The sequence below is a fragment of the Brevibacterium litoralis genome (genome assembly GCF_040212315.1).
Taxonomy (GTDB): Bacteria; Actinomycetota; Actinomycetes; order Actinomycetales; family Brevibacteriaceae; genus Brevibacterium; species Brevibacterium litoralis.
In genome coordinates this window covers 171,623-213,143 of sequence record NZ_JBDIUY010000028.1, presented here as the reverse complement: position 1 = coordinate 213,143, position 41,521 = coordinate 171,623, and the positions used below count along the sequence as shown (strand labels likewise).

Below are 41,521 nucleotides of genomic sequence, written 5' to 3'. Positions count from 1 at the left end.
GCGAGATGGTCCACGTGGAGCCCGGCGACAAGGTGACCCACGAGTCCTTCGGTCTCGGCGCGGTCGTCGAGGTCAAGGGCGCAGGTGACAAGACGGTTGCTGTCGTCGACTTCGGCTCCGCCGGCACCAAGCGCCTGCTCATGCGCTACGCCCCGGTCGAGAAACTCTGACCACCCGGCGGCAGGCCGTCCCGGCCCGCTGAATGCGCAAGGCCCCCTGAGATGAACATCTCAGGGGGCCTTGCGCATTCAGCGGGCCGGGACGGCCTGCCGCCGGGTGGTCAGAGTTTCTCGACCGGGGCGTAGCGCATGAGCAGGCGCTTGGTGCCGGCGGAGCCGAAGTCGACGACAGCAACCGTCTTGTCACCTGCGCCCTTGACCTCGACGACCGCGCCGAGACCGAAGGACTCGTGGGTCACCTTGTCGCCGGGCTCCACGTGGACCATCTCGCGGTTGGGGCGGATGCGGTTGGGGAACCCACCGGCAGGCGAGGAACTGTTCGCCTTCGAGCGGGAGCCGCGACCACCGGCGCCACCGCGGGCCGGGCCCCGACCGGGACCCGCGTAGCTACCGGTGTACCCGCCGGAACGGCCACCACCGAAGGCGTTGCCGCCGTACGACGCACCGAACCCGTCCTCGTCCCCGTAGCCGGGCCCACCGGAGAGTGCCCCGGCACCCCCGGTGAAGGATCCCAGTCGCTTCCAGTCGATGAGGTTCTCCGGGATCTCCCCGAGGAACCGGCTGGGCGGGTTGTACCGCGGCTGGCCCCACATGCTGCGGGTCTCCGCCCGGGTGAGGTACAGCCGCTTCTTGGCCCGGGTGAGGCCGACATAGGCGAGGCGGCGTTCCTCGTTCATCTCCGTGCGGGTGTCGAAGGACCGCTGGTGCGGGAAGGTGCCGTCCTCCATGCCCGTGAGGAACACGACGGGGAACTCCAGTCCCTTGGCCGTGTGGAGTGTCATGAGGGTGACCTCGCCGGCCTCCGGGTCCGGGATGTTGTCCGTGTCCGAGGCGAGGGCCACCTGTTCGAGGAAGTCGTCGAGGGTCGCCTCGGGGTCGTTGCGGTGGAACTCCTCGGCGACGGCCACGAGCTCGGCGAGGTTGTCGACCCGGGACTCGTCCTGCGGGTCGGTGCTCGTGTGGAGCTCCGCCAGGTAGCCCGACTGTTCGAGGATCGCCTCGAGGACACGGGAGGGCGCGGTCGCCCCCTCGGTCAGGGCCCGGAGGTCGTCCATGAGTGCGAGGAAGGTCTGCAGCGGCTTGAGGGTGCGGGTGGAGACACCCGGGGCCTCCTCGGCCCGGCGCAGCGCTTCCCAGAAGCTGATCCGTTCCCGCTCGGCGAAGGAGCCGATGAGCGCCTCGGAACGGTCACCGATCCCGCGCTTGGGGACGTTCAGGATCCGGCGCAGGTTGACGTCGTCGTCCGGGTTCGCGACGACGCGCAGGTACGCCATCGCGTCCTTGATCTCCTTGCGCTCGTAGAACCGCGTGCCCCCGACGACCTTGTAGGGCAGCCCGGCGCGCACCAGGGCGTCCTCGATCGACCGGGACTGGGCGTTCGTCCGGTAGAAGACCGCGAAGTCGCCGTAGGTGAGGCCGTCGGTGTCCATGAGGTCGTCGATCGTCTCGACGACGAACCGGCCCTCGTCCTGTTCGGTGTCGGCGACGTAGCCGACCACCGGTTCCCCGGCTCCGCTGTCGGTCCACAGGTTCTTGGCCTTGCGGTCGTCGTTGTGGCCGATGACGGCATTGGCCGCCGACAGGATGTTCTGTGTGGACCGGTAGTTCTGCTCCAGCAGGATGGTCTCCGCCTGGGGGAAGTCCTCCTCGAACTCGACGATGTTGCGTACCGTCGCCCCGCGGAAGGCGTAGATAGACTGGTCGGCGTCACCGACGACGGTGAGTTCCGCGGTCGGCTGTGGGAGGTCCGCCCCGGCGAGTGCACGGATCAGCTCGTACTGCGCCGGGTTCGTGTCCTGGTACTCGTCGACGAGGATGTGCGCGAACCGGCTGCGGTAGTAGGCGGCGACGTCGTCGAAGGCCCCGAGCAGGTGGACCGTCTCCATGATGAGGTCGTCGAAGTCGAAGGCGTTGGCCAGCCGCAACCGCTCCTGGTAGCGCCGGTAGACCTCCAACACCGTGCGGTCCGCGGGGTTGTTCTCCTGGGCCCGGGCTGAGAAGTCGTCGACCGTGAGCAGGTCGTTCTTGAGGTTCGAGATCCGGTTCTGCACCGACCGCGGGGTGAACTTCTTCGAGTCGAGCCCGGCCTCCCGCATCACCTGGGTGATGAGCCGCTGGGAGTCCTGCGAGTCGTAGATGGTGAAGTTCGACTTCATGCCCAGCGTCTTCGCCTCCCGCCGGAGGATCCGGACGCAGGCCGAGTGGAAGGTCGAGATCCACATCGACCGGGCGCGGGGCCCCACGAGGTCGGTGATGCGCTCCTGCATCTCCCGCGCGGCCTTGTTCGTGAAGGTGATCGCCAGTACCTGACCCGGGTGAGCCTGCCCGGTCCGCAAGGCATGGGCGATCCTGCGGGTGAGGACCGTCGTCTTGCCGGACCCGGCGCCGGCGACGATGAGCAAGGGCCCACCGTTGTACTCGACCGCCCGGGCCTGCTGCGGGTTGAGGCCCTCCATGAGGTCCGCCGCTCCCGAGGCGCCCTGTCCCGCCGACTCCACGTCCGTCCCCGGCCGGTCCGTGACCGGTGGCACGGGTGCGGCAGGGGTGGACGTCGAGGCGGGCGCGTTGAGGAAATCGAACGGTGAAGTCATGGTGCCGTGAAGTCTAGGGGACGCCTCGGACACGCTCCTGCCCCGGACGGGGTGTCGGCCCCGGACACGACGACGCCCCGTCCGAGAAGGACGGGGCGTCGGGGATCGGGTCAGGGCACCTCGGGAGCGGGGGAGGTCAGAGGACGAACACGGCGACGATGACGGCGAGGACCGCCGCGCCGCCGGTGAGGTGCGAGAAGAGCGCGGAGGGGTGCGGGGAGGCGTCCGGGTCGGCGGCCTTCTCCTTGCGGCGACCGAGGAACGCGAAGACCCACACCGCGACGGCGAGGAGCACCTTGAGCGTGACGGCCACATGGTTGAGATCCGCGCCCATGACGGACAGGATCGCGACCATCGCGAGGCCGGTGACGAGCTGCAGGTAGGTGCCGTGCAGCATGCCGGCCACCACCTTGGGGGACTTCACGTGGGCGAAGTAGGAACCGACGATGATAGCCATTCCGAGCAGGTGCAGCAGTACGAGCACGTCCATGAGGATTTCCATGCCCCGAAGTCTAGTGGCAGGATGGATGACGTCCGCGCTCGGCCGGCGGGCCCCGACGGTCCCGTCCGCCCGGGACCGTGCACCGGCCCGCTCGCGCGTGGTCCGCCCTGGTGTAATGGCAGCACGCCGGCCTTTGGAGCCGTGCAGTAAAGGTTCGAATCCTTTGGGCGGAGCGACACCGACCCGGTGACAGGAGAATCCACACATGACCCAGCACCGTCCAGCCGCCGTGATCGTCCTCGCCGCAGGGCAGGGCACGCGGATGAAGTCCTCCACCCCCAAGGTGATGCATCCGATCGGCGGCAGGTCGCTGCTGCACCACGCGATCTCCGCGGCGGCACGGTCGGGCCCCGAGCACCTGGTCGTCGTGCTGCGGCACGCCCGTGAGCAGGTCGCCGAGCACGTGGCCGGTATCTCCGAGGTCCTCGACCGGTCGGTCCTCGTCGCCGACCAGGACGACGTCCCGGGCACCGGCCGGGCCGCCGAGTGCGCGCTCACCCAGTTGCCGGACGACCTGACCGGCACCGTCGTCGTCACCTACGGCGACGTCCCGCTGCTCACCTCGGCCACGCTCGGGCACCTGGTGGCCTTCCACGAGGACAACGGCCACGCCGTCACCGTCCTTTCCGCCGAGGTGTCCCGCCCCCGTGGCTACGGCCGCATCGTCCGCGACGCGGCCGGGGCCCTGGAACGGATCGTCGAGGAGAAGGACGCGAGCGAGGACGAGAAGGCGATCACCGAGATCAACTCCGGGATCTACGCCTTCGACGCCGCCGTGCTCCGCGACGCACTGCCGCGGGTCACCACCGACAACGCGCAGAACGAGAAGTATCTCACCGACGTCATCGGGATCGCCCGCGGCGACGGGGGAGCTGTGTCCGCGCTCACCACCGAGGACGTGTGGCAGGTCGAGGGCGCGAACGACCGTGTGCAGTTGGCCACGCTCGGCAAGGAGCTCAATCGGCGGATCGTCGAGGACTGGATGCGCGCCGGCGTCACCGTCGTCGACCCGGACACCACGTGGATCGACGCGGACGTCACCCTCGCCGAGGACGTGACGATCCTGCCCGGCGTCCAGCTCCACGGCGCCTGCGACGTGGCGACCGGCGCCGTCGTCGGCCCGGACACGACGCTCACCGACACCGAGGTGCACGCATACGCCCAGGTGGTGCGGACCCACGGGAACCTCGCCGTCGTGGGTGAGAACGCGACCGTCGGGCCCTTCGCCTACCTGCGGCCGGGCACGGTGCTCGGCATCGAGGGCAAGATCGGCGCCTTCGTCGAGACGAAGAACGCACGGATCGGGACCGGGTCGAAGGTGCCGCACCTCAGCTACGTGGGTGACGCGACGATCGGTGAGCACTCGAACATCGGAGCCTCCTCCGTCTTCGTCAACTACGACGGGGTGAACAAGCACCACACGACGATCGGCTCACACGTGCGCACCGGCTCGGACACGATGTTCGTTGCACCTGTCACAGTGGGCGACGGCGCCTACTCCGGTGCCGGTACAGTGATCCGGAAGGACGTGCCCGCAGGCGCGCTCGCCCAGACCTACGCCCCTCAGCGCATCACCGAGGGCTGGGTCCTGGACAAGCGTCCGGGTACACCCGCCGCCGAGGCCGCCCGAGCGGCCCTGGAGGCAGAAGACACCGCACGGACTGCGCAGAACGGGTCTGCACAGAAGGACACGGAGGACAAGTGAGCGCGTCGATCACGACCCCGGGCGAGAAGAGTCTCGCCCTCGTCACCGGTAGGGCGAACATGGAGCTGGCGGAGCAGGTCGCCGCCGAGCTCGGCACGGAGCTACTGCCCACGGACGTCTACAACTTCGCCAACGGCGAGATCTACGTGCGGTTCGGCGAGTCCGTGCGCGGCAAGGACGTCTTCGTCATGCAGTCGCACTGCTCGCCCATCAACGACTGGGTGATGGAGCAGCTCATCATGCTCGACGCGCTCAAGCGTGCGTCGGCCAAGCGGATCACCGTCATCGCGCCCTTCTTCCCCTACGCCCGCCAGGACAAGAAGCACCGCGGCCGCGAGCCCATCTCGGCCCGTCTCATGGCGGACCTGTTCAAGACCGCCGGTGCCGACCGCGTCATCACGGTCGACCTGCACACCGCCCAGATCCAGGGCTTCTTCGACGGACCCGTGGACCACCTGGTCGCCCTGCCGATCCTCGCCAACTATGTGCGCGACAAATACTCGCAGCACGACCTGGCGGTCGTCTCCCCGGACGCCGGTCGCATCAAGGTCGCGGAGAACTGGTCGGCCTCGCTCGGTGGCGCACCGCTGTCCTTCATCCACAAGACCCGTGACATCAACCGGCCGAACCAGACGAAGGCCAACCGCGTCGTCGGTGACGTCGCCGGCCGCATGTGCGTGCTCGTCGACGACATGATCGACACCGGTGGCACGATCGTCCAGGCCGCCGAGGCCTGCATGAACGCCGGCGCCAAGGGCGTGGTCATCGTCTCGACGCACGCCGTGTTCTCCGGCCCCGCCGTCGAGCGCCTGTCGAACTCGGTCGCCGAGGAGGTCATCGTGACGAACACGCTGCCCCTCGACGAGGAGAAGAAGTTCGACAAGCTCACCGAGCTGTCCATCGCTCCGCTGCTCGCCAGCGCCGTGCAGCAGGTGTTCGTCGACGGTTCGGTCACCTCGCTGTTCAACATCTGAGTCGGGTCGCCGCGGTGTGAGCCGCGGATCCCGGCATGCAGAAGGGATGCATCTCCACTGTGAGGTGCATCCCTTCTGCATGTGCAGGATTTCGCTCCCGAGGTGCCCTGCCCTATCCTTGAACGGTTGCCTCGGCGAGGGAGGCCCTTCACGGGCTTCCGTGATCGACGCGGTTCTGCAGCCGGAACACACCGTGCCCGGTGCCCGACCAGGTGGTCGGCGCCCATGGTTCGCTCCGACACGCACGACCTCGTTCGCCGTGGTGTCGAAGAAGAACATCACACGAAGGAGTTCCCATGGCTGACTACACTCTCCAGGTCGAGCTGCGCGAGGAGTTCGGCAAGGGCGCCGCCCGCCGTCTCCGCCGCGCCGGCAAGGTCCCCGCGGTCCTCTACGGCCACGGCACCGACCCGGTCCACCTGGTCCTCGACGGCCACGCCACGATGATGGCCATGAAGCTGTCGAACCCGCTGCTCAAGCTCGAGGGTCCGAACAAGACCGAGCAGGCCGTCGTCAAGGACTACCAGTACCACCCGATCCACCGCTCCTACCAGCACCTGGACCTCGTCCTCGTGAAGAAGGGCGAGAAGATCGAGGTCGAGGTCCCGCTGCACGTCGAGGGCGAGCCGTTCTCCGGCAACCTGTCCTCCGTCGAGCAGAACACCGTCACGGTGCTCGCCGAGGCCACCCACCTCCCGGATTCCTTCACGGTCTCCATCGAGGGCAAGGAAGCCGGCGAGCACGTGCTCGCCGGTGACGTCGAGCTGCCCGCCGGCATCGAGCTGGCGCAGGACGCCGACTCCCTGCTCGTCAACATCTTCGCCGAGGTCGAGCAGGACCTGGGCGAGGAGTCGGACGAGGCCGCCGAGGGCGAGACCGCCGAGGGCGAAGAGAAGTCCGAGGACTGATCACGGCCCTCCTCTTCCGACCGGGTCCGCGCGCTGAGCGTAGGTCGGACGGGAGAGGACACCGACCGGGGCGGGTACCGTATGACGGTGCCCGCCCCGAGTCGTGTGCGGGGTCCGGGAGTACGAGAGAAGGACAGCGGGAGACGTGAGCGACGACAGGTGGATCGTCATCGGCCTGGGCAATCCGGGCGACAGGTATGCGGCGACGCGGCACAACATCGGCCACATGGTGATCGACGAGCTGGTGGCGCGGACCGGTGGGAAGCTGGGCCGCAGCAAGGCGCGGGCCGTCGTGAGCGAGGGGCGGTTGGGCTCGAACGGCGGGCTGCCGGGTCCGCGAGTGGTGCTCGCCAAGTCGCTCACGTACATGAACGAGTCGGGTGGGCCGGTCTCGCAGTTGGCGAACTTCTACTCGGTCGATCCCGAGCACGTCGTGGCGATCCACGACGACGTCGACCTGCCGTTCGACTCGATCAAGCTCAAGCGTGGCGGCGGCGAGGGTGGCCACAACGGTCTGCGGTCGATGACGAAGTCGTTGGGGACCAAGGACTACCTGCGGGTGCGTGCCGGTGTGGGTCGGCCCCCGGGGCGCCAGGACACCGCGGACTACGTGCTCAAGCCCTTCTCGGCCGCCGAGCGCAAGGACCTGCCGATCTTCGTCTCCGACATCGCCGACGCCGTCGAGATGCTGCTCACCGAGGGCCTCACGGAGACCCAGCAGAAGTACCACTCCCGCTGAGGGGTGCCCGCCGGCGGGGTGTGGTCCGGGATGACGAGGTAGATGTCGTTTCGCAGGACTCTTGTCTCGTCGTCGTCCAGGACTACGAGACTTCTGCTTCGTCGAACGACATCTCTCTCGTAGGCGGGTCAGCGTCCGACACGAGTGGCCTAATCTGGCGGTATGACGACACCGATCGCCGCTGACGCCCATGACGAGATCCGGGTCCACGGGGCCCGCGAGAACAACCTCACCGGGTTCGACCTCACGATCCTCAAACGGCGCCTGACGGTCTTCACCGGAGTGTCTGGTTCGGGCAAGAGCTCGCTCGTGTTCGGCACCCTCGCCGCGGAATCGCAGCGGCTCATCAACGAGACGTACAGCGCCTTCGTCCAGGGCTTCATGCCGCAGGTCGCCCGGCCCGACGTCGACCACCTGGAAGGGTTGACACCGGCGATCGTCGTCGACCAGGAACGTCTGACACCCAACAACCGGTCGACGGTCGGGACGGTCTCGGACGCGTACACGCTGTTGCGCCTCCTCTATGCGAAGAAGGCGGAACCCCACGTCGGTGGTCCGGCGGCCTTCTCGTTCAACACCGCCTCGGTGTCGGCGGCGGGTGCCGCGACCGTGCACCGGAACACGAAGGCGAAGAAGGAGAAGACCACCTACTTCCGGCAGGGCGGTATGTGCGCCGGCTGTGAGGGGACGGGCGAGGTCTCGGACATCGACATCTCCGGGATCATCGACGAGGACCTGAGCCTCAACGACGGCGCGGTGCTCATCCCGGGGTACAAGCCCGGCGGCTGGTCGGTCCGGTCCCTCACGGAGACCGGGTTCTTCGATCCGGACAAGAAGATCCGGGACTACACGGCCCAGGAGCGTCACGACCTCCTGGAACGCGAGCCCGGCAAGGTGAACATCTCCGGGACGAACTTCACGTACGAGGGCCTGCTCTCGAGGGTGCAGAAGTCCTTCCTGTCGAAGGACCGGGACGCCCTGCAACCGCACGTGCGTGCCTTCGTCGACCGGATCGCCGTGTTCCGGACCTGTCCGGATTGCGAGGGGTACCGGCTGAACGAGGTCTCGCGCTCGGCGCTCATCGGCGGTCTGCACATCGGGCAGGTGACGGAACGGCAGATCAGCGACCTGCCGGAATGGCTGGAGTCGGTCGACACGACCGGGGTCGAACCCCTCGTGGCGACACTCGTCGAGACGGTCGACGCCTTCCGGGAGGTGGGCCTCGGCTACCTGTCACTCGACCGGCCCAGTGGCACGCTCTCCGGCGGCGAGGCGCAGCGGGTCAAGCTCGTGCGTCACCTGGGATCGAGCCTCACCGACATCACCTACGTCTTCGACGAACCGACGGTCGGACTCCACCCGCACGACATCCACCGGATGAACGATCTGCTCCTGCGTCTGCGGGACAAGGGCAACACGGTGCTCGTCGTCGAGCACAAGCCGGAGACGATCCGGATCGCCGACCACGTCGTCGACCTGGGCCCACGCGCCGGCACGGAGGGTGGTTCCCTCCAGTACGAGGGGACCGTCGACGGGCTGCTGGAGTCGGGGACGCTCACCGGCGAACACCTCGGGTACCGGGCGGAGCTCAAGGACACCGTGCGGCCTGCGACCGGGGTCCTGTCCGTGCGCGGGGCCGGGCGGAACAACCTGCGTGACGTCGACGTGGACGTGCCGCTCGGGGTCCTCTGCGCCGTCACCGGGGTGGCCGGATCCGGCAAGAGCACGCTCGTCGACGAGGGGATCGTCCACGACGGGACCGCCCCACGAGAGGACGTCGTCGTCCTCGACCAGTCGGCCATCCGCGGTTCGAGGCGCTCCAACCCGGGGACCTACACCGGGGTCCTCGACCCGATCAGGTCGTCCTTCGCGAAGGCCAACGGGGTGAAGCCCGGTCTGTTCAGCGCCAACTCGGACGGTGCCTGTGAGAATTGCAAGGGTGCCGGTCAGGTGTTCGTCGACCTGGGTCTCATGGCGGGTACTGCCGGTCCCTGCGAGGTCTGCGAGGGCCGTCGGTTCAAGGACGAGGTGCTCGACATGCGTCTGGGCGGCAGGAACATCGCCGAGGTCCTCGACATGTCCGTCGCACAGGCCCGGGCCTTCGTCGCGAAGAAGTCGGAGGGTGGCGAGGCGCCGGTCCCGAAGGCACATACGGTTCTCAGTCGCCTCGACGAGGTGGGGCTCGGGTACGTGAAGCTCGGGCAGTCGCTCAACACCCTGTCCGGGGGTGAGCGGCAGCGACTGAAGCTCGCGGTCGCGCTCGGCGAGAAGGGGAAGGTACTCGTCCTCGACGAGCCGACGACCGGTCTCCACCTCGCGGACGTCGCAGCCCTGCTCGATCTCCTCGACCGTCTGGTCGACGGCGGTCGGTCGGTCATCGTCGTCGAGCACCACCTGGCGGTCGTCGCCCATGCCGATCACGTCATCGACCTCGGCCCAGGAGCAGGCCGCGAGGGTGGCCGGATCGTCTTCGAGGGCACGCCCCGGCAGATGGTCGAGGCGGCGGATTCGACGGTGACCGGTGAGTTCCTGGCCGCGTACGTCGGCTGAGCGCGGAGCCCTCCCGTGCGAGATTGCGAGGTCGACGTCGTTCGACGAGGCAGATGTCCCGTAGTCGTACAGGACTACGAGACAAGAGCCCTGCGTGACGACGTTTCCCTCGCAGTCGGGAACCAGTGCGGGTCGCGCAGGCGTCTCAGACCGTCGACGCGTTCGCCGGGGCAGTCGTCGCGCCCGTGCGGCGCCTGTTCCACGTCGCGATGAGATAGGCGGCCGGTCCGATGAGGGGGAAGATCACGAAGGCTGCAATCGTGACGAGGTCCGTGAGGACGGAGTTCGAATGGGACCGGATGCGGAACCACCGGACGAGAGCCCAGACGAGGAGCACCAGGGCGATCACGGAACCGCACGTCCAGACGATGTCGTAGGCAGCGGGGAGGAGCGGGTTCTCTCCGGTCACGGCGGGCCTTCCTCGTCAGCGGTTCACCGGTGTCTGGGGCTGGTGCCGGTGAGTGTGTCGGTCTTCATCAGTCTCCCACTGCACGTGCCCTGTCGGTACCTTCCTGACCACGACGGTGCGCAATCGTGATGTGGACGAACCGCCGATCGTGCGTGGCCGAAGAGCCGGAAGTCGTATTGAATGGCGTTCGGACAGAGTATGGCGACGAACCCCCAGGTCACAGGTCCAGGACTGTGATCTCCCCAGGTGTGGACAACCGCGTGACCATGTGTGTCCCGTCCTGTGGACCGCGAGCGGGCGATCCACAGGCCGAGGACGGGGCGTGACGGTGAGAGATGTGCAGGACAAGGTCGGGACATGACTCTCGTGCTCTCGTCCCGCAAACTCGTCGACCGTGGGGTGACCCGGAAAGGTCGGGAACACCTGCTCCGGTGTTGTCTGGAGCCGGTTCTCCGCGGTGTGTACCGCATCAACCGTGAATGTCGGAGGCATTCTCAGACCAGCGACCTGCTGGACAAGAAGGATCTCACGGTCCTCAAACGACTTGCGTCGGGGTCGCCTGTCGTCCGCGACAAACTGATGCGCACGGTGCTCATTCACGCCTTCGAGGTGTCGCCGCAGCGAGATGCCGTGGCTGCTCGGGGCACCTGGTTCTACTCGCATCGCACGGCGGCACACCTCCTGGGGCTCGAATCCGCCCTGCCCTCCGCGCCCACGATCGATGTGACCCGGCCGGGGAGAAATCAATCGAGTGGGGTCGTCCGGTGGTTCGGGATGGACGAGATCTCGCCCGGGCACATGGTGGAGGTCGGAGGACGTGCGATGACGAGCATTGCGCGGACGTGTCTGGACATCGGGGCGGACGAAGGTCTGAAACTGGGACTCCCGATGGCGGACGCGGCGATCCGCGCCGAGAAGTTGGAGCGGGTCGATCTGGAATCGTGTCTGGTGGACCATCCGCGCGCACACCGCCGCGATGTCCGGGCCGTCGCTGCGCTGGCGAGCGGCCTGTCGGAGAGCGTCGGTGAATCACTGACCCGGGTGGCGCTCCACAGACTCGGCATCGTCGACCAATGGGGACAACAGGTGTGGATCGAGACGGACATCGGTCGCCGTCGCATCGACTTCGCGAATCACTCGACGCGTGTGGCACTGGAGTTCGACGGGTACGGGAAGTACTTCGAAAAGACCCCCGAGGGTCGGGCGAGTCTCAAAGAGCAGTACAGGCGTGACCAGGCGCTCCTCCGTGCCGGCTGGTTCCCGGTCCACGTCGACTGGGAGACGGTTCTCGACCTCGACCTCTTCCGACGGACTCTCCAGAACGCCCGGAAGTGATACCGCCCCGGGTCGACTGCGAGGTTGATGTCGTTCGACGGGGCAGATGTCTCGTCGTCGTGCAGGACCGCGAGACAAGAGCTCTGCGAAATGACGATTACCTCGCAAACATGGGTCGACGCCGCGCCGAGCCGCCTGAGCGAGGGTGCGGACCAGCGGCAGACGCCTCCGGGACCGGCCGGACCCGGATCAGGATCCGGCGCTCGCCTCCTTGCGGGGGCGGAAGAGCCAGACGGCCAGGCCGCCGCCGACCGCGCCGAAGAAGTGTGCCTGCCAACTGATGCCCTGATGGATCGGCAGGATCCCGACGACCATCGAGCTGCCGTAGGCGACCCCGACCACGAGAGCGATGACCGCGTAGAGGATCGCGTGCCCGAGCGAGCGGGCGATGAAGGCACGGACCAGCAGGTACCCGAAGTACCCGAACACCAACCCCGAGGCCCCGACCGTGAGCGTCCCCGGCACGTTCACCACCCAGGTCCCGACCGCCGAGACGACCGCGACGATCACCGTGACGAGCCAGAAGCGGCGCACCCCGTCCAGGGCGACGAGCAGCCCGAGCACCAGGAACGGCACCGTGTTCGAGATGAGGTGCGGCCACCCGGAGTGCAGGACCGGAGAGGCGACGATCCCGAACACACTCGTCGGGTCCCAGGACCGGATGCCGTAGGTGTTGAAGGTGCCCGGCAGCACCCAGTCGAAGGCTCGGATCAACCACATGAACACGAGCAGGCCGACCGGCTGCGCGAGCCGGACGACCGAGGTGCGTGCGGTGCTCCGGACCATCTCGCCACGAGAGGATCCGGCGGACCCTCCCCGAGAGCCGGACGGGCCGTACGCGTTCAGCGGGTTCTGCGAGCTCATGCGCCCCAGTGTCCCAGACCACCCCGCACGCCACCCGGGGGTTCTCCGGACATCCCCGGGGAATCCGAAAACCCCCGAGGTCCTAGACTGGTGGGCGTGTCTTTGACGGGTCTGCACTCCACGACGTCCACCGAACCCGCGATCGCCACCGCGATCGCCGAACTGTCCGACGGGACGTCCCCCGGGGGTTCCATCGGCGTGGTGAAGGGACTGCGCCCCCTCCTCCTCGCCGGCGCCACCGGCATCACCGGCACCTCCACCACGAACGGCACCGCCGCCGAGGCGCCCTCCACCCCCGACACCCTCACCGACGGCACCACCCCCGGCATCGTCCTCGCCGTCACCGCCACCGGACGTGAGGCCGAGGAACTCTCCACGGCGCTGAAGGACCACCTGCCCGACGACTCGGTCGCGTTCTTCCCCAGTTGGGAGACCCTGCCGCACGAGAAGCTCTCGCCCCGCTCCGACACCGTCGGCCAGCGTCTGTCCGTGCTCCGGCGCCTGGCCCACGCCTCGGACCGCGCGCGGTTGCGGGTCGTCACAGCCCCCGTCCGCGCCCTGCTCCAGCCGCTGGTCAAGGGTCTGGGTGAGCTCGAACCCGTCCACCTGCGCGTGGGCGACCGGGCGGACCTGCCCGACCTGGCCGAACGTCTCTCCTCGCTCGCGTACAGCCGTGTCGACATGGTCTCGCGGCGGGGTGAGTACGCGGTCCGCGGCGGGATCCTCGACATCTTCCCGCCGACGGACGACCACGCCCTGCGCATCGAGTTCTTCGACGACGAGATCGACGAGATCCGCCCCTTCTCCGTGGCCGACCAGCGGTCGATGCCGACCGCCGAGGGTGCCGAGTACACCCTGTGGGCCCCGGCCTGCCGCGAGGTCCTCCTCTCGGCCTCCGTCCGCGACCGCGCCCGGACGCTCGCCGATCAGTTGCCCGGCGCCCGGGACATGCTGGAGAAGCTCGCCGAGGGCATCGCGGTCGAGGGCATGGAGTCCCTCGCCCCGGTCCTCGCCGACGGCATGGAGCCCCTCCTCGCCGTCGTCCCGGAGCACAGCCGCGTCGTCCTCGTCTCCCCGGAGAAGGTCGAGGCCCGCGCCGAGGACCTCGTGTCCACGACCGAGGAGTTCCTCGAGGCCGCCTGGGCCTCGGCCGCCGGCGGGGGAGACGCCCCCATCGACCTGTCCGCCGCGAGCTTCCGCACCCTCGACCAGACCCGCGAGGCCGCGGGCGTCCTCGGTCTGCCCTGGTGGGAGATGGGCGGACTCGGGGTCGACGCGGAACTCGCGGGCGCCTCGGCAGCGGGGGACGGCGCCGCCGAGGCGCCCGGCACCCCCGCCGGGAACCGCCGCGTCCTCGAGGTGCCGGGCCGGGAACCGCGCGGCTACGCCGGTGACGTCGAGGCGGTGCTCGCCGACCTGCGCGGCCTCGTCCACGCGGAGTGGACGGTCCACGTGCTCACCGAGGGCATGGGCCCGGCCAAGCGCCTGGTGGAGGTGTTCGGCGAGGCCGAGGTGCCCGCCTCACTCCACGACGACCTCACCTCGGAGGGGACCCCTGGCACGGTGTCGGTGACGACGGCCGCGGCCTACGGCGGGTTCGTGTTGGAGAACCTCAAGCTCGCGGTCCTCACGGAGGCCGACGTCCTCGGGCGGGCGGCCGCCGCCTCGACGCGGGACATGCGCCGCCTTCCCGCGCGCCGCAAGCGCAACCAGGTCGACCCGCTGGACCTGCGGCCCGGGGACTTCATCGTCCACGAGCAGCACGGTGTGGGCCGGTTCGTCGAGATGGTCCAGCGGACCATGGGTCGGCGCGGCGAGCAGCACACGCGGGAGTACCTGGTCGTCGAGTACGCCTCGTCGAAGCGGGGGCAGCCCGGTGACCGCCTGTACGTGCCCTCGGACGCGCTCGACCAGGTCACCCGGTACGTGGGTGGTGAGAACCCGAGCCTCAACAAGATGGGCGGGGCCGACTGGCAGAAGACGAAGTCGAAGGCGAAGAAGGCGGTCAAGGAGATCGCCGGGGAGCTCATCCGGCTCTACTCCGCCCGGCAGGCCACGAAGGGCCACGCCTTCAGCCCGGACACCCCGTGGCAGCGGGAGCTGGAGGACGCCTTCGCGTACAACGAGACGCCGGACCAGCTCACCACGATCGACGAGGTCAAGGCCGACATGGAGAAGACCGTGCCGATGGACCGTCTGGTCTGCGGCGACGTCGGCTACGGCAAGACGGAGGTCGCGGTGCGTACGGCCTTCAAGGCGGTGCAGGACGGCAAACAGGTGGCGGTGCTCGTGCCCACCACGCTGCTCGTCCAGCAGCACCTGCAGACCTTCACCGAGCGGTACTCCGGATTCCCGGTGAACGTCGGGTACCTCTCGCGCTTCCAGTCGAACGCGGAGGCGGAGAAGGTGAAGAAGGACCTGGCCGACGGGAAGATCGACGTCGTCATCGGAACGCACCGCCTGCTCTCCGGGGAGGTGCGGTTCAAGGACTTGGGGCTCGTCATCATCGACGAGGAGCAGCGGTTCGGTGTCGAGCACAAGGAGACGCTCACGCAGCTGCGCACCAACGTCGACGTGCTCGCCATGTCCGCCACCCCGATCCCACGCACCCTGGAGATGGCCGTCACCGGCATCCGTGAGATGTCGACGCTCGCGACCCCGCCGGAGGAACGTCACCCCGTCCTCACCTATGTCGGCAAGTACGAGGACAAACAGGTGACCGCGGCGATCCGGCGTGAGCTGATGCGCGAGGGCCAGGTGTTCTACGTCCACAACAAGGTCCAGGACATCGAGCGGGTGGCCGGCCACCTGGCGGAACTCGTGCCGGAGGCCCGGATCGCGGTGGCCCACGGCAAGATGAGCGAGCAGCGCCTGGAGCAGGTGATCGTCGACTTCTGGGAGAAGAAGTACGACGTGCTGGTGTGCACGACGATCGTCGAGACGGGCCTCGACATCGCGAACGCGAACACCCTCATCATCGACCGTGCCGACCGGATGGGCCTGTCCCAGCTCCACCAGTTGCGTGGCCGTGTGGGCCGCGGGCGTGAGCGGGCGTACTCGTACTTCCTGTGGCCGGGCGACCAGACCCTCACGGAGACGGCCTACGACCGTCTGCAGACGCTGGCCAGCCACACGGAGCTCGGTGCGGGCATGCAGATCGCGATGAAGGACCTGGAGATCCGCGGCGCGGGCAACCTGCTGGGCGGCCAGCAGTCCGGCCACATCGAGGGCGTCGGCTTCGACCTCTACGTGCGTCTGGTCGGCGAGGCGGTCGCGAACTTCCGTGGCGAGGGCGAGGAGGAAGAGGCGGAGATGCGCATCGAGCTGCCCATCGACGCCCACCTGCCCACCGACTACGTCGAGCACGAGCGGCTGCGCCTGGAGGCCTACCGCAAGCTCGCCGGTGCCGCGGACGAGGACCAGGTGCAGGAGGTGCTGGCGGAACTCGTCGACCGGTACGGGCCCTACCCGGACGCCGTGGCGGTCCTCGCCGACGTCGCCCGGCTGCGGATCCGGGCGCGCGCCTCGGGCGTCCACGAGATCGTCAAACAGGGCAACAACATCCGCTTCGGGCCGGTCGAACTCGCCGAGTCGCAGATCGCCCGCCTCAAGCGCATGTACCCCAAGTCGTTGCTCAAGCCCGCGGTCCGCTCGATCGTCGTCCCGGCGCCGAAGGACGGGGAGGGTTTCACGGCGAACGAACTCACCGACGCCGCGCTCCTGCGCTGGACCACCCAGTTCCTCGACGCGATCCTGCCGCTGCCGAAGCCGGAGACCGCCGCATGACGGGCGGCCCGGTGTCCATGGATGAGGTACCCACGGGGTCAGCGCGCACCTGGGACCGCCCCGACGTGGCGTCCCTCGACCTGCCCGCCGTCATGGGGTACATCCGTGACCGTTGCCCGTGGGCCTCGGCGCACACGCACCACTCGCTCCAGAAGTTCCTGCTGGAGGAGACCCACGAACTGCTGGCCGCCCTCGACCACGGGGAGCGCACGGAGATCGAGAACGAATTGGGCGACGTGCTCTACCAGGTTCTCTTCCACGCCTCGCTCATCGACGAGGCGGCGGGGGAACCGGGCAGCGGTGCGGCGTTCCGGCGCGTCCAGGAGGGCCTGCGGGCCAAGCTGGTCCGTCGTCACCCGCACGTCTTCGACTCCGACGGGCCGGTGCCGATCGACGAGGTCGAGCGCCGTTACGAGGCGGTGAAGGCCGCCGAACGCGCGGAGAAGGTCGCCGGCACATCCGCCGCCGAGGCGCCCTCCCCGTCCGCCGACACCGTGGCCTCCCGGCTGCGGCAGTCCTTCGACTCGGTGCCGCGCTCGGTGCCGGCGCTCAGCCGGGCGCACGCGGTGCTCGACCGGGTCGAACGCCTGGAGGCGAGGAACGCGCCGATCGCGGGCGTCGACCTGGGGGAGCGGTTGCTCGCGCTCGTCGCGGAGGCGAAGGAGGCGGGGATCGACCCTGAGGCGGCGCTGCGGAACGCCACCGAGGAGCACGAACGACGTACCGTCGAGGTCAACACCCCCGAGGAGTCCCATGACTGACGGCACCACCACGGAAACCGCGACCGAGCCCGATCTGCCCATCCACGTGCCCCTGGAGGGCACCTTCAACGTCCGTGACGTCGGCGGCTGGGCGACGGCCGACGGTCACCGGGTCCGCACCGGGCTCGTTCACCGGGCCGACGGGCTGGCCAACCTCACCGACGGTGACCGGGCCGAACTCGTGGCCCGGGGCGTGCGGACGGTCCTCGACCTGCGGGAGACCCAGGAAGGGCGGCACGCACCGGATGCTCTCGACGGCACCGACATCGAGCACCTCGGTATGCCGGTGTTCCTCGACCGCTACTACCCGATGGACCCGGAGGACGCGCTCGCCTTCCGCCTGCCCGACCGGTCCCTGCCCACCATCTACGGGCTCATGATCGAGGAGGCGGGGGAGCGGTTCGCGGAGATCCTCACGGTGCTCGCCGAGGCTGAGGACCCTGCGGTCTTCCACTGCTCGGCGGGTAAGGATCGGACGGGGATGGTCGCGGCGTTCCTGCTCGAACTCCTCGGTGTCGGGCGCCAGACGGTGCTCGACGACTACGCGGCGACGGAGAGGTTCCTCGGGGCGGACTTCGTCGCGGCGCTCCAGACGCGGTTCGCGGCGGCCGGCATCGTCGCCGACCTGTCGAAGACCGCCACCCAGGCGCCGCGCGAACTCATGGAGTCGACGCTCGCGGGAATCGACGACCGGTTCGGGTCAGTCGAGGGCTACCTGCTCGAGCACGGCCTGGACGACCGCGTCCCCGGCCGCCTCCGAGACCGTCTCCTGGGGTGAGGGTAGTCGCGCGTACGTGACCTGGACCGGGAATTCGAGAGGAGCCCGGTGCCGGAGCGACACGGTGTCCGGCCCCTCCACTAGAGTGTGATGCGGTATGTCACCCCCGCACCGTGGGGTCCACGCAGGTCCGCCGAGCGAGCGGACGGACGAAGGAGAGATCACGTGGCCGAGATCATCGCAGCCAACGCACGAGAGATTCTGGATTCCCGCGGCAACCCCACCATCGAGGTGGAGGTCCTGCTCGAAGACGGTTCGGTGGGGCGTGCGGACGTCCCCTCGGGCGCCTCGACCGGTGAATGGGAGGCCGTCGAACTGCGTGACGGCGACTCCGGCCGGTACCTGGGCAAGGGTGTCGAGAAGGCCGTGGACGCGGTCCTCGACGAGATCCACGAGGCGATCGCCGGGATCGACGCCGACGACCAGCGCCTGGTCGACCAGTCGATGATCGACCTGGACGGCACCGAGAACAAGGCCCGCCTGGGCGCCAACGCCATCCTCGGCACCTCCCTGGCCGTGGCCCGCGCCGCCGCGAACTCCGCCGATCTGCCGCTGTACAAGTACCTGGGCGGTCCGAACGCCCACGTGCTGCCGGTGCCGATGATGAACATCCTCAACGGTGGGTCCCACGCGGACTCCAACGTCGACATCCAGGAGTTCATGATCGCGCCGATCGGTGCGGCCACCTTCCGCGAGGCGCTGCGCTGGGGCGCCGAGGTGTACCACGCCCTCAAGGCCGTCCTCAAGGAGCGCGGCCTGTCCACCGGCCTCGGTGACGAGGGCGGTTTCGCCCCGAACCTCGACTCCAACGCCGAGGCCCTCGACCTCATCGTCGAGGCGATCCAGAAGGCCGGCCGCAAGCCCGGCGAGGAGATCGCGCTCGCCCTCGACGTCGCCTCCTCCGAGTTCTTCTCCGAGGGCGGCTACTCCTTCGAGGGCACGACCAAGTCCGCCCAGGACATGAGCGACTACTACGCCGACCTCGTCGCCACGTACCCCCTCGTCTCCATCGAGGACCCGCTGGACGAGAACGACTGGGACGGCTGGGTGACGCTCACCTCCGCCATCGGCGACAAGGTGCAGATCGTGGGCGACGACCTGTTCGTCACCAACCCCTCCCGCCTGCGCCGTGGCATCGACGAGGGTGCGGCCAACTCGCTGCTCGTCAAGGTCAACCAGATCGGTTCGCTCACCGAGACCTTCGACGCCATCTCGATGGCGCAGACCCACCAGTACACCGCGATGGTCTCCCACCGCTCCGGCGAGACCGAGGACACGACCATCGCCGACCTGGCCGTCGCCACGAACGCCGGCCAGATCAAGACCGGTGCCCCGGCCCGCTCCGAGCGTGTGGCCAAGTACAACCAGCTGCTGCGCATCGAGGAGCAGCTGGGCGACCAGGCGCGCTACGCCGGCCGCTCCGCCTTCCCCCGCTTCCGCGGCTGAGCCGAACGCCGCCCGAGCCCCGGCACCCCACCGGCTGAGCCGAACGCCGCCCGAGCCCCGGCACCCCACCGGCTGAACCGAACGCCGCCGAGGCGCCTCGGCGGCGCGACACACCCACCGCACCTCCGGCGGGTGAGAAGGAGGGCACGACAGGGTCATTCTGTCGTTCCTCCCTGCCCGCCCGCCGGAGGTGCGGCGGGTGTGTCGCGCCGCCGAGGCGCCTCGGCGGCGCGACACACCCACCGCACCTCCGGCGGGTGAGCAGGAGGGCACGACAGAATGACCCTGTCGTGCCCTCCTTCTTCTTCCCCGACTCGCACCGGGCACGGCGAGGACGTGGTGGCATGAACAGCACTCGACCCTCCGGTCGTGTCCGGGACCGTCTGCGCCGCTCACTGGGCCAGGGCGTCCAGGACGTGCAGGTGGGCAACCGGACCGGACGCATCGAACGCCCGGTCGTCGGTCTCGACCCCGACCGGTTGGACCGTACGGCGGCCGGCCGGCGGTTCTCTCTGCGCACCCTCGTGCTCGTCGGTCTTGGTATCCTTCTCGTCGCGATGTTCGCCCCGAGTGTGAACACCGGGATCCGCCAGTGGCAGCAGATCTCCGCACTCGAACGCGACATCGCCGCCACCGAGGGCGAGGTCGAGGCGCTGCAGGCCAAACAGGAGCAGCTCACCGATCCCGCCTACCTGGCCGCCCGGGCCCGCGAGGAACAGCACTACGTGAAACCGGGGGAGGAACTGTACATCGTCATCGACGACACGGGTGCCGCCGACGAGGCGGACGCCGCGACGACCGACACCGACCGGGTGGACGTCCCCGTCCGCGACCGCCCGTGGTACACCGAACTGCTCGACGACCTCCAGGCCATCGGTTTCACCACGGAACAGCAGGCCGCGGCCCGCGAGGTCGCGAACGACGACACGGAGCACGAGTGATCACCGAATGCACACCCACGGACATCGAGACCGTCCGTGAACAGCTGGGCCGCGTCCCGCGCGGGGTCGTGGGCATCGCCGCCCGCGCCACCGACGGGACCCCGCTCGTCGTCGCCACCGCGCCCCGCCTGCCCGACGGCACGCCGTTCCCCACGACCTTCTACCTGTCCCACCCGGACTACGTGGCCGAGTGTTCCCGGCTGGAGGCCTCGGGCATCATGGCCGACTGGACGACCGAGGTGCAGACCGACACCGAGCTCGCCGCACGGTACGCCGCCGCCCACCGTGCCTACCTGGACACCCGTGCACAGCTGGGCATCGACTCCGGCGTCGGCGAGGTGCCCGAGATCTCCGACTTCTCCGCCGGTGGCATGCCCACCCGCGTCAAGTGCCTGCACGCCCTCGTCGGCCACGCGCTGAGCGCCGGACCCGGTGTCAACCCGATCGGTGACCGCGCCATCGGCCTGTTCTCCGGTGTGCCCGCCGTCGAGGGCCACGAGTGGCCCGCGCTCGAGGCTCCGGCGGACCTGCCGGCATCCGGCGGCCGAGGCGCCGAGAAGTCGGTATGACCACCGTCGCGGCCGTCGACTGCGGCACGAACTCCATCCGCCTCCTCGTCGCCGAGGTCGGCGCCGACGGCGGGCTCGTCGAACTCCACCGCGACACCCGGATCGTGAGACTGGGTCAGGGGGTCGACGCGACGGGCCGCTTCGACCCGGCGGCACTGGACCGCACCTTCGCCGCCTGTGACGAGTACGCACAGGTGCTCGCCGAACACCGTCCCGCCGCCCTGCGGTTCATCGCGACCTCGGCGACCCGCGACGCGAAGAACCGGGAGGAGTTCTTCGCCGGGGTCCGTGACCGTCTGGGTGTGACGCCCGAGGTCATCACCGGCGACGAGGAGGCGCGTCTGTCCTTCCTCGGTGCGGCGACCGGTGTCGAGGCGGCCGCCCGCGTGCCGGTGCAGCCGCCCTACCTCGTCATGGACCTGGGTGGCGGTTCGACCGAGCTCGTGCTCGGCGGCGGGGGAGAGGGTGCGACCTCCGTCGAGTCAGCACTGTCCGTAGAAGCAGCGCTGAGCATGGACATCGGGAGCGTGCGGCTCACCGAGCGGTTCCTCCACACCCATGACCACGACGGTGCACCGGAGCCGGCCGCCGTCGCGGCCGCCCGCGCCGAGGTCGACACCTGGTACGACCGGGCACGGACGACGGTCGACACCTCCCGGGCCCGCACCCTCGTGGGCGTGGCCGGGACCCTCACGACCTTGACGGCCGCGGTCCTCGACCTCCCGGCCTACGACCGGGCACAGGTCCACGGCGCACATCTGCCGATCGACGCGCTGCAGCACACCGTCGACGCGTTCCTCCGCATGGACCGGGCCGCACGACAGGCACTGTCGTACCTGCACCCGGGCCGGGTCGACGTGATCCCGGCCGGTGCACTCATCCTCGGCCGCCTGGTCGAACGCCTGCAGACCGATGTCGAGGCCGCAGGTGGCACCCTCACGATCGTCACGAGCGAGTCCGACATCCTGGACGGCACCGCGATGGACCTCGTGTCTTCCGTATCCTGATCGGATGATCCGTACCCGTCGACGTCCACCCCGGACCCGCGCCGTGTCACGCGCGGGGACGGTACGGCGCGTGGGTGCGGTGCTCGGCGTCGTTGCCCTGCTGGCGGGTACCACCGGGACGGCCGGAGCCGGCGCGGTTCCGGAGACCCGGTCGGTCCCGGAGGTCCCCGCGATCTCCGACCTGCGGACGGTCTCCGCGGTGCAGGGCGCCTCGGCGGCGACGAACGCGGTGGCGATGGACGCGGTGGCGCCGGAACGACCGGAGAAGCTCCCCGAGGAACCGGCCCCCGACGAGGAGGACGCAGATTCCGGCCCGCAGGCCGGGCCCGGACAGTGGTATGTCGAGCCCTACGGACTCCAGAAGGCCTGGGAGACGACGACCGGTGCAGGTGTCACCGTCGCGGTCATCGACTCCGGGATCGACGACGACCACGATGACCTGCGGGGCACCGTGACCGGGGCGAAGGACTTCAGCGGTGTCGGCACCGACGGGACGACACCTGTCGGACCGGACGCCACGATCCACCACGGCACCGCGGTCGCCGGTGTCATCGCCGGGCAGGGCGAGGGCGTGGCCCCCACGGGGGTCGCCCCCGACGCGGACCTGCTCTCGGCCTCGATGTGGCTGGGCAGCGGACTGCCCGAGGGTGCGGTGTCGTCGCGGACCCAGGCGGCGCAGGCCCTGCGGTGGGCGGTCGACTCCGGAGCGGACGTGGTGAACATGTCGCTCGGGTGGTCGGACCCCGCCTGGAGCAGCGACTGGGACGAGGCTTTCGCCCACGCCCACGAGAACGACGTCGTCGTGATCGCCTGCGTGGGCAACCGCTCGCAGGGGGCGACCCGGGCCTGGGCGCCCTCGACGGTGCCCGGTGTCGTCGGGGTCGGCGGGCTCAGTACCGACGGGACCGTGTACCAACCCGGCAGCGCGCCGGGCACGGCCGTCGACCTCATGGGGCCTGCGCAGGACATCCCCGTGCCCTGGTACGAGGGCGGGGTCGCGAACGCGGAGGGGTGTTCCTTCGCTGCGCCCTTCGTCGCCGGGGTCGCCGCGCTCGTCCGGTCCGATCGCCCGGACCTCAGCGCCGATCAGGTGGTCGCGCTCCTCGAATCGACCGCGAAGCCGGTGCAGGGTCACACCCACACGCCGCATCCGGGGGATCCGCAGGCGCCGGACCCGATCGTGGGGCACGGCCGTGTCGATCCCGTCGCGGCGCTGGACGCCGAGGTGCCCGCGAGCGTGCCGAGTGCCGCGACCGAACTGCAGGACTGGATCCGGATGCACCGGCGGGCCGATCCACAGGCCGCGACTGCGGGTGGCGGGTCCACCGGCGAGGACGGTACCGCGGACGTCGCGGGGACCCCGGGTCCCACGGACGGGGCCACGTCGTCGTCCGGCGCGGACGGGTCCGCGGGCGAGTCCGGTGGGCAGGGCGCCTCGGCGGGTGCCCAGACCGGGGAGGTCGGCCCCGGGGAGAGCGCCGAGGTGGAGCCGGCGGGGGTGAACCCGCTGGGACCCGTGCTGCTCGTGGGATCCGGCCTCGTGGCCCTCGGACTGCTGGGCGGTGCCGTGGTACCGGTGGTGCGCCGGAAGCGTGGTGTCCGGTCCGGCGGAACAGAGGTCGTGAAAACTTTCACAAGGTCTCGACCACGGGGTTAGGATGAGCCCATGGCTCTCATTCGAAACAGCAAGCTGCGCCCCCGTGTCCTCGTCGTCGGTGGTGGTTACCTGGGTCTCGTGACGGCCCAGAACCTCCTGAAGAACCTGGGTCGGGGTGAGGCCACCGTGACCGTGGTCGACCCGAACCCGTACATGACCTACCAGCCGTTCCTGCCCGAGGTCGCCGGTGGCTCCATCGAGCCGCGCCACGCCGTCGTGTCGCTGCGCCGCAACCTCAAAGGTGCCGAGGTCGTCACCGGTGCGGTCACCAGCATCAACCACGCCGACAAGTACGTGGTCGTGGAGCCCGAGGGTGACGAGCCCTTCGAGCTCGACTACGACCAGATCGTGCTCGCCGCCGGCTCCGTGCCGCGCGCCCTGCCGATCCCCGGCCTCAAGGAGGAGGCCATCGGCCTCAAGGCGATCGAGGAGGCCGTGTACCTGCGCGACCACATCCTCGACCAGATCTCCAAGGCCTCCCTCATGGAGGACGACGAGGAGCGCCGTCGCGCGCTCACCTTCGTCAACGTCGGCGGTGGCTTCGCCGGCATCGAGACCATCACGGAGCTCGAGGACCTGGCCCGCTCGGCCGTCGCCCAGTACGAGACCCTCACCGAGGCGGACATCCGCTTCGTCATGGTCGAGGCCATGGGTCGTGTGATGCCCGAGGTCGGCGAGTCGCAGGCCGAGTGGGTCGTCGAGCACATGCGTGAGCGCGGCATCGACGTGTACCTGGAGACCTTCCTCCAGGACTGCACCGACAAGCTGTGCAAGCTCTCCAACGGCGAGGAATTCTACGCCGACACGATCATCTGGAACGCCGGCGTCAAGGCGAACCCGGTGCTCGTCGACTCCGACCTGCCGCTCGACGACCGCGGCCGCGTGACCGTCCGCGCCGACCTGCGGGTCGAGGGCGAGGACGGCGTGGTCGAAGGCGCCTGGGCCGCCGGTGACAACGCCGCCGTCCCGGACCTCTCCGGTGGCGGTGTGGGCGGCTTCTGCGTGCCGAACGCCCAGCACGCCGTCCGTCAGGCCCCGGTGCTCGCCGAGAACCTGCTCGCCGCTCTCCGTGGAGAGACCGAGTTCAAGCAGTACTTCCACAAGACCATCGGTTCGGTGGCGGGCTTCGGTCTGTACAAGGGTGTGTCCCAGATGGGCGACTTCGAGGCCCGCGGCTTCCTCGCCTGGCTCATGCACCGTGGCTACCACGGCTACGCGATCCCGACTGTCGACCGCAAGGTCCGCGTCTTCGGCAACTGGGTGCTCAACTTCGCCCTCGGCCGGGACCTCATGCCGCTGAAGAACCTGGACGTGCCGTTCAAGGCCTTCGTCGACGCGGCGAACTCCAAGCCGGCACCGAAGAAGGAGCCCGCGAAGGCCTGAGGCCCTCGTATTTCTTCCGTCGGACACGCGTCCGGCAATCACGAGGAGGCCCGTCCCACGCACCGCGCGGGACGGGCCTCCTCGTGTGTGAGCAGGACTTCCAGTGGGGGACGGATGGCGTTCCCGAGGCACTCGAACGCCAATCGTTCCCCACTGGACGGTGAGGGCTCAGGGGACGAGGGAGGCGAGGATGTCGGCCACGGGGGCCGCGCGGGTGGTGCGCCAGCCGGTGCCGGCCCACAGATGGAGGCCGTCGGGGTCTCCGGCCTGCGTGGCCGCGGTGCGCAGCGGCTTGGTGAGGTGGTGGAGTGCCGGGTAGCCACTGGGTGCCTGGTCGTCGTGCTCGCGGACGAACCTGTTCACGAGTGCGCGGGCCGGCCGGCCGGTGAAGGCGCGGGTGAGGGTCGTCTCCGTGAAGCGCGGGTCGGAGAGCGCCTGCTGGTGGACGGGATTCGTCCCGGCCTCCGTGGCACGCAGGAGCGAGGTCCCGACGGACACCGCCGCGGCGCCTGCGGCGAGGACCCGGGCGACCGCCTCGGCGTCGGCGATCCCGCCGGCGGCCACGACCGGGAGGTCGACGGTCGAACGCACCTCGGTGACGAGGTCGGTGAGCGCCACGTCCGCCGGGAGGGTGTCCCGGGCCCAGATGCCGGAATGTCCACCGGCCCCGGGTCCCTGGACGAGGAGGAGGTCGGCGCCGGCCTCGGAAGCACGGAGCGCCTCGGCGGCGGAGGTGACCGTCTGGACGGTGCGGGTGCCGACGGCCCGGAAGGAATCGAAGACGGAAGGCTCGGGGAGACCGAACGTGAAGCTCACGACGGGCACCGGGTCGGACAGCAGTGCGGCGACCTTCGAGTCCCAGTCGTCCTCGTCCTCGCGGATGTCGGGGAGTGGGTCGGTGAGACCGAACCGGTCGGCCTCGGCGGCGAGTTCGGCGGCATAGGCGGAGTAGGCGGCCGGCTCGACCGGGTGGGGTTCGGGCACGAAGAGGTTGACACCGAAGGTCCCGATGTCGGCGGCGCGGACGGCCGTGATCCTCTCGGCGAGCGCGGTGGCGGAGAGGTAGCCTGCGGCGAGCTGCGCGAAATGGCCCGCGCGGGCAGCGGCGATCACGAGTTGCGGGGTGGTGGGGCCACCGGCCATCGGCGCGGCCCAGACGGGTGAGAAGGAATCGAGCAGTGTGGGGAGTGCGGGTGCGGTCATCCGGTGGGGCTCCTTCGGCGTGGGCGTACTAGGCTTGGAGCGTACGCCCCCATAGCCCAATCGGTAGAGGCAGCCGACTTAAAATCGGCTCAGTGTCGGTTCGAGTCCGACTGGGGGTACGAACACCAGGACCGGAAGCACCGCCGGGGTCCTGTGGACGTGGTCAGGGCGCCTCGTCGTCGTCACACTCGATCGCGGTACGGCGGGCCAACTGCTCCAGGCCGGATTCCTGGCCGAGCGGCACCCGTGGCAGGAAGATCACGGCGACGAACGTGACGAGCGCGACCGGCACCGAGAACAGGTTGACGGTGGTGAACCCCTCGGCATAGGCGGCGGAGACGATCTCCGCGACCGGGGCCGCGAGTGTGGCGAGATCGGGGACCGTGCCGCCTGCGACCGGCTCCACGGGTGTGTCGAGAGCGGCGAGCCCCGCGGTGGTCCGGCGATCGACGGTGTGCGAGAGAAGGGCGCCGAAGGTCGACAGCGCGAGGGTGCCGCCGAGGCTGCGGAAGAATTCGACGGACGAGGTGCCGATGCCGGTCCGCTCGACGGGCAGGGTGTTCTGCACGACGATCACGAGGTTCTGCATGAGCGTGCCGATCCCCAGCCCGAGCAGTGCGAGGTAGGTGCCGACGAGGACGAGCGGGGTGTCGGTGTCCATCGTCGACAGGAGCAGGAGTGCCGTCGGCATGAGCGCGGCCCCGACGAGCAGGATCGCCTTGTACCGACCGGTGCGGGCGATCAGGCGCCCCGTGGTGTTCGACCCGAGGAACATGCCCAGCGCGATCGGGATCATGAGGAGTCCACTGCCGGTGGGGCTGAGCCCGCGGCCGAGCTGCAGGAACTGGGCGAGGAATACGACGGTGGAGAACAGCGCCATCCCGACCCCGATCGAGGCGACGAGCCCGAGGGTGAAGGAACGGTCGCGGAAGAGGTCGATCGGGACGATCGGATCGGGATGTCGGCGTTCGACGAGGGCCGTGGCACCCAACAGCAGCACGATGAGGGAGACGGCCACGACGGACTGCCAGGAGATCCAGGGGTATTCGTGGCCGGCGAAGGTGACCCACAGGAGCAGGAGCGCGACACCGGCGGAGAGCAGGGCCGCACCGAGGAAGTCGATCCGGGTGTTCCTGCCCGGCCGGTGGGGGAGGTGGAGCGTGCGGTGGAGGAGCACCATGGCGGCCAGAGCGATCGGGACGGCGGTGAAGAAGTTCCACCGCCAGCCGAAGGCATCGGTGATGAGACCACCGGCGAGCGGCCCGCCGATCTGGGCACAGGCCATCACCCCACCGACGATGCCCATGTACTTCCCCCGCTCCCGGGGCGAGGTGATGTCGGAGATGAGGACGAAACCGAGCGACATGAGACCGCCGGCACCGATCCCCTGGAAGGCGCGGCACGTGATGAGCACGCCCGTGTTCGGGGAGAACCCGGCGGCCGTGGCGGCCACCGCGGTGAGCCCGAGGGCCGCGAGGATGAGGGTCTTGCGGGAGACCCGGTCGGCGAAGGTTCCCCACAGGGGAGTGGAGAGCGCCGAGGTGAGCATCGTCGCCGTCGGGATCCACGTGTAGGTCTGCTGGTTGCCGCCCAGATCGCTCACGATCCGCGGCAGCGCCGGCGACACGATGAGGATCGCCAGGAGCGCGACGAACATGCCCATGACGATGCCGAGGACCGCCTGGATCTTGGCGCGCGGGGTCATCGCGGGGGCGGGTGCGTCCTGAGCCGCGGCGTGGGTGTCGGGCGTTCCGTCGTCGTCGACGGGGTGCTGTGGCATGGAGAGGGGGCTTTCGTCGTCGCACACCCGGGTGGTGCGCTGGTGCTACTCCTCGGATCCTACGCCGGGGCGGATCCCGGACCCACGGCCGGGTCGTCGAGGTGCGCGCGGGCGAGATCGAGGACCTGCGCGCACACCGGTGGCCACCCCTCGGCGTCGACGATCCGGTCCGTGAGGACGACGATGGTGGCGCCGGTGCGCGAACCGGCGACCGCTCCCGAGGCGCCTGCCGCATCGGCAGCAGTGCCCGGGCCCGGCAGGTTCCGCCAGATCGAACCGAACCCGCCGTCCCAGCCGTAGGAGCCGTCGGGGTGGACGGCCAGGCCGTACCCCCACCCGAGGCCCTCGCCGAGGAGGCCCTGCGGGTCCGTCGCCCGGCGTTGGTCCGGGGTCAGCCGGTCGGAGAGCATCCGGTCCCGCAGGTCCGTCGGCAGTCCCGGCGTGTCGCCGGCCAACAGCCGACGCCCGGCCTCCAGGCAGTCGTCGACCGTCGAGAGGAGCCCGGCGGCCGCGTCGTGGAACGCCGGTTCCCGGGTCCACACGCTCGAGCCGGCCACCCCCGCCGCCGAGGCGCCCAGCCCGTCGACGAGTCCGGGTCCGTCGACGACCGCGAGGCCGTCCGCGGTCGTCTCGTACACGGGCCCGAGCCGGTTGCGCTCGCCCTCGGTGGTGGCGGTGAAGGTCGTGTCGGGGAGACCCCAGGGATCGAGCAAGTATCTGCGTAGAGCTGTCTCCAGATCGAGACCCGTGTGCCGTTCGATCCACGCACCGAGGACGTGGGACCCGGAGCTGTACCACCAGCGTTCACCCGGTTCGGTGAGGAGCGGGAGCCCACTGAGACGCGTGAGCCACGTGTCCCGGTCGAGCCCGGTGCGGGGAACCGGTGGCCCGAAGGTGTGCAGGTCCTCCGCGGCGGCGAAGACCGGCCACGGGTCCCCGGCGCCGGCGGCGGCGAACATCGGCATGTCCATGCCGAATCCCCACGTGTAGGTGAGCAGGTCCTCGAAGGTCGGTGCCCGTCGCGGCGGATGGGTCCGGTCGAGCGGGCCGTCCGGAGCATCGAGCACCGGCATGTCGGCGAGTTCCGGAAGCAGATCGCCGAGAGGGGTGTCGAAGGGGAGGGCGGCGCGCTCGGCGAGGACGAGTGCGCAGGCGGTGGTGAGCGGCTTCGTCATCGAGGAGATGCGGAAGAGCGCATCGCGGGAACACCCCGCAGTGGCGACGTGGCGAGCGGTGGTGACGTGGCGGGTGGCGGTCGGGTCGTCCGGACCGGCGGGCCCCGGTTCCTCGTGGAACACGACGCCGGCGGCCACAGCGGTCACGGTCCCGCTTCCGACTGCCCCCTCGACGAGGGCACTCAGTTCCTCGTGGAAGGAACGCTGTGCCTCGTCGAGGGAGGGGCGGTCGGGAGGGGAGGGCGCCTCGGGAGCGGACACGGTCAGCTCCGGTCCTGGGAGGGAACGGCCCCGGCGCGGAGGTCGGGGAGGAGTGTGTCGAGGACCTCGAAGGCCTCCGACCAGCCGCGGAAGACGCTGTGGGGGTGGTCGGGGTCGCCGTCGACGCCGAGGAGGTGGAAGGTCATGGTGCAGGCCTCGGGGCCGGACTCGGCGAGGTCGACGGTGACGACGGGGGCGGCGGTCTCCCCGTCGCCGGGCATGCCCCAGGTGAAGCGGAGGCGGTGGGGCGGGTCGATCTCCAGGAACGACCCGGAGGTGGGGAACTCCTGCCCGCCGGGGACGACCATCGTGTAGGCGTAGGTGCCGCCGACGCGCAGGTCGGTGTGGACGCTGTCCGGGGCGATCGTCACCTGGTGCGGGTGCCACCAGCGGACGGTGAGGGTGGGGTCCGTCCAGGCCTGCCACACGAGGTCGCGGGGTGCGGCGAAGTCGCGGGTGATCGTGAACTGCGGGGTGGTGTCCGTGGACGTGGTGGTGTCGGTCGGGGTGTTCATGGCGACTCCTTCGTCGGCTCGGCGGTGGGTGTCGGTTCGGTGGGTGTGTCGTCGGGGGCGGGGAGATCACCCGCGGGGTGATCCGCAGCGGCGCGGTCTGCTGATGCGCGGTCGGCGACGGCGCGGAGGTCGTGGAGGACCTCGTCGAAGACGTCGAACCGGGCGTTCCACGCCGCGCGCTGGCGTTCGACCCAGGCATCGGCGGCTTCGAGTCCCGTCGGGTCGACGGTGCACATGCGGAACCGGCCGCGGGTGCTGCGGGACACGAGGTGGGCGGCCTCCAGGACGGCCAGGTGCTGGGAGACGGCCGGCCGGCTGACCGGCAGGGGTTCCGCGAGTTCGGTGACCGTGGCGTCGCCGCGGCCCAAGCGTTCGAGCAGAGCCCGGCGGGTGGGATCGGCGAGGGCGTGGAAGACCCGGGAGAGCGGGTCGTCCTCCGGGGGCGTGCCGGGGCGGTCAGTCATGTCGGGTGTCTGTCGTGACGGGTGTCGGACATGGTGGGTGTCGGACATGGTGATCGGCTTTCGTGTAAGCAACTCCTTACGTAAGGAATTGCTTACACGATCCTCCGCGTACCGCCCGACGTCAAGGGTTTCGCGAGAACTCGTCCCTCACCTGGGACGACGCTGCGGGTCCTGGAGCAACGCGGAAGGGCCGTGAGAGGCTCGCGCTACATGATCCCCATGGCGAACCAGATGTCGAGCTGCTCGAAGGCCTCCGACCAGCCCTGGCCCACCGGCCCCTCCTCGGTCACATCGGCACCCGCGGGCGCGTGCGTGACGTCGAGCGTGAAGTCCATCCGGGTGAGCCCGTGGGCGGTGGGGGAGAGGTCGACGGTGAGCACCGCGTCGATGCGGGCCTCCGGGGAATCCGGGCGGTACGACCAGTCGGCCACCAGACGACGCTCGGGCTCGAGGACACGGTAGATGCCGCGGACGGGCGCCTCGGCGGCGACGGGCACCGACCCTTCCGGCGCCCCTTTCATCACATAGGAGAACTCCCCGCCCACGCGGGGGTCGATCGTGGGCCGGCCGCCCCGGATCCGGGCGTCGAAGGGGTGCCACCAGCGGCGCGCGAGTGCCGGGTCCGTCCAGGCGCGCCAGACGAGGTCGGCGGGGGCGTCGAAGGTGCGGGCGAGGGTGATCACCGGGACTCCTGGGGCTCGTCAAGGGCGTCCACGGACTGGGACGCCGCGTGGCGGTGGTGACCACCACGTATCCATCCTAGGATCCCGCCGCGTACCCTGACGGAGAGGCGGCAGACGCGTGTGAGGACGCGGTGGACCGTGACGACCCGCAGGAGGTGCGCATGAACCCACTGGCCTGGGACGACGCGCCCGTCGTGGCCGTCTGGACCGCGCTCTTCGCCATCGCCTTCCTGCGCGGGGGAGCCACCCACCTGGTCGGGCGGTTGGCCCGGCGCGGAGCGGTGCGGTGGCAGTCGGTCCGCCGCCGTCTGGCCGCACCCGGGTACCGCCGCGCCGAGGCGGCCCTCAACCGGTACAGCGCGCCCGTCGTGTCCCTCGGGTTCCTCACCATCGGGTTCCAGACGATGGTGAATCTCGCCTCCGGCACCACCCGCATGCCCGCCCTCCGCTACGTCCCGGCACTCGCCGTCGGTGCCGCTCTCTGGGCGACCGTCTACGCGACCGTCGGGTTCGTCGGCCTCCGTGCCGTCGGGCTCGCGTACGGCCGGTGGCCGATCGCCACCCTCACGGTGGCCGGGGTGCTTCTGCTCGCCGCGCTCGCCGTCACCCTGCTGTTCCTCCGCCGCCGAGGCGCCCCTCCCTCCTCGGACCCGCGCGGTGAGGCTGCCGGTCCCGACGACCGGACGACACCTGCCGTCACCCCGCCGTTCACCGCCGCGTCGTACGATTCGCGCGGACCGGGCGCGGGCCGTACTCCCACGACCACCGAGACCACCACCCACGCACACGAGGAACCCCGATGACTGATTTCCCCGCCGTTCCGGGCACCGACGACAAGCGCCCCGACAACTTCAGCCTGCGCGAGTACATCGACACGCTGCGGCTGGAGGGCTACACGGTGCGCGGTGGGCACACCAACGACCCCGACCTCATCGATCCGCACGGCAACGCCGTCGAGACCTGGCAGGACGGGTACCCCTACGAGAAGCTCATGGGGCGGCAGGAGTACGAACTGGAGAAGTACAAGCTCCAGATCGAGCTGCTGAAGTTCCAGTACTGGACGCAGGACACCGGGCACAAGCACATCATCGTGTTCGAGGGCCGTGACGCCGCCGGCAAGGGTGGCACCATCAAGCGGTTCACCGAGTACCTCAATCCGCGTGCCGCCCGCGTCGTCGCGCTCAACAAGCCCTCGGACCGAGAGGCCGGTCAGTGGTACTTCCAGCGCTACATCCAGCACCTGCCCACCAACGGTGAGATCGTCATGTTCGACCGCTCCTGGTACAACCGGGCGAACGTCGAACGGGTCATGGGCTTCTGCACCGACGAGGAGTACGAGGTCTTCATGAACCAGGCCCCGGTCTTCGAGAAGATGCTCGTCGACTCCGGGATCTCGGTGACGAAGTTCTGGTTCTCCGTGAGCCAGCGGGAGCAGCGCACGCGGTTCGCCATCCGCCAGATCGACCCGGTCCGGCAGTGGAAGCTCTCGCCCATGGACCTGGAGTCCCTGGGCCGCTGGGACGACTACACGGCCGCGAAGGAGTCGACCTTCCTGCGCACCGACAAGGACTGGGCCCCGTGGACGGTCCTGAAGTCGAACGACAAGAAGCGGGCGCGGCTCAACGCCATGCGTCACTTCCTCGACCAGTTCGACTACGAGGGCAAGGACCCCGAGGTCGTCTACCGGGCCGACCCCAAGCTCGTCATGCGCGGCCGGGACGCCGTCGACGACTGAGTTCGACGCCGCCCGGGCCCCGGCACCCCACCGACGACTGACAGAAAATGAGTGCGAGGTCGGTGGCGGATTCCCGTCGGGGAACCGCCACGGACCTCGCACTCGATGGGGTTTCAGGCCTTCGCGGCGGCGCGGCGGGCGGCGGCGCGCTTCTTGTGGCCGGCGAAGCTCCAGACGAAGGTGAGCACGACGCCGATGAGCACCATGACGCCCACGCCGATCCCCGCATCGACCCAGAACTGCGGCGGGAAGAGGCGGATGAGCGAGTCGTCGAGGTAGAACTGCCAGGTCCCGTCGGCGAAGAAGATCTCGTGGAAGCGCGTGAAGAAGGTGTCCCAACCGAGGATGGCGAGGACCGCGAGCGCGCCGAACAGGACGAGGGTGAACACCGAACCCAGGCGGTAACCCATGCGGATGCCGGGGCCGGTGCGCCGCGACTGGATCAGGCCGAAGACCACACAGCCGATCGCGCCCACGATGGCGATCGTGAACAGCAGGCTCACCAGGGATTTCACGTCGGCCATGTGGGAGACCTCGGCGGCGCGGAAGAGCGGGATGCCCTCCGGGAAGACGATGTCCTCCAGGTACCGGGACCCGTCCTGGTTGTGCAGGTAGTCGACGGCGTAGGAGCCGTAGTGCAGGCGGTCGGCGGCGGAGAAGCCGTACTCGTCGGCGGGGAAGGCCGGGTTCCACAGGTACTCGAAGCGCAGGAACCAGCCGCTGGCGATCGCGCGGATCGCGACGGCCAGGAGCATGAACGGGACGGCGATCGTGGTCCACACGATGCCGATGACGTCGACGACGGTGCGCCTGGTCGCCGGGACCGCACGGAACCCCGCCGCCGAGGCGCCCCCTGCGGTGGCAGCGGCCGTGCCGGTTGCTCCGGCTGCCGCACCGGCGGTGGCTGCGGCGCCGCGACCCTTCTTGCCGCGCTTGGCCTTCTTGCCGGCCTTTCCCTTGGCCGCAGAACCGTCGCCGGTCGCCGAGTCGTCGGCGGAGCGAGGACCACCGGTGATGAGGGCCCACTCCTCCTCGGAGAAGAGGTCGGGCTTGCCCGCGGACTTCCCGGTACCGCTCGCGTCACTGGTCGGGCCCGGGTCCGCGGGCGTCTTCGCACCGGCGGTCCTGGGCACGGACGCGGTGGAGTCCGGATCCGAGGCCTTCGAGATCACGGGTCGGCCCTTCCGGCCACCCTTCGCGCCGTTTCCTCGATCCGAGGAGCCGGAACCGGAGCTGCCGGAGTCGGGGGCGAGCGCGTCGAACTCCGCGGTCGCCTCGCTGGGCTCCGCGTCGAAGGACGGTGCCGAGGGCGAGCCGGACTTCATCCGGCGGCTCAGCAGGTCATCGGGGTCTGTCGATTCGTTCTCGGCCACGGTCGTCATTCTCCCCGCCCGCGGGGGTCGAGCCCGGTTCCGACACGCAGCGCGACCCGGACGGGCCGACGGGGGACCTTCCTCGAACTTCAGCCGCCGAAGAGGATCGCGACGAGCATGATCGCCGGGACCGACAGCACCGTCGTGATGAACACCGCGTCCCGGGTGAGCCTCTCGGACTGGTTGTAGGCGAGCGAGTAGACGAACACGTTCTGCGCCGTCGGCAGGGCACACGTGACGACGATGCCGAACAGCTCCAACCCGTCGTACCCGAGCACCGGCCCCGCGATCAGCCAGGCGAGCACCGGTGAGACGACCAGACGCAGTACCGTGATGAGGGAGAGCTGGCGACGCGTGCCCGCGGCGGGCAGCTTCCACCCGTCCTTGAGCGAGATCCCGAAGGCGAGCAGGGCGCCGGGGACCGCGATCGCCGCGAGCATCTCGATCGGGTCGCCGACCACCGCCGGCAGCCGGAATCCCGTCACCGAGCACACGATCCCCAAGCTCGCGCCGATGAGGATCGGGTTCTTCACGACCGGGAGGAAGGCCTTGTACCAGCGGAACTCGCCGGGCGGGGACTTCGCGCTGTCGAGGAACGCCACCCCGATCGGCGCAAGGATGAGCAGCTGGAACAGCATGACCGGCGCGACGAAGCTCAGGTCCCCGATCACATAGGTAGCGATGGGGATGCCGAGGTTGCCGATGTTCACGTAGCTCACCGACCACGCACTGATCGTCGCCTCGCCGTTGCCCCGTCGGAACCCGAACCGCGTGAGCAGGAACATCGTGACGGCCAGCAGCGACACCGTGCCCCCGGTGGCGATGAGCGCAGGGCTGAAGATCCGCCCGATCTCGGTGTCGCTGATCGTCGTGAACAGCAGGCTCGGCGTCGCCGCCCAGAACACGAGCTTGGCGATCACCTGTTGGCCGGCGGGTCCGAGCACGCCGGTCCGCCCGAGCACGATGCCCACCGCGATGACGAATGCGATGACACCGAACCCCTCGAAGACGCCGATCATGCGTCGACCCCGGGGCAGGGGAGGGAACAGCAAGCGACGGACCAGGTGGGGACGGACCAGGTGGGGACGGGGGAGGGGAGGAGGGGAGAGCGCACGCGCCCACAGTACTCCGCGCTCCGTGGCCGGTACCCTGGACAGGCGATGAACGACGAGACGACGAACGGTTCCGGCGCGAACGGCGACGACAGCACCCCTCCCCGGAAGAAGCGCCGGTCCGGCCGCGGATCCCGCTCCCGCGGGGCCCGCGACTCCCGGCCCAACCGCCGCGACGAGGGCCGCCGCGACCAGAACCGCGGGGGCCGGGGCCGCCGCGACGAGAGCCGCCGCAATCACGACCGCCGTGGTCCGGACCGGGCCCGCCTGGAGGCGAAGCGGGAGAGTCGGTCCCTCGTCGACTTCGACATCACCTACCCGCCGCTGCCGGTGAGTGAACACCGGCAGGAGATCTCGGACGCGATCCGCGACCACCAGGTCGTCGTCATCGCCGGTGAGACCGGCTCGGGCAAGACGACGCAGATCCCCAAGATCTGTCTGGAGCTCGGCCTCGGCGTGACCGGCATGATCGGCCACACGCAGCCGCGCCGGATCGCGGCCCGGGCGGTCGCCCAGCGGTTGGCCGACGAACTCGGCGAGGAACTGGGCCAGGGAATCGGCTACCAGGTGCGGTTCACCTCGCAGGTCGAGGACCACACACGGGTGAAGGTCATGACCGACGGCATCCTGCTCGCCGAGCTCCAGCACGACCCGCTGCTCAGCGAGTACGAGGTCATCGTCATCGACGAGGCGCACGAGCGCAGCCTCAACATCGACTTCCTCCTCGGCTACCTCGCCCGGCTGCTGCCGAAACGGCCGGACCTCAAACTCATCATCACCTCGGCGACGATCGACCCGGAGTCCTTCGCCGCGCACTTCGGCAAGGCCGCCGACGCCCAGGTGCCCGTCATCTCGGTCTCGGGCCGGACCTTCCCCGTCGAGGTCCGCTACCGTCCCCTCGCCGGTGACGAGCCGGAGGCCGACGACGACACGGACGGCCCCGGCCGGGACGGCGACTACGAGGCCGGCGCGGCCGACCAGACGGAGGGGATCCTCGCTGCCTGGGACGAACTGGCCGGTGAGGCGCCCGGCGACGTCCTCGTGTTCCTGTCGGGGGAGCGGGAGATCCGCGACACCGCCGAGGCGCTCACCGACCACATGGCCCGGCGTGGTGGGCGGTTCGCGCAGTGGGAGGTCGTGCCGTTGTTCGGCCGGCTGTCCGCGCAGGAACAGCAACGGGTGTTCGCCCCGCACGAGCGGCCGCGCGTGGTGCTCGCGACGAACGTGGCGGAGACCTCGCTCACGGTGCCGGGCATCAAGTACGTGATCGACGTCGGCACGGCACGGATCTCGCGGTACTCGAACCGGACGAAGGTGCAGCGGCTGCCGATCGAGCGGATCTCGCAGGCGAGTGCGAACCAGCGGAAGGGCCGGTCGGGCCGCACGAGCGAGGGCATCTGTATCCGGCTGTACTCGGAAGCCGACTTCGAGGCGCGTCCGGAGTTCACGGACCCGGAGATCCTGCGCACCAACCTCGCGAGTGTCATCCTGCAGATGGCCTCGCTCGGGTTCGCGAAGACGGAGAAGGACGTCACCGAGTTCCCGTTCCTCACCCCGCCGGACGCCCGGGCGGTACGCGACGGACGCGTCCTGCTCACGGAGCTCGGCGCGCTCGAGGTGGTCGACGGGCAGTTGCGGATGACGCGACTGGGCCGGCAGCTCTCGCGGCTGCCGATCGACCCGCGACTGGCGCGCATGGTGATCGCCGGGGCCGAGAACGGGGTCGGGGGAGAGGTCGCGACGATCGTCGCCGCCCTGTCGATCCAGGACGTCCGCGAGCGGCCGACCGCCGTGCGCGCGGAGGCCGACGAACTGCACGCGCGGTTCACCCACCCGGAGTCCGACTTCCTCAGTCTGCTCACCCTGTGGAACCACGTGCAGGACCTGAGCGCGGACCTGTCGAGCTCGAAGTTCCGGCGGCAGGTGAAGAAGGAGTTCCTCAACTTCGTGCGGCTGCGCGAGTGGCAGGACCTCGTCGGGCAGTTGCGGTCGATGCTCGGGAGTTCGCGGGTCCACGTGGAACGGTCCTCGTGGCGGATCGACGACACGGACGCCGTGGCCCGGGCCGAGCAGATCCACCGGGCCCTGCTCACGGGTCTGCTCTCGATGATCGGGTCGCGGATCGAGGTCGACACGGCGGCGGGACGCCCGGGAGCGGACGGCCGTGGAGGGCAGGGCGCCTCGGGAGCGGACCGGCGTGGGCGCCGGAAATTGAACGAGTACCAGGGCGCGCGGGGCACGAAGTTCATGATCTTCCCCGGGTCCGGGCTGTTCAAGGCCCGGCCGGACGTCGTCATGGCGGCGGAACTCGTGGAGACCTCCCGGCTGTGGGCGCGGACGGTCGCGTCGATCGAGCCGGAGTGGATCGTCGAGGCGGCCGGCTCCCTCGTCCACCGGACCTACAGCGAACCGCGGTGGTCGAAGAAGCGTGCCTCGGCGGTCGCGGAGGAGCGGGTGACGCTCTACGGCGTGACGCTCGTGAGCGACCGGACGGTCGGGTACGGGAAGATCGATCCGGTCACCAGCCGCGACCTGTTCATCCGGCAGGCGCTCATCGAGGGTGACTGGCAGGCCCACCACGCCTTCCTCGCGCGCAATGCGCAGACGCTGCGGAAGGCCGAGAACCTCGCCTCGCGTGTGCGGGACCGGCGGCTGCTCGCCGGTGACGAGGTCCTCCACGCCTTCTACGAGGAGCGGATCCCCGAGGAGGTCGTCTCCGGGGCACATTTCGACGCCTGGTGGAAGAAGAAGTCGCGGGAGGACAAGCACTTCCTCGACATCACCGAGGACATGCTCATCGCGGAGGACCGCAGCGGGGGGTTCGAGGAGTCCCTGGAGACGGTGGCCGGCGACTACCCGCTCGACTGGGAACTGCCGGACGGGAGGAAGGCGAAGCTGCGGTACTCCTTCGACCCGGGCTCGCGCTCCGACGGTGTGACGGTCGAGATCCCCGAACACTCGGTCGCGAGTGCCGACGCGGCCGAGTTCTCCTGGCAGGTCCCGGGCCTGCGCGGGGAACTCGTCACCGCGCTCATCCGGTCGCTGCCGAAGGCCAAGCGCAAGTACTTCGTGCCCGCGCCCGACGTCGCCCGCGAGGTGTCCGCCGAGCTGGAGCCCTACGTCGGGTCCCTGCCGGAGGTCCTCGCCGAGGCGCTCACCCGCCGGGCCGGGGGCGGCGGACTCATGGACCGCGTGCCGATCACCGTCGAGGCGACCGACTTCGACCGCGACCGCCTGCCCGTCCACCTCGTCATGGACTTCGTCGCGGTGCGCGGGCGCAAGCGGGTCTCGAAGGTGTACCGGTCGCTGGCCGAGTTGCAGGCCGCCGTCGGGTCGCTCGACGCGGCCGAACGGGCGGCGCGGGCCGGGGTGCCGGGTCCTGGTGGCGCAGGTCGTGCCGGTGTGCCTGGTGGTGCTGGTGTGCGCGGTGGTGCCGGTGGGGCTGCCGGGGCCGCGGGTGGCGGTGATGGCCGAGGCGCCTCGGGAGCGGGTGCCGCCGGGGCCGGTGCCGCCGGTGGGCGAGGTGCAGGTCCGGGTAGTGGAGGTCCGGGCGGGGCGCGGTTCGTCGAGCGGACCGGGCTTGTGACCTGGGACTTCGAGCTCGACCTGAGCCCCTTGAACACCGGTGGGTCGACGTATGTGTACCCGGGACTGCGGGACGAACCGGCGGCGGCCGCTGGGTCCGGGGGCACCGGTCGGTCCGGTGGGTCGGCCGGTTCGGCGCGGGGTGCGGTGGCACTCACCGCCTACGACACAGCGGAGGAGGCGCTCGTCGGGACGCGGGCGGGGCTCGTGCGGCTCGTCGCGCTGGCGCTCGCCGACCGGGCCGACTACGTGGCCGAGCATCTGTCGAACACGGAGAAGCTGGTGCTCGCCGGGTACCGGAAGGGCCGGCCGGACCTCGTGCCCTCGCTCGTGCGGGCGGCGGTCGACGGGCTCGTGCCGGTCGGTGCCGAGACCCGGGTGCGGACGGCCGAGGACTTCCGGGCACTCGTCCGGGAGGTCGACGCGCGGGTCATCGAGGCGGGGACCCAGGCGGTGGACCTGGCCGTGCGGGCGATGCAGAGGGCGACGGACCTGGAGAAGGCCGTGAGCACGGCGTCCTCGCTCGTGATCCTGCAGAACCTGGCCGACGTGAAGGCCTGGGCGGCGGACCTGCTGGCGGGTCCCGTGTTCGACCGGGTGACCTTCGCGCGGCTGCGGCGTCTGCCGGTGTACCTGGACGCAGGCCTGCACCGGGTGCAGAAGATGCAGGAGAACCCGACGCGGGACAAGCAGCTCATGGACCGGATGGCCGGGGTGGGGGTACAGGTGGAGAAGAAGCTCGCCGCGAGGTTCCCGAAGGTGCTGGAAGGACTGAAGTCTACGGCCGAACGTGCCGCGGTGCTGCCGGCCGGATGGGCCACCGTCCTGTGGGACCTGCAGGAGTTGCGGATCGGCCTGTTCGCCGAGCACCTGCGCACCGCGCACCCGGTCTCCGAGCATCGGATCACGAAGGCCCTGGCGAAGTTGGGCTGAGGGCCGGCCGGCCTGGACGTGGCGGCGGAAGAAGGTCTGCAGGCCGGTCGCCCGAAGTGAGATGTCGGGGTTCTTGTGAGATGTCGTGTTCGAACACGGCATCTCACAAGAACCCCGACATCTCACCATCCGGCGGTCTTCGTGGACATCGTCGGCCGAGTCGCCGGCACCCGGCAGGATGCCCTGACTGTTCGCCGGTGGTGCCGATGGGCGGAATGTCTCGCCCCACGGGACCCCGGACGGGGATACGGTGGCGGGCATGAAACAGATCGTCGTACACGCACCCGGTGGACTGGACCGACTGGAACTCGTGAATGCGGTGGACCCGGGGCACCCCGGTCCCGGGCAGATCCGTGTGCGATTGCACGCCAGTTCGCTCAACTTCCACGACTACCTGGTCGTCTCCGGTCCCTCGACCCCACGCGACGACCGGGTCCCGATGGCCGACGGCGCGGGCGTCGTCGAGTCCGTCGGCGAGGGCGTGACCGAGTTCGCCGAGGGTGACTCCGTCGTCTCCGGCTTCTTCCCGCTGTGGCCCGCCGGTCCCGCGCTCGACGCCGATTTCACCCGGGTCCCCGGCGACGGGATGGACGGCTATGCCCGCGAGTGCGTCGTCACGGACGCCACCTGGTTCACCCACGCACCGCGCGACTGGTCCCACGCCGAGGCCGCCACCATCACGACCGCCGGCCTCACCGCCTGGCGCGCGCTCGTCGTCAACGGCGACCTCAAGGCCGGTGACACCGTCCTCACCCTCGGCAGCGGCGGGGTGTCCGTCTACGCGATCCAGCTCGCCAAAGCGATGGGCGCGCACGTCATCGCGACGACGGGCCACCAGGAGAAGATCGACACCCTCCGCGAGCTCGGTGCCGACCACGTCATCGACTACCGCGAGGACCCCGAGTGGGGCACGACGGTCATGGAACTCACCGGCGGCCGAGGCGCCGACCACGTCATCGAGGTCGGCGGAGCGGTCACGCTCCCGCAGTCCATCCGCGCGGTGTCGATCGGTGGGCACATCTCGCTCATCGGTGTGCTGTCCGGCCGCGGCGGTGACATCCCGACCGGCCTCCTCATGGCCAAGCAGGCGCGGCTGGAAGGGTTGATCGTCGGCAGCCGCCGGGACCAGCAGGACTTCGTCCGGGCCCTGGAGTCGACGGGCCTCCGTCCGGTGATCGACCGCAGCTTCTCGCTCGAGGAGATCGCCGCGGCCTTCCGCCACCAGGAGTCACAGAACCACGTGGGCAAGATCGTCCTCGAGTGGTGAGACCCGTGCCATGAAGGAGAGCGAGGCGAGGCGCCTCATCGACATGGCATGAATCGTCGGATCCGAGGCCGAGATCCGACCATATGTGCCACCTCGATCCCGCCGCCGGAACACCCGGCAGGCCGCGCCCAGCTCACCCACCCATGCCGAGGATCGGGAAACTCGCGGGGAGCGCGCCGGCACACAGGAGCGCGAGCAACGTCGTCACCCACGGCCACCGGGTCCGCGCCCGGACGAAGGCGAGCCACAGGAACACGAGCGTGCCCACCAGGCCCACGAACCCGAGTGCCGTGAGCACCACGACCCCGATCTTCGTCCCGGCGTCCCCGTCGAGCGCGAACACGTAGTACC

33 protein-coding genes and 2 tRNA genes (1 of these 35 only partly in view) are annotated in these 41,521 nt (G+C 69.9%); 22 read left to right on the top strand and 13 right to left on the bottom strand.

Going from position 1 to position 41,521, the window contains the following annotated elements:
- Positions 1-170, top strand: a 170-nt coding sequence (locus tag AAD496_RS11060; protein ID WP_349828793.1) for a hypothetical protein, incomplete at its 5' end; no start/stop codon positions are given.
- Positions 171-280: 110 nt separating this feature from the next.
- Here the strand turns inward: AAD496_RS11060 and pcrA are convergent.
- Complete coding sequence (gene pcrA / locus AAD496_RS11055) at positions 281-2,770, bottom strand: DNA helicase PcrA (RefSeq protein ID WP_349828788.1); 2,490 nt, start codon at positions 2,768-2,770, stop codon at positions 281-283.
- Positions 2,771-2,906: 136 nt separating this feature from the next.
- Positions 2,907-3,272 carry a hypothetical protein gene (locus AAD496_RS11050; RefSeq protein ID WP_349828787.1) on the bottom strand — a complete coding sequence of 122 codons (366 nt, stop codon included), beginning with the start codon at positions 3,270-3,272 and terminating at the stop codon, positions 2,907-2,909.
- A gap of 101 nt (positions 3,273-3,373) precedes the next feature.
- Here AAD496_RS11050 and AAD496_RS11045 point away from each other — a divergent pair.
- The 6 genes from AAD496_RS11045 to AAD496_RS11020 all read left to right on the top strand — a co-directional run bounded on the left by AAD496_RS11045 (position 3,374) and on the right by AAD496_RS11020 (position 10,148).
- Positions 3,374-3,445: transfer RNA gene (locus AAD496_RS11045), tRNA-Gln, on the top strand.
- Positions 3,446-3,477: 32 nt separating this feature from the next.
- The gene (glmU, locus tag AAD496_RS11040; RefSeq protein WP_349828786.1) at positions 3,478-4,977 is read left to right on the top strand and encodes a bifunctional UDP-N-acetylglucosamine diphosphorylase/glucosamine-1-phosphate N-acetyltransferase GlmU; all 1,500 of its coding nucleotides are present in this window, start codon (positions 3,478-3,480) and stop codon (positions 4,975-4,977) included.
- Positions 4,974-5,951 (top strand): ribose-phosphate diphosphokinase, encoded by a 978-nt coding sequence (locus AAD496_RS11035; protein ID WP_349828785.1) that lies wholly within the window; start codon positions 4,974-4,976, stop codon positions 5,949-5,951. Before glmU ends, AAD496_RS11035 begins: the two co-directional genes overlap by 4 nt.
- Before the next feature lie 296 nt (positions 5,952-6,247).
- Positions 6,248-6,859 carry a 50S ribosomal protein L25/general stress protein Ctc gene (locus AAD496_RS11030; protein ID WP_349828783.1) on the top strand — a complete coding sequence of 204 codons (612 nt, stop codon included), beginning with the start codon at positions 6,248-6,250 and terminating at the stop codon, positions 6,857-6,859.
- Positions 6,860-7,004: 145 nt separating this feature from the next.
- The gene (gene pth, locus AAD496_RS11025; RefSeq protein ID WP_349828782.1) at positions 7,005-7,598 is read left to right on the top strand and encodes an aminoacyl-tRNA hydrolase; all 594 of its coding nucleotides are present in this window, start codon (positions 7,005-7,007) and stop codon (positions 7,596-7,598) included.
- Positions 7,599-7,760: 162 nt separating this feature from the next.
- Positions 7,761-10,148, top strand: a complete 2,388-nt coding sequence (locus AAD496_RS11020) for an ATP-binding cassette domain-containing protein (protein ID WP_349828781.1) — start codon at positions 7,761-7,763, stop codon at positions 10,146-10,148.
- 145 nt (positions 10,149-10,293) lie between these two features.
- On the opposite strand, the gene AAD496_RS11015 is transcribed toward AAD496_RS11020, so the two are convergent.
- On the bottom strand, positions 10,294-10,557 hold the full coding sequence (locus AAD496_RS11015; RefSeq protein ID WP_349828780.1) for a hypothetical protein: 264 nt from the start codon (positions 10,555-10,557) through the stop codon (positions 10,294-10,296).
- 357 nt (positions 10,558-10,914) lie between these two features.
- On the opposite strand from AAD496_RS11015, the gene AAD496_RS11010 reads away from it, so the two are divergent.
- Positions 10,915-11,892, top strand: a complete 978-nt coding sequence (locus AAD496_RS11010; RefSeq protein ID WP_349828779.1) for a hypothetical protein — start codon at positions 10,915-10,917, stop codon at positions 11,890-11,892.
- Positions 11,893-12,081: 189 nt separating this feature from the next.
- Here AAD496_RS11010 and AAD496_RS11005 read toward each other — a convergent pair whose 3' ends face one another.
- Positions 12,082-12,756, bottom strand: coding sequence for a rhomboid family intramembrane serine protease (locus tag AAD496_RS11005; protein ID WP_349828778.1), 675 nt, complete (start codon positions 12,754-12,756; stop codon positions 12,082-12,084).
- A gap of 96 nt (positions 12,757-12,852) precedes the next feature.
- Here AAD496_RS11005 and mfd point away from each other — a divergent pair, with 96 nt between their 5' ends.
- The 9 genes from mfd (at position 12,853) to AAD496_RS10960 (ending at position 25,084) form a co-directional block, all read left to right on the top strand.
- The gene (mfd, locus tag AAD496_RS11000; protein ID WP_433913759.1) at positions 12,853-16,542 is read left to right on the top strand and encodes a transcription-repair coupling factor; all 3,690 of its coding nucleotides are present in this window, start codon (positions 12,853-12,855) and stop codon (positions 16,540-16,542) included.
- Positions 16,539-17,303, top strand: coding sequence for a MazG nucleotide pyrophosphohydrolase domain-containing protein (locus AAD496_RS10995; RefSeq protein WP_349828777.1), 765 nt, complete (start codon positions 16,539-16,541; stop codon positions 17,301-17,303). The genes mfd and AAD496_RS10995 overlap by 4 nt, the downstream gene beginning before the upstream one ends.
- Complete coding sequence (locus AAD496_RS10990; protein WP_349828776.1) at positions 17,296-18,081, top strand: tyrosine-protein phosphatase; 786 nt, start codon at positions 17,296-17,298, stop codon at positions 18,079-18,081. Before AAD496_RS10995 ends, AAD496_RS10990 begins: the two co-directional genes overlap by 8 nt.
- A gap of 165 nt (positions 18,082-18,246) precedes the next feature.
- Positions 18,247-19,527 (top strand): phosphopyruvate hydratase, encoded by a 1,281-nt coding sequence (gene eno, locus AAD496_RS10985; RefSeq protein WP_349828775.1) that lies wholly within the window; start codon positions 18,247-18,249, stop codon positions 19,525-19,527.
- A 344-nt stretch (positions 19,528-19,871) separates the two neighbouring features.
- Entirely contained in the window at positions 19,872-20,468 is a 597-nt protein-coding gene (locus AAD496_RS10980) for an FtsB family cell division protein (protein WP_349828774.1), read from the top strand.
- Positions 20,465-21,037, top strand: a complete 573-nt coding sequence (locus tag AAD496_RS10975) for a DUF501 domain-containing protein (protein WP_349828773.1) — start codon at positions 20,465-20,467, stop codon at positions 21,035-21,037. Before AAD496_RS10980 ends, AAD496_RS10975 begins: the two co-directional genes overlap by 4 nt.
- Complete coding sequence (locus tag AAD496_RS10970; protein WP_349828771.1) at positions 21,034-22,044, top strand: Ppx/GppA phosphatase family protein; 1,011 nt, start codon at positions 21,034-21,036, stop codon at positions 22,042-22,044. The genes AAD496_RS10975 and AAD496_RS10970 overlap by 4 nt, the downstream gene beginning before the upstream one ends.
- A 4-nt stretch (positions 22,045-22,048) precedes the next feature.
- Entirely contained in the window at positions 22,049-23,701 is a 1,653-nt protein-coding gene (locus AAD496_RS10965; RefSeq protein ID WP_349828770.1) for a S8 family peptidase, read from the top strand.
- A gap of 9 nt (positions 23,702-23,710) precedes the next feature.
- Positions 23,711-25,084, top strand: a complete 1,374-nt coding sequence (locus AAD496_RS10960) for an NAD(P)/FAD-dependent oxidoreductase (RefSeq protein WP_349828769.1) — start codon at positions 23,711-23,713, stop codon at positions 25,082-25,084.
- A 168-nt stretch (positions 25,085-25,252) separates the two neighbouring features.
- Here the strand turns inward: AAD496_RS10960 and AAD496_RS10955 are convergent, their stop codons facing one another.
- On the bottom strand, positions 25,253-26,287 hold the full coding sequence (locus tag AAD496_RS10955; RefSeq protein ID WP_349828768.1) for a nitronate monooxygenase: 1,035 nt from the start codon (positions 26,285-26,287) through the stop codon (positions 25,253-25,255).
- Between the two features lie 45 nt (positions 26,288-26,332).
- On the opposite strand from AAD496_RS10955, the gene AAD496_RS10950 reads away from it, so the two are divergent.
- Positions 26,333-26,406, top strand: a tRNA-Leu gene (locus tag AAD496_RS10950).
- Positions 26,407-26,450: 44 nt separating this feature from the next.
- On the opposite strand, the gene AAD496_RS10945 is transcribed toward AAD496_RS10950, so the two are convergent.
- From AAD496_RS10945 to AAD496_RS10925, 5 genes are all read right to left on the bottom strand, one after another.
- Positions 26,451-28,067: an MDR family MFS transporter gene (locus AAD496_RS10945; RefSeq protein WP_349828767.1), complete on the bottom strand. Its 1,617-nt coding sequence runs from the start codon at positions 28,065-28,067 to the stop codon at positions 26,451-26,453.
- A 59-nt stretch (positions 28,068-28,126) separates the two neighbouring features.
- A complete protein-coding gene (locus tag AAD496_RS10940; protein ID WP_349828765.1) occupies positions 28,127-29,503 on the bottom strand; it encodes a serine hydrolase domain-containing protein in 1,377 nt (458 codons plus the stop codon).
- Between the two features lie 2 nt (positions 29,504-29,505).
- Positions 29,506-30,018 (bottom strand): SRPBCC family protein, encoded by a 513-nt coding sequence (locus AAD496_RS10935; RefSeq protein ID WP_349828764.1) that lies wholly within the window; start codon positions 30,016-30,018, stop codon positions 29,506-29,508.
- On the bottom strand, positions 30,015-30,482 hold the full coding sequence (locus tag AAD496_RS10930) for an ArsR/SmtB family transcription factor (RefSeq protein WP_349828763.1): 468 nt from the start codon (positions 30,480-30,482) through the stop codon (positions 30,015-30,017). The genes AAD496_RS10935 and AAD496_RS10930 overlap by 4 nt, the downstream gene beginning before the upstream one ends.
- Positions 30,483-30,688: 206 nt before the next feature.
- Positions 30,689-31,165 carry an SRPBCC family protein gene (locus tag AAD496_RS10925; RefSeq protein WP_349828762.1) on the bottom strand — a complete coding sequence of 159 codons (477 nt, stop codon included), beginning with the start codon at positions 31,163-31,165 and terminating at the stop codon, positions 30,689-30,691.
- A gap of 161 nt (positions 31,166-31,326) precedes the next feature.
- Between AAD496_RS10925 and AAD496_RS10920 the strand changes: the two genes are divergently transcribed.
- Together AAD496_RS10920 and ppk2 are read left to right on the top strand one after the other, a co-directional pair.
- Positions 31,327-31,968, top strand: a complete 642-nt coding sequence (locus tag AAD496_RS10920) for a DedA family protein (RefSeq protein ID WP_349828761.1) — start codon at positions 31,327-31,329, stop codon at positions 31,966-31,968.
- Entirely contained in the window at positions 31,965-32,900 is a 936-nt protein-coding gene (gene ppk2 / locus AAD496_RS10915) for a polyphosphate kinase 2 (protein WP_349828760.1), read from the top strand. The genes AAD496_RS10920 and ppk2 overlap by 4 nt, the downstream gene beginning before the upstream one ends.
- A gap of 113 nt (positions 32,901-33,013) precedes the next feature.
- Here ppk2 and AAD496_RS10910 read toward each other — a convergent pair whose 3' ends face one another.
- Positions 33,014-34,273: a TIGR01906 family membrane protein gene (locus AAD496_RS10910; protein ID WP_349828759.1), complete on the bottom strand. Its 1,260-nt coding sequence runs from the start codon at positions 34,271-34,273 to the stop codon at positions 33,014-33,016.
- Between the two features lie 89 nt (positions 34,274-34,362).
- Complete coding sequence (locus tag AAD496_RS10905) at positions 34,363-35,292, bottom strand: AEC family transporter (protein ID WP_349828758.1); 930 nt, start codon at positions 35,290-35,292, stop codon at positions 34,363-34,365.
- 141 nt (positions 35,293-35,433) lie between these two features.
- Here AAD496_RS10905 and hrpA point away from each other — a divergent pair, with 141 nt between their 5' ends.
- Positions 35,434-39,903: an ATP-dependent RNA helicase HrpA gene (hrpA, locus tag AAD496_RS10900; protein ID WP_349828757.1), complete on the top strand. Its 4,470-nt coding sequence runs from the start codon at positions 35,434-35,436 to the stop codon at positions 39,901-39,903.
- Between the two features lie 259 nt (positions 39,904-40,162).
- Positions 40,163-41,170 (top strand): zinc-dependent alcohol dehydrogenase family protein, encoded by a 1,008-nt coding sequence (locus AAD496_RS10895; protein ID WP_349828756.1) that lies wholly within the window; start codon positions 40,163-40,165, stop codon positions 41,168-41,170.
- 133 nt (positions 41,171-41,303) lie between these two features.
- Here the strand turns inward: AAD496_RS10895 and AAD496_RS10890 are convergent, their stop codons facing one another.
- Positions 41,304-41,521, bottom strand: partial view of a hypothetical protein gene (locus AAD496_RS10890; protein ID WP_349828755.1) — the 3' portion only. The gene runs 292 nt beyond the window's last position; 218 of the gene's 510 nt are visible here — the last part of the coding sequence; its start codon lies beyond the right edge, outside the window; the stop codon is at positions 41,304-41,306.

Bases quoted from the DNA above. Each gene is read 5' to 3' on its own strand.
- glmU (WP_349828786.1), top strand. From the start codon at position 3,478: ATGACCCAGCACCGTCCAGCCGCCGTGATCGTCCTCGCCGCAGGGCAG.
- AAD496_RS10990 (WP_349828776.1), top strand. From the start codon at position 17,296: ATGACTGACGGCACCACCACGGAAACCGCGACCGAGCCCGATCTGCCC.
- AAD496_RS10970 (WP_349828771.1), top strand. From the start codon at position 21,034: ATGACCACCGTCGCGGCCGTCGACTGCGGCACGAACTCCATCCGCCTC.
- AAD496_RS11030 (WP_349828783.1), top strand. From the start codon at position 6,248: ATGGCTGACTACACTCTCCAGGTCGAGCTGCGCGAGGAGTTCGGCAAG.
- AAD496_RS11010 (WP_349828779.1), top strand. From the start codon at position 10,915: ATGACTCTCGTGCTCTCGTCCCGCAAACTCGTCGACCGTGGGGTGACC.
- AAD496_RS10945 (WP_349828767.1), bottom strand. From the start codon at position 28,067: ATGCCACAGCACCCCGTCGACGACGACGGAACGCCCGACACCCACGCC.
- AAD496_RS10960 (WP_349828769.1), top strand. From the start codon at position 23,711: ATGGCTCTCATTCGAAACAGCAAGCTGCGCCCCCGTGTCCTCGTCGTC.
- AAD496_RS10920 (WP_349828761.1), top strand. From the start codon at position 31,327: ATGAACCCACTGGCCTGGGACGACGCGCCCGTCGTGGCCGTCTGGACC.
- pcrA (WP_349828788.1), bottom strand. From the start codon at position 2,770: ATGACTTCACCGTTCGATTTCCTCAACGCGCCCGCCTCGACGTCCACC.
- AAD496_RS10895 (WP_349828756.1), top strand. From the start codon at position 40,163: ATGAAACAGATCGTCGTACACGCACCCGGTGGACTGGACCGACTGGAA.
- AAD496_RS10980 (WP_349828774.1), top strand. From the start codon at position 19,872: ATGAACAGCACTCGACCCTCCGGTCGTGTCCGGGACCGTCTGCGCCGC.
- AAD496_RS10965 (WP_349828770.1), top strand. From the start codon at position 22,049: ATGATCCGTACCCGTCGACGTCCACCCCGGACCCGCGCCGTGTCACGC.
- AAD496_RS11020 (WP_349828781.1), top strand. From the start codon at position 7,761: ATGACGACACCGATCGCCGCTGACGCCCATGACGAGATCCGGGTCCAC.
- hrpA (WP_349828757.1), top strand. From the start codon at position 35,434: ATGAACGACGAGACGACGAACGGTTCCGGCGCGAACGGCGACGACAGC.
- AAD496_RS11005 (WP_349828778.1), bottom strand. From the start codon at position 12,756: ATGAGCTCGCAGAACCCGCTGAACGCGTACGGCCCGTCCGGCTCTCGG.
- AAD496_RS11050 (WP_349828787.1), bottom strand. From the start codon at position 3,272: ATGGAAATCCTCATGGACGTGCTCGTACTGCTGCACCTGCTCGGAATG.
- AAD496_RS10995 (WP_349828777.1), top strand. From the start codon at position 16,539: ATGACGGGCGGCCCGGTGTCCATGGATGAGGTACCCACGGGGTCAGCG.
- AAD496_RS10935 (WP_349828764.1), bottom strand. From the start codon at position 30,018: ATGAACACCCCGACCGACACCACCACGTCCACGGACACCACCCCGCAG.
- ppk2 (WP_349828760.1), top strand. From the start codon at position 31,965: ATGACTGATTTCCCCGCCGTTCCGGGCACCGACGACAAGCGCCCCGAC.
- AAD496_RS10930 (WP_349828763.1), bottom strand. From the start codon at position 30,482: ATGACTGACCGCCCCGGCACGCCCCCGGAGGACGACCCGCTCTCCCGG.
- AAD496_RS10905 (WP_349828758.1), bottom strand. From the start codon at position 35,292: ATGATCGGCGTCTTCGAGGGGTTCGGTGTCATCGCATTCGTCATCGCG.
- AAD496_RS10955 (WP_349828768.1), bottom strand. From the start codon at position 26,287: ATGACCGCACCCGCACTCCCCACACTGCTCGATTCCTTCTCACCCGTC.